General features: G+C 68.6%; 52 protein-coding genes and 3 pseudogenes (2 of these 55 cut by a window edge). 36 read left to right on the top strand and 19 right to left on the bottom strand.

Going from position 1 to position 56,318, the window contains the following annotated elements:
- Positions 1–169, top strand: partial view of an AAA family ATPase gene (locus LTV02_RS38765; RefSeq protein ID WP_233036433.1) — the 3' end only. The gene continues 716 nt to the left of window position 1, outside the view; the window shows 169 of its 885 coding nt (coding positions 717–885); its start codon lies off the left edge, out of view; its stop codon occupies positions 167–169.
- Positions 170–173: 4 nt separating this feature from the next.
- Complete coding sequence (locus LTV02_RS38770; RefSeq protein ID WP_084534853.1) at positions 174–1,709, top strand: vWA domain-containing protein; 1,536 nt, start codon at positions 174–176, stop codon at positions 1,707–1,709.
- A gap of 2 nt (positions 1,710–1,711) precedes the next feature.
- Here LTV02_RS38770 and LTV02_RS38775 read toward each other — a convergent pair whose 3' ends face one another.
- Together LTV02_RS38775 and LTV02_RS38780 are read right to left on the bottom strand one after the other, a co-directional pair.
- The gene (locus tag LTV02_RS38775; protein WP_233036434.1) at positions 1,712–2,923 is read right to left on the bottom strand and encodes a cytochrome P450; all 1,212 of its coding nucleotides are present in this window, start codon (positions 2,921–2,923) and stop codon (positions 1,712–1,714) included.
- Between the two features lie 36 nt (positions 2,924–2,959).
- Positions 2,960–3,169: a ferredoxin gene (locus LTV02_RS38780; protein ID WP_233036435.1), complete on the bottom strand. Its 210-nt coding sequence runs from the start codon at positions 3,167–3,169 to the stop codon at positions 2,960–2,962.
- Between the two features lie 104 nt (positions 3,170–3,273).
- On the opposite strand from LTV02_RS38780, the gene LTV02_RS38785 reads away from it, so the two are divergent.
- Positions 3,274–3,612, top strand: a complete 339-nt coding sequence (locus LTV02_RS38785; RefSeq protein WP_067710853.1) for an MmcQ/YjbR family DNA-binding protein — start codon at positions 3,274–3,276, stop codon at positions 3,610–3,612.
- Between the two features lie 3 nt (positions 3,613–3,615).
- On the opposite strand, the gene LTV02_RS38790 is transcribed toward LTV02_RS38785, so the two are convergent.
- The 4 genes and pseudogenes from LTV02_RS38790 to LTV02_RS38805 all read right to left on the bottom strand — a co-directional run.
- Positions 3,616–4,866 (bottom strand): cytochrome P450, encoded by a 1,251-nt coding sequence (locus tag LTV02_RS38790; RefSeq protein WP_233036436.1) that lies wholly within the window; start codon positions 4,864–4,866, stop codon positions 3,616–3,618.
- Between the two features lie 971 nt (positions 4,867–5,837).
- A pseudogene (locus tag LTV02_RS39740) lies at positions 5,838–6,608 on the bottom strand (hypothetical protein); the annotation flags it as partial.
- Between the two features lie 2 nt (positions 6,609–6,610).
- Complete coding sequence (locus LTV02_RS38800) at positions 6,611–7,648, bottom strand: hypothetical protein (RefSeq protein ID WP_233036439.1); 1,038 nt, start codon at positions 7,646–7,648, stop codon at positions 6,611–6,613.
- A gap of 8 nt (positions 7,649–7,656) precedes the next feature.
- A pseudogene (locus tag LTV02_RS38805) lies at positions 7,657–8,319 on the bottom strand (hypothetical protein); the annotation flags it as partial.
- A gap of 238 nt (positions 8,320–8,557) precedes the next feature.
- Between LTV02_RS38805 and nadD the strand changes: the two are divergent.
- The 10 genes from nadD (at position 8,558) to holA (ending at position 17,328) form a co-directional block, all read left to right on the top strand.
- Entirely contained in the window at positions 8,558–9,160 is a 603-nt protein-coding gene (gene nadD, locus LTV02_RS38810) for a nicotinate-nucleotide adenylyltransferase (RefSeq protein ID WP_067710860.1), read from the top strand.
- 4 nt (positions 9,161–9,164) lie between these two features.
- On the top strand, positions 9,165–9,584 hold the full coding sequence (rsfS, locus tag LTV02_RS38815; protein WP_067710862.1) for a ribosome silencing factor: 420 nt from the start codon (positions 9,165–9,167) through the stop codon (positions 9,582–9,584).
- Between the two features lie 5 nt (positions 9,585–9,589).
- Entirely contained in the window at positions 9,590–10,240 is a 651-nt protein-coding gene (locus LTV02_RS38820; protein WP_233041901.1) for a histidine phosphatase family protein, read from the top strand.
- A complete protein-coding gene (gene octT / locus LTV02_RS38825; RefSeq protein ID WP_157762153.1) occupies positions 10,230–10,979 on the top strand; it encodes a diglucosylglycerate octanoyltransferase in 750 nt (249 codons plus the stop codon). The genes LTV02_RS38820 and octT overlap by 11 nt, the downstream gene beginning before the upstream one ends.
- Before the next feature lie 41 nt (positions 10,980–11,020).
- A complete protein-coding gene (locus tag LTV02_RS38830; RefSeq protein WP_233036449.1) occupies positions 11,021–11,863 on the top strand; it encodes a DegV family protein in 843 nt (280 codons plus the stop codon).
- 193 nt (positions 11,864–12,056) lie between these two features.
- Entirely contained in the window at positions 12,057–13,109 is a 1,053-nt protein-coding gene (gene trpS, locus LTV02_RS38835; RefSeq protein ID WP_233036451.1) for a tryptophan--tRNA ligase, read from the top strand.
- Positions 13,110–13,334: 225 nt separating this feature from the next.
- Positions 13,335–14,417, top strand: a complete 1,083-nt coding sequence (locus LTV02_RS38840) for a helix-hairpin-helix domain-containing protein (protein WP_269821597.1) — start codon at positions 13,335–13,337, stop codon at positions 14,415–14,417.
- Positions 14,414–14,650, top strand: a complete 237-nt coding sequence (locus LTV02_RS38845) for a hypothetical protein (protein WP_233036453.1) — start codon at positions 14,414–14,416, stop codon at positions 14,648–14,650. Before LTV02_RS38840 ends, LTV02_RS38845 begins: the two co-directional genes overlap by 4 nt.
- Positions 14,651–14,940: 290 nt before the next feature.
- On the top strand, positions 14,941–16,278 hold the full coding sequence (locus LTV02_RS38850) for a ComEC/Rec2 family competence protein (protein WP_233036455.1): 1,338 nt from the start codon (positions 14,941–14,943) through the stop codon (positions 16,276–16,278).
- Between the two features lie 78 nt (positions 16,279–16,356).
- Positions 16,357–17,328, top strand: a complete 972-nt coding sequence (gene holA, locus LTV02_RS38855; protein WP_233036457.1) for a DNA polymerase III subunit delta — start codon at positions 16,357–16,359, stop codon at positions 17,326–17,328.
- A gap of 51 nt (positions 17,329–17,379) precedes the next feature.
- On the opposite strand, the gene LTV02_RS38860 is transcribed toward holA, so the two are convergent.
- Positions 17,380–18,129 carry an LGFP repeat-containing protein gene (locus LTV02_RS38860; RefSeq protein WP_233036459.1) on the bottom strand — a complete coding sequence of 250 codons (750 nt, stop codon included), beginning with the start codon at positions 18,127–18,129 and terminating at the stop codon, positions 17,380–17,382.
- A 173-nt stretch (positions 18,130–18,302) separates the two neighbouring features.
- Positions 18,303–18,566: a 30S ribosomal protein S20 gene (gene rpsT / locus LTV02_RS38865; protein ID WP_033086444.1), complete on the bottom strand. Its 264-nt coding sequence runs from the start codon at positions 18,564–18,566 to the stop codon at positions 18,303–18,305.
- A 342-nt stretch (positions 18,567–18,908) separates the two neighbouring features.
- On the opposite strand from rpsT, the gene LTV02_RS38870 reads away from it, so the two are divergent.
- The 4 genes from LTV02_RS38870 to LTV02_RS38885 all read left to right on the top strand — a co-directional run bounded on the left by LTV02_RS38870 (position 18,909) and on the right by LTV02_RS38885 (position 23,128).
- A complete protein-coding gene (locus tag LTV02_RS38870) occupies positions 18,909–20,411 on the top strand; it encodes a circularly permuted type 2 ATP-grasp protein (protein WP_233041904.1) in 1,503 nt (500 codons plus the stop codon).
- A gap of 75 nt (positions 20,412–20,486) precedes the next feature.
- Positions 20,487–21,455: an alpha-E domain-containing protein gene (locus tag LTV02_RS38875; protein WP_067710872.1), complete on the top strand. Its 969-nt coding sequence runs from the start codon at positions 20,487–20,489 to the stop codon at positions 21,453–21,455.
- Positions 21,452–22,294 carry a transglutaminase family protein gene (locus LTV02_RS38880; protein WP_084534857.1) on the top strand — a complete coding sequence of 281 codons (843 nt, stop codon included), beginning with the start codon at positions 21,452–21,454 and terminating at the stop codon, positions 22,292–22,294. The genes LTV02_RS38875 and LTV02_RS38880 overlap by 4 nt, the downstream gene beginning before the upstream one ends.
- A gap of 54 nt (positions 22,295–22,348) precedes the next feature.
- A complete protein-coding gene (locus tag LTV02_RS38885) occupies positions 22,349–23,128 on the top strand; it encodes an aquaporin (protein WP_233036461.1) in 780 nt (259 codons plus the stop codon).
- Between the two features lie 156 nt (positions 23,129–23,284).
- Here LTV02_RS38885 and LTV02_RS38890 read toward each other — a convergent pair whose 3' ends face one another.
- Complete coding sequence (locus LTV02_RS38890; RefSeq protein ID WP_233036463.1) at positions 23,285–23,866, bottom strand: type II toxin-antitoxin system PemK/MazF family toxin; 582 nt, start codon at positions 23,864–23,866, stop codon at positions 23,285–23,287.
- A gap of 93 nt (positions 23,867–23,959) precedes the next feature.
- On the opposite strand from LTV02_RS38890, the gene lepA reads away from it, so the two are divergent.
- The 3 genes from lepA to LTV02_RS38905 all read left to right on the top strand — a co-directional run bounded on the left by lepA (position 23,960) and on the right by LTV02_RS38905 (position 30,818).
- Positions 23,960–25,807: a translation elongation factor 4 gene (gene lepA / locus LTV02_RS38895; RefSeq protein WP_067710881.1), complete on the top strand. Its 1,848-nt coding sequence runs from the start codon at positions 23,960–23,962 to the stop codon at positions 25,805–25,807.
- Positions 25,808–26,202: 395 nt separating this feature from the next.
- A complete protein-coding gene (locus LTV02_RS38900) occupies positions 26,203–29,010 on the top strand; it encodes a hypothetical protein (RefSeq protein ID WP_233036473.1) in 2,808 nt (935 codons plus the stop codon).
- Complete coding sequence (locus LTV02_RS38905; protein WP_233036475.1) at positions 29,007–30,818, top strand: P-loop NTPase family protein; 1,812 nt, start codon at positions 29,007–29,009, stop codon at positions 30,816–30,818. The genes LTV02_RS38900 and LTV02_RS38905 overlap by 4 nt, the downstream gene beginning before the upstream one ends.
- Before the next feature lie 46 nt (positions 30,819–30,864).
- On the opposite strand, the gene LTV02_RS38910 is transcribed toward LTV02_RS38905, so the two are convergent.
- Positions 30,865–32,784 (bottom strand): glycoside hydrolase family 15 protein, encoded by a 1,920-nt coding sequence (locus LTV02_RS38910; protein WP_233041905.1) that lies wholly within the window; start codon positions 32,782–32,784, stop codon positions 30,865–30,867.
- Positions 32,785–32,985: 201 nt separating this feature from the next.
- On the opposite strand from LTV02_RS38910, the gene LTV02_RS38915 reads away from it, so the two are divergent.
- The gene (locus LTV02_RS38915) at positions 32,986–33,222 is read left to right on the top strand and encodes a hypothetical protein (RefSeq protein WP_067710891.1); all 237 of its coding nucleotides are present in this window, start codon (positions 32,986–32,988) and stop codon (positions 33,220–33,222) included.
- A 105-nt stretch (positions 33,223–33,327) separates the two neighbouring features.
- Positions 33,328–33,579, top strand: a complete 252-nt coding sequence (locus LTV02_RS38920; protein ID WP_067710893.1) for a hypothetical protein — start codon at positions 33,328–33,330, stop codon at positions 33,577–33,579.
- Positions 33,580–33,640: 61 nt separating this feature from the next.
- On the opposite strand, the gene LTV02_RS38925 is transcribed toward LTV02_RS38920, so the two are convergent.
- Positions 33,641–35,236, bottom strand: a complete 1,596-nt coding sequence (locus LTV02_RS38925; protein WP_233036477.1) for a serine/threonine-protein kinase — start codon at positions 35,234–35,236, stop codon at positions 33,641–33,643.
- Complete coding sequence (locus LTV02_RS38930) at positions 35,236–36,291, bottom strand: M48 family metallopeptidase (RefSeq protein WP_233036479.1); 1,056 nt, start codon at positions 36,289–36,291, stop codon at positions 35,236–35,238. Before LTV02_RS38930 ends, LTV02_RS38925 begins: the two co-directional genes overlap by 1 nt.
- Before the next feature lie 70 nt (positions 36,292–36,361).
- Between LTV02_RS38930 and LTV02_RS39545 the strand changes: the two genes are divergently transcribed.
- The 5 genes from LTV02_RS39545 (at position 36,362) to LTV02_RS38950 (ending at position 40,414) form a co-directional block, all read left to right on the top strand.
- Positions 36,362–36,451, top strand: a complete 90-nt coding sequence (locus LTV02_RS39545) for an Ms4533A family Cys-rich leader peptide (protein ID WP_328601465.1) — start codon at positions 36,362–36,364, stop codon at positions 36,449–36,451.
- A gap of 213 nt (positions 36,452–36,664) precedes the next feature.
- Positions 36,665–37,693, top strand: a complete 1,029-nt coding sequence (locus LTV02_RS38935; RefSeq protein ID WP_408639453.1) for a sulfate ABC transporter substrate-binding protein — start codon at positions 36,665–36,667, stop codon at positions 37,691–37,693.
- A 35-nt stretch (positions 37,694–37,728) separates the two neighbouring features.
- Positions 37,729–38,616 carry a sulfate ABC transporter permease subunit CysT gene (gene cysT, locus LTV02_RS38940; protein WP_233036491.1) on the top strand — a complete coding sequence of 296 codons (888 nt, stop codon included), beginning with the start codon at positions 37,729–37,731 and terminating at the stop codon, positions 38,614–38,616.
- On the top strand, positions 38,613–39,422 hold the full coding sequence (gene cysW / locus LTV02_RS38945; protein WP_233036492.1) for a sulfate ABC transporter permease subunit CysW: 810 nt from the start codon (positions 38,613–38,615) through the stop codon (positions 39,420–39,422). The genes cysT and cysW overlap by 4 nt, the downstream gene beginning before the upstream one ends.
- Complete coding sequence (locus LTV02_RS38950) at positions 39,419–40,414, top strand: sulfate/molybdate ABC transporter ATP-binding protein (protein WP_233036494.1); 996 nt, start codon at positions 39,419–39,421, stop codon at positions 40,412–40,414. Before cysW ends, LTV02_RS38950 begins: the two co-directional genes overlap by 4 nt.
- Positions 40,415–40,427: 13 nt before the next feature.
- Here the strand turns inward: LTV02_RS38950 and LTV02_RS38955 are convergent, their stop codons facing one another.
- Positions 40,428–41,081: a hypothetical protein gene (locus LTV02_RS38955; RefSeq protein WP_233036496.1), complete on the bottom strand. Its 654-nt coding sequence runs from the start codon at positions 41,079–41,081 to the stop codon at positions 40,428–40,430.
- 18 nt (positions 41,082–41,099) lie between these two features.
- On the opposite strand from LTV02_RS38955, the gene LTV02_RS38960 reads away from it, so the two are divergent.
- Positions 41,100–41,270: a hypothetical protein gene (locus LTV02_RS38960; RefSeq protein ID WP_169815334.1), complete on the top strand. Its 171-nt coding sequence runs from the start codon at positions 41,100–41,102 to the stop codon at positions 41,268–41,270.
- Here LTV02_RS38960 and LTV02_RS38965 read toward each other — a convergent pair.
- A complete protein-coding gene (locus LTV02_RS38965) occupies positions 41,267–41,890 on the bottom strand; it encodes a TetR/AcrR family transcriptional regulator (RefSeq protein ID WP_233036499.1) in 624 nt (207 codons plus the stop codon). The genes LTV02_RS38960 and LTV02_RS38965 overlap by 4 nt on opposite strands.
- Before the next feature lie 137 nt (positions 41,891–42,027).
- Here LTV02_RS38965 and LTV02_RS38970 point away from each other — a divergent pair, with 137 nt between their 5' ends.
- From LTV02_RS38970 to LTV02_RS38990, 5 genes are all read left to right on the top strand, one after another.
- Positions 42,028–42,984, top strand: coding sequence for a GlxA family transcriptional regulator (locus LTV02_RS38970; RefSeq protein WP_233036509.1), 957 nt, complete (start codon positions 42,028–42,030; stop codon positions 42,982–42,984).
- A 106-nt stretch (positions 42,985–43,090) separates the two neighbouring features.
- Positions 43,091–43,804, top strand: a complete 714-nt coding sequence (locus tag LTV02_RS38975) for an alpha/beta hydrolase (RefSeq protein WP_233036511.1) — start codon at positions 43,091–43,093, stop codon at positions 43,802–43,804.
- 48 nt (positions 43,805–43,852) lie between these two features.
- Positions 43,853–44,818: an alpha/beta hydrolase gene (locus LTV02_RS38980; RefSeq protein ID WP_233036518.1), complete on the top strand. Its 966-nt coding sequence runs from the start codon at positions 43,853–43,855 to the stop codon at positions 44,816–44,818.
- A 187-nt stretch (positions 44,819–45,005) separates the two neighbouring features.
- On the top strand, positions 45,006–45,716 hold the full coding sequence (locus LTV02_RS38985) for an alpha/beta fold hydrolase (protein WP_233036520.1): 711 nt from the start codon (positions 45,006–45,008) through the stop codon (positions 45,714–45,716).
- A 61-nt stretch (positions 45,717–45,777) separates the two neighbouring features.
- Positions 45,778–46,590, top strand: coding sequence for a GlxA family transcriptional regulator (locus LTV02_RS38990; protein ID WP_233036522.1), 813 nt, complete (start codon positions 45,778–45,780; stop codon positions 46,588–46,590).
- Between the two features lie 96 nt (positions 46,591–46,686).
- Here LTV02_RS38990 and LTV02_RS38995 read toward each other — a convergent pair.
- A pseudogene (locus LTV02_RS38995) lies at positions 46,687–47,913 on the bottom strand (CobW family GTP-binding protein); the annotation flags it as partial.
- A 192-nt stretch (positions 47,914–48,105) separates the two neighbouring features.
- Between LTV02_RS38995 and LTV02_RS39000 the strand changes: the two are divergent.
- A complete protein-coding gene (locus tag LTV02_RS39000; RefSeq protein ID WP_233036525.1) occupies positions 48,106–49,815 on the top strand; it encodes a helix-turn-helix domain-containing protein in 1,710 nt (569 codons plus the stop codon).
- Here the strand turns inward: LTV02_RS39000 and pucL are convergent.
- Entirely contained in the window at positions 49,797–50,744 is a 948-nt protein-coding gene (gene pucL / locus LTV02_RS39005) for a factor-independent urate hydroxylase (RefSeq protein ID WP_408639320.1), read from the bottom strand. The genes LTV02_RS39000 and pucL overlap by 19 nt on opposite strands.
- A 156-nt stretch (positions 50,745–50,900) precedes the next feature.
- On the opposite strand from pucL, the gene LTV02_RS39010 reads away from it, so the two are divergent.
- A complete protein-coding gene (locus LTV02_RS39010; protein WP_233036535.1) occupies positions 50,901–52,262 on the top strand; it encodes a uracil-xanthine permease family protein in 1,362 nt (453 codons plus the stop codon).
- A 124-nt stretch (positions 52,263–52,386) separates the two neighbouring features.
- Here LTV02_RS39010 and LTV02_RS39015 read toward each other — a convergent pair whose 3' ends face one another.
- The 3 genes from LTV02_RS39015 to LTV02_RS39025 form a co-directional block, all read right to left on the bottom strand.
- Entirely contained in the window at positions 52,387–52,815 is a 429-nt protein-coding gene (locus tag LTV02_RS39015; RefSeq protein WP_233036537.1) for a molybdenum cofactor biosynthesis protein MoaE, read from the bottom strand.
- A complete protein-coding gene (gene moaCB, locus LTV02_RS39020; protein ID WP_233036539.1) occupies positions 52,808–53,866 on the bottom strand; it encodes a bifunctional molybdenum cofactor biosynthesis protein MoaC/MoaB in 1,059 nt (352 codons plus the stop codon). The genes LTV02_RS39015 and moaCB overlap by 8 nt, the downstream gene beginning before the upstream one ends.
- Before the next feature lie 433 nt (positions 53,867–54,299).
- On the bottom strand, positions 54,300–55,505 hold the full coding sequence (locus tag LTV02_RS39025) for a molybdopterin molybdotransferase MoeA (protein ID WP_233036541.1): 1,206 nt from the start codon (positions 55,503–55,505) through the stop codon (positions 54,300–54,302).
- Positions 55,506–55,591: 86 nt separating this feature from the next.
- Between LTV02_RS39025 and moaA the strand changes: the two genes are divergently transcribed.
- On the top strand, positions 55,592–56,318 hold the 5' portion of the coding sequence (gene moaA, locus LTV02_RS39030; RefSeq protein WP_233036543.1) for a GTP 3',8-cyclase MoaA. Its footprint extends 332 nt past the window's final position; the window shows 727 of its 1,059 coding nt (coding positions 1–727); it begins with the start codon at positions 55,592–55,594; its stop codon lies off the right edge, out of view.

The raw sequence follows: 56,318 nt of genomic DNA on the forward strand, positions 1-56,318 counted from the left end.
GCAGCTCAAGAAGCTGCCGTCGGTGGCGGAGACCATCGACTGGGCGCGCACGCTGCTGGCGCTGGGCGCCAAGGATCTCGACGACAAGACGGTGCAGGCGACGCTCGGCGTGGTGCTCAAGCATCAGGCCGACCATGTGCGGGCGCTGTCCGAGCTGAAGCTGGCCTGACGCCATGAGCGGCGGACCGAATATTCCGCGCGGCGGATCCGGCGGGCGGGGCGGCAGTTCGCGCGGGCTGGTCTCGGCCGCCGTGCGCGCGGTCACCGGCAGCGGTACGCCCGCCCGGCCGGGTCTGCCCAAGCCGCAGGATCCGACGGCCGAGCACGGCATTTCCGGGCATCTCGTCGGGTTCGTGGAAGCGCTTCGGGCGCGCGGCATTTCGGTCGGTCCGTCCGAAACCGTGGACGCCGCCCAGGTGCTCACCGTTCTCGATCTGATGGATCGCGAAGCCGTGCGCGAGGGTCTGGCGTGTGCGCTCGTGCGGCGCACCACCCAGCGCAAAACCTTCGACGGACTGTTCGACCTGTGGTTCCCGGCGGCGCTCGGGGAACGGGTGAGCGCCGAGGAGGTCGAGCTGCCGCGTCGCGCGGACGGCACGGTCGACATTCTCGAACTGCGCAAGATGCTGGCCGATCTGCTCGCTCAGGACCCCACCGGCGAACAGTCCCAGCAGTTGCAGGATCTGGCCGCTCAGATCGTGGAGCAGCTGGGGCAGTACCAATCCGGCAGTGGCCCTTCGTTCTCCGCCTATCAGGCCCTCAAGGACCTGCAACCCGAACTCCTGGTCAGCAAGTTGCTGGCCGGCCTGGCCCAGGGCATGGACAACTCGGACTTCGATACCGAGGTCGCCAGACGCGCCGCCCGCCAGCGCATTCAAGCCTTCCGCGGCGCCGTCGAGGCCGAGACCCGCCGCCGGGTCGCCGAACGCATCGGCCGCGAACGCGTCGCCAACTACGGCGTCGCCCGTCAAGCCGAAGACGCCGACTTCCTGCGCATCTCGCAGAACGAACTGGACGAGTTGCGCCGCAGCAGCCAGCGCCTGGCCCGAATCCTGGCCTCCCGCTTGGCCGCTCGCCGCCGCCGGTCCCGGCGCGGCGAGATCGACCTGCGCAAGACCATGCGCAAATCCATGTCCACCGGCGGCGTCCCCGTCCACCTGGTCACCCGCAAACCCCGCCCCGGCCGCCCCGATCTCGTTCTGCTGTGCGATATCTCGGGCTCGGTGGCCGGTTTCTCCAGCTTCACCATGCTCCTGGTCAACGCCCTGCGCGAACAGTTCTCCCGCGTCCGCATCTTCGCCTTCGTCGATCAGGCCGACGAAGTGACCCAGATCTTCGACTCCATCACCCCGCTGGACCAGATCACCCGCCGTATCTTCACCGAAACCAAAGTCGTAGGCATAGAAGGCCATTCCGACTACGGCTCCGCCCTCGAAGGCTTCGCCGAGAACTTCCCCGACGCCGTCACCAGCCGCACCTCCCTGCTCATCCTCGGCGACGCCCGCACCAACTACCGCGACCCCGCCCTGGCCACCCTCCAGCGCCTGGTAGCCACCGCCAAACACGCCCACTGGCTCAACCCCGAAGCCGAGAAAATGTGGGGCACCGGCGATTCCGCCGCCAACCGCTACGCCGACATCATCGAAATGCACGAATGCCGTTCGGCCAAACAGCTGACGGCCGTGGTCGGCCGCCTGCTGCCGGTGTAGCGCTACCAGGTGACCGGAAGTTCGTGGACGCCGTAGATGTTCATGTCGGACTTGAGCTTGACTTCCGTTGCGGGGATGGCGAGTTCGAGGGTGGGGAAGCGGTTCAGGAGGGCGGTGAAGCCGGCGCGCATTTCGATGCGGGCCAGCTGCTGGCCGAGGCACTGGTGGACGCCGTGGCCGAAGGCGACCAGGCCGCGGGCGCCACGCTGGACGTCCAGGGCGTCGGGGTCGGCGAAGCGGTGCGGGTCGCGGTTGGCGGCCAGTAGGGAGAGGACGACGGTGGAGCCCTTGGTGATGAGTTCGCCGGCTACTTCGATGTCCTCGGTGGCGTAGCGGTAGAAGATATCGGCGACCGAGAGGTAGCGCAGGAGTTCTTCGACGGCATCCGGGATCAGGTCGGGGTCGGCGTGCAGCAGGGCCAGCTGATCTGGATGCTCCAGCAGTGCGAAAGTGCCCAGCGACAGCATGTTCGCGGTGGTTTCGTGGCCGGCCAGGAGCAGCAGGAAGGCGATGCCGGTCAGTTCCTCGATGCTCAGGTCCTCGTCCTGGGCCAGGTCGGAGAGGATGTCCTGGGTGGGCTCGGCGCGCTTGCCGATCACCAGGCCGGCCAGGAAGGTGGTCATCGCCCCGAAGGCGGCCATCTTCTCCTCCAGTTCCTGGTCCTTGACCAGGAACTGGGCGGAATTGACCTGGAAGGTCTCGCGGTCTTCGTAAGGGACGCCGAGCAATTCGCAGATCACCAGGGACGGGACCGTGAGCGCGAACTCCTTGACCAGATCGACCGGCGGGGTCATGGCGGCCATCGCATCCAGCTGCCGTTCGGTGATCTCGGCGATGTGCTGCTGCAGCTCCTTCATGCGCTTGACGGTGAACGCGCCGGTCAGCTTGCGGCGCAGGCGGGTGTGGTCCGGCGGATCCATGGCCACGAACAGGCCGGGGATCTGCGGGGACGGTTCGGTCGCGACCGGCATGCCTGGGGTCTCGTACGGTACGTGCACGATGCCGAGATCCTGGCGGGAACTGAACCGGGTGTCGGACATGACCTGGCGGACCGCGTCATAGCCGGTCACCAGCCAGCCCTCGTGGCCGTCGGGGAAGATCAGCGGGCTGACCGGGCGGGCGGCGCGCAGGGCGGTGATCTCGCGGGGCGGGTCGAACGGGCCGGCATTGCGATCCATGGGGAGACCGTGCGGGACGGGGACGGTGGTGCTCATCGGATGGCCTTTCGGGGCTGCGGAACTGGGCGGGGGTCAGGCGGTGGGGAGCAGGCGGATCGCGCCGGACGGGCACGCCGCCACGGCCTCGCGGACCGCCGCTTCGTGCTCGGGCTCGACATCGGGACGCAGCAACAGCACACGGCCGTCCTCGTCGTCCTGATCGAAAATGCCGGGAGCGGTCCAGGCGCACATGCCGGCGCCGATGCATCGCTCCCGGTCCACTGCGATTGCGGTGCGGTTCATGGGAATACCGTCGCGGGCGGCGCTGATATCGGCCTGACACGGCCCTGACACGGGCATCCGAGCGGTATCCGGCCTGATCACGCCGCTCGAGGTAGGAAGGAACGATGGACGATCTGCTGGCCTACTGCTTGGCCAAACCCGGCGCGTGGCAGGACGAACCGTGGGAGGGAGATGTCGTCGCCAAGGTCGGCGACAAGATCTTCGCGTTCCTCGGGAGCACGGGGGAGTCCATCGGGCTCAAATGCGGGCGTGATCGCGAGGAAGCCGATGAGCTCGTGCGCGTCTACCCCGGGGACGTCACCGCCTCCGCCTATATCGGACGCTACGGATGGAACAGCGTCCGGCGCGGCGGTGCGGTGCCCGAGGACGAGGTGCGCGAGCTCATCGATCTGTCCTACGAGGCGATCGTCAGCAAACTGCCGAAATCCAAACGGCCGAGCTGAGATTCACTCGGCGGGCACGGTCCAGGTGACCGGCAGGGCATGTACGCCGTAGACGTTCATATCGGTCCGCAACCGCACCTCATCGGCGGGAACGGCCAGCCGCAGCGTCGGGAAACGGTGCAGCAGTCCGGCGAAACCGGCGCGCATCTCCACCCGGGCGAGTTGCTGACCCAGGCAGACGTGGACGCCGTGGCCGAAGGCGACCAGACCGCGCGCCTTGCGGTGCACGTCCAGGGTGTCGGGGTCGTCGAAGCGCCGGGGATCGCGATTGGCGGCCAGCAGCGAGATCACCACCGTCGAACCCTTGGGGATCAGTTCGCCGTCCAGTTCCAGATCCTCGGTGGCATAGCGGGAGAAGATGTCCGCCACGGTCAGATAGCGCAGCAGCTCCTCGATCGCATCGGGGATCAGCTCCGGATCGGCCCGCAGCGCCGCCAGCTGCTCCGGATGCTCCAGCAGTGCGAAAGTGCCCAGCGACAGCATGTTCGCGGTGGTTTCGTGGCCGGCCAGCAGCAGCAGGAAGGCGATGCCGGTCAGCTCGTCCAGGCCGAGGTCCTCGTCCCGCGCGAGGTCGGACAGGATGTCCTCGCCGGGCTCGGCTCGCTTGCGCGCGACCAGTCCGGCCAGATAGGCGGTCATCGCGCCGAACGCCGCCGTCTTGTCCTCGAGGCGCTGATCCCGCACCAGCAACTGCGCCGAATTCGCCTGGAAATTCTCGCGATCGGCGTAGGGGACGCCGAGCAGTTCGCAGATCACCAGGGACGGGACCGGGAGCGCGAACTCCTGGACCAGATCGACCGGCGGGGTGAGGGCGGCCATGGCGTCCAATTGCCGTTCGGTGATCTCGGCGATGTGGTCCTGCAGCTGCTTCATGCGCTGGATGGTGAACGCGCCGGTGAGCTTGCCCCGCAACCGATTGTGGTTCGGCGGATCCATGGACAGGAACAGGCCCGGGAACTGCGGGGCCGGAGCGGTGGCGACCGGCATCCCCGGGGTCGCGTACGGCACATGCACGATATCCAGGTCGCGACGCGAACTGAACCTGCTGTCCGACAGCACCTTTCGCACCTCGTCATAGCCGGTGACCAGCCAGCCCCGATGCCCGTCGGGAAATACCATGGGGCTGACCGGCCGGCGCTCCCGCAGCCGGGTGATCGCCAGCGGCGGGTCGAACGGACCCGCGTCGCGATCCATGGGCAAGCCGTGCGGAATATCCGCGTCCGCCGAAACTTCCTGTGCCGTGCTGTTGTTCATGGAAGTACTGTCGCCGACGGCGCGGATATCCGCCTGCTTCTTCAGCTTTCGGGACCCAGGGTGACCACGGCGCCCGGATGCGCGAGCGAGGCCACCGTGATCCGCCCGCCCTTGGCCTGATCGATCAGCTGCCCCTGCCAGGCCACCAGGCAGGAGGCGGCCTCGGAGTTGTAGGCATTGTTCAGGATCGGGGCCAGGGTGCGCGCCAGCTCACCCTCGGCGGCGATGAGCTGAGCGCGATACGGGCCGTAGTAGGGCAGAATCGCCTCCAGCACGATCGCTTCGATGCCCTGCACCTGTGCGATGAAGGGATCGAGCACCGGCTGATAGCGCGCGATGACCGGCGAGATCTCCGCCAGCACCGGCCCCGCCAATTGCAGGATCGGCTGATACACCGAGCCCAGCGCGAACGCCTCCGACGAGAACGGTCCCGCCAGCGGCGCCAACCCGATCAGCGACGCCAAACCGCCCTGCTGCTTCGGCGCGGGCCAGCCGAGCGGGCACGCGGGCTGCGTGTTCACGGACTGGGTGGCAAAGGGATTGGCGGTCAACGGCGTCGAATCCCCGGCGGCGGGCGAGGCCGCACCCGGCGACAGCGGCACCGAAGCGCTCGGCGCGCCACCGGTGCCCACCGGAACGGCCGCGCTCGGAGCCGATCCGCCCGTGTTCAACGGCACGGAGGCGGACGGGACGGACCCGCCGGTGTTCAGCGGGACGGAGGCGGCGGGAGCCGATCCGCCGGTGTTCAGCGGAACCGACGCGGCGGGAGCCGATCCACCGGTGTTCAACGGGACCGACGCGACGGGAGCTGATCCGCCGGTGTTCAGCGGAACCGACGCGCCGGGGACCGATCCACCGGAGCCCGGGGGAGCGGATGCGGCAGGCGTTGCGCCGCCGGTGGTCCCGGATCCGCCCGGGGCCGCGCCGTTGGGCTGGGCCGCTGCGGCCGGTGCGGCGTCGGCCGGTTCGTACACGCCCTCCAAATGCCACACGCCGGTGAAGCCGTTGAACGGACCACCCGCGATCGCACTGGTCCACTGGAGCGTGAAGGCACGGGTCTTCGCGTCGTAGGTGCCGGTGGCGGCGGGCCCGCGCGCGGCATCGGCGGCGGGGCGGTCGAACCAGCGCTGCGAGACCCAATCCCACACGCGCTGCACCTGTTCCGCGCCCGCCACCTGCGCGCCCTGCTTCTCCGGCGGCTTGGGCGCACCCTGGTTGAACTCCTGATCGTTCCAGGACGCCGCCCAGGACGAGAGATCGGCGGTGAGCTTGCCGTGATCGTTGACCACGGTCGGCGGCGGCACCGCCCGCTGCGTCTGCGGATCCACCGGATTGGTGGAGATGCCGAATTCGACGGCGAAGAACTTCGTCGGTTCGGTGATGGACGCCGACAGCGAATTACCCTGGGTGAAACCGGGATTCGGTTCACTCTGGTAGCCGCCGACCCGCAGCCCACCGGCTGTCCCGGGCTTGAGCAAGGTGGTGGAGCCGCCCTGCGCGGGCGAATCCCCATTGGGCATATACGGCCCGTGCTCGGGCGTACCGCCCGGCTGCACCATACGGAACCAGGTGCCGGACACGGCATCCCCGTTCACGGCGCCCGGCGTGAACCGCAGCAGTCCGGTCAATTGTTCGGGGGCGGAGGCGGTTTCACCGGACTCACCGCCACTGCAACCGGCGGCCAGCACGGTGGTCGCGGCCAGCAGTACGGCCAGCGCGGGCCGCGTCTTCGATCGGAACATGCTCATTCTTCTTCTCCCACGGAGGATTCGGCCGTGGCCGTACGGCGCGGCCGGACCCCGGCCGCTGCGGTTCCGAGCACCAGCACGCCGGGAATCAGGAACCCCCAGCCCAGGCCCCGGAAGGCGGTGAACCCGAGCGGCCGGGTGGCATCGTTCAACGCCACCACCGCATCGAAATTCTCGACATTGTCGTTCATGACGCCGACCAGCCCGGCGAAGCGCGCGGTCATGGGCTGCCAGCGCTGCTCCAGCGCGGTCACCCCGGTCAGGTCGGCCCCGGGATGCGCGCCGCGCACCGCGCCCACGTAACGGCTGTTCAGTTCCCCGTCCGCCGCCACCAGCGTCACGAAATAGCCCTGCACGCGGCGCACCTGCTCCTGGGTGAGGATCGGCCGGAACCCGTCGAGCAGCGGTTGCGCGGCCGGTGCGGCCTGGAACAGTCCGCCGGTGAACGGCAGCAGCACCAGACCCAGCCCGATGATCGCGGCGGTCGCGTGCCAGCCCAGCGCGCGCCGCCCGTGCCGGACCGAGCGCAGCCCGAACCAGCCGATCGCGATCAGCAGCAGGCCCGGCAGGGCGAGCAGCCACGGCAGTGCGCCGAAAGACGTTGTACTGGAGAGCTTCCGGTAGTTGTCGCGGTTCGCGTCGATGGCATCGACCATGCCGGAGATATCGGTGCGAATCCCCGGATAGTCGCGGACGAAGGTATCGACCCGTTCGAAACTGCCCGGCTGCTGCCCACTCTCGCGCAGCGCGAGCACATTCGCACGCGCCCCGTCGAGCACGCCCAGATCATCCCGGAACTCCGCGATACTCTGCTCGGTCGCATACGGCCGGAAGGCCTCGATCATGGCCTCGCCCTTGACCGCTCGCGGAAACATCCCGCTCACGATCGGCGCGATCACCAGCACCGCGCCCAGCACGATCAACACCACGAACGGCCAGCGCGCCGCCACCCGCGGCACGGTGCGCGGCCGTTCGATCTGCGATACGAAATCGGAGTAGGCGGGCAACTCCGAACGCGGCGACACGGTCGTCATCGCCGGTATTGCCCGGACAGATGCCACAGCCCGGTGAAGTTGTTGAACGGCCCGCCCACGATCTGGCTGGTCCACTCGATGACGAAATTGCCCGCCGCGTCGATGGTTCCGTTCACCGCGGTGGTCTTGCCCGGAAAGCCGCCGCCCGGCTTCGGCGCGCCCTGATTGAACACCTGGTTGTTCCAGGTGACCCCGAGGCTGCTCAGATCACCGCTCAACCGTCCACCCTCGGAGAACAATTGCGGCAGCGCGGTCGCGGACCCGGTCTGCGGATCGGTGGGATTGGTGGCCGTCGCGAAATCCACCCCGTAGAACCGCACCGGCGTCGTCACCCGCCCCGACTGCGCATTGCCGGCCCCGTCGAACGCCGCCCCGGGCTGCGGCTGATAGCTACCGCTGAGCAGGCCGCCGTCACTGCCCGCCGACAGCGGCGTCACCGACTGATCGCTGCACCCGGAATCGCTGTTCTGCAGGTAGGGGCCGCTCGCGTCACCGGTCGGCAGGATCATCCGGAAGAAGCTCCCGGTGACCGCGCCATTGGCACACACGCCCGGGGCGAGCGCGAACAGACCGTTGAGCGGAGCGGGTTCCGCGTGTGCGGCGGGCGCGGCCAGCACGGTCAGGCCGAAAGCGGCCGCGACGGCGGCGAACCGGTACGAATTGCGTCCCATGACGATTTACCTCGATCGAATCGGTGCTGATGAACTCCAACTTTTCGGACAGCACACACATGGCAACTCGAGTCCGGGGCAAAGTCGCTGTTTGCGGTCACGGTGAACGGAATCCGGAAAAATCAGCGAATTTCCCCCGAATGCGGACCGGCCGTCGCCCGCCGGTCCGACACGCCGCCCATCGCCCCCGGTAAGCTCGCGTTTCGTGCATACGAACGGGCGCCGCAAGCTGGGGGTGATGGGCGGTACCTTCGATCCCATCCACCATGGGCATCTGGTCGCGGCCAGCGAGGTCGCGCATCGCTTCGACCTGGACGAAGTGATCTTCGTACCGACCGGTCAGCCTTGGCAGAAGGCGGATCGCGCCGTCTCGCCCGCCGAGGACCGCTATCTCATGACGGTCATCGCCACCGCCTCCAACCCGCGCTTCTCGGTCAGCCGCGCCGACGTGGACCGCGGCAAGGAGACCTACACCGTCGACACCCTGCGTGACCTGGCCGAACTGCATCCCGACGCGGATCTGTACTTCATCACCGGTGCCGACGCATTGGCCAGCATCCTCACCTGGCAGGATTGGTCGGAACTGTTCCAGCTGGCGAAATTCGTCGGAGTGAGCCGGCCCGGGTACGAATTGAACATCGACCACCTGGCCGACCATCTCCGTGATTACCCCGCCGACGCCGTCACCATGATCGAGATACCGGCCCTGGCCATCTCCTCGAGCGAATGCCGGCGCCGCGCGGGCGAAGGCCGACCGGTCTGGTATCTCGTCCCCGACGGGGTCGTGCAATACATATCGAAGCGGCACCTCTACGTGCCGGGAAGCAACGGGAAGGTGTAGCAGGGTGAGCGCATCGGTCGAAGCTCTGGAGATGGCGAAGGTGGCCGCACTCGCGGCCGACGAGAAGCTGGCCTCCGACGTGGTCGTGCTCGACGTCTCCGAGCAGCTGGTGATCACCGACTGCTTCGTGATCGCGTCGGCGCCGAACGAGCGTCAGGTCAACGCGATCGTCGACAATGTCGAGGAGAAGCTGCGCGAGGCCGGGCACAAGCCGGTGCGTCGTGAAGGCACTCGCGAAGGCCGTTGGGCGCTGCTGGATTACGTCGAGATCGTGATCCATATCCAGCACAATGACGAACGGGACTTCTACGGCCTGGAACGGCTGTGGAAGGACTGCCCGCAGGTGCCCGTCGAAGGGCTGGGGGATCCGCGCAAGACTGCCTCTGCGGAGGCCGGAGACGATGAGGCCGGGGACGACGAGTGAGCAAGATGGCCGGCGTCCGCCGGTTGATCCTGCTGCGGCACGGGCAGACCGAATGGAACGCCTCCGACCGCATGCAAGGCCAGATCGATACCGAACTCAGTGAAATCGGGCGGCGGCAGGCCAAGGACTGCGCCCCCGATATGGCGTGCGCCGACCTGATCCACATCGTGTCCTCGGATCTCAAGCGCGCCCACGACACCGCCCGCGCGGTCGCCGAGCACGCCGCGCTCCCGGTGACCACCGATGCCCGGCTGCGCGAAACCGACCTCGGGCAGTGGGAGGGCATGGACCACCACGAGGTCGACAAGCTGTACCCGGGCGCGCGCAAAGCCTGGCGGCTCGACCCCACCTGGACCCCGCCCGGCGGCGAATCCAAGCTCGAGGTCGGCGCGCGGGCGCTGCCGGTGGTGAAGGAACTCTTCGCCGAGCGCGAGGATTGGCCCGGCCGTACCATTCTCCTGGTTGCGCACGGCGGGTTGATCGCGGCGCTGACCGCGGCACTGCTCGAACTGCCGCCCTCGAACTGGCCGGCCCTGGGTGGACTCGCCAATACCTCGTGGGTGCAGCTCACCAGCCACGGTCCGAGCTTCGAACAACCCGGCTGGCGCCTGGATGTGTGGAACGCGTTGGCGAAGGTTGCCCCTGATGTCCTCTGAGAACGCTCCCGGCGAGCGGCCGGTGCTGCTCGTCATCGCCGATTCGCTGGCCTACTTCGGCCCCAAGGGCGGGCTGCCCGCCGACCATCCCCGGATCTGGCCCAACCTGGTTGCGGCCGAACTGGATTGGGATGTGGAGCTGGTCGCGCGGATCGGGTGGACCAATCGGGACGGGTACTGGGCGCTGATCAACGATCCGCGCATCTGGGCCACGGTGCCGCGGGCCGGGGCGGTCGTATTCGCCACCGGCGGAATGGATTCGCTGCCCTCCCCGCTGCCCACCGCGCTGCGCGAGATGATCCGCTACGTGCGGCCGTCCGGGCTGCGCCGGCAGGTGCGGACCGCGTACAACTGGTTGCAGCCCAAGCTGTCCCCGCTCGGCTGGCCGGTGGCGCTGCCGCCGTCGGTGAGCGTCGACTACCTGGAGCAGGCGCGAAACGCGTTGGCGCAGTTGCGGCCCGAGCTGCCGTTCGTCGGCACGCTGCCCGCCGTGCACCAGTGCGATGCGTACGCGCGCGTGCACACCGGGCGCGACCCCATGGTGAAAGCCGTGCGGAAATGGGCCGACGAACACTCCGTGCCGCTGGTGGACATCGGGGAAGCCGTGCACGACAACGTGTTCAACGGGCCCGCCAATCCGGACGGCATCCATTGGGGCTGGGACGGGCACACCGCCGTCGCGCGCGCCATGGTGAAGGTGCTCGCCGAACTCCCGGCCCGCCAGGTCCGGACTGCATGAGGGCTGCGCCGGTCCGCGGGCCCGGAAAGGTCCGCTAGCCCATGGCCGTGGTGGTTGTCACCGACTCGTCGGCCAGTCTGCCCGCCGGACTCACCGCCGAACTCGGGGTGATCGCGGTGCCGCTGCACATTCTGGTCGACGACCGGGAACTGCGGGAAGGCATCGACACCGGGGAGATCGACTACGGGTCCTCGCAGGTCACCACGTCGGCGGCTTCGCCCGGTGACCTGCGCGAGGCGTACGAGCGGGCGCTCGAACTCAGTGGTGGGGACGGCGTTGTCGCGGTGCACATTTCGCGGCAGCTGTCCGGCACCTGGGAAGCCGGGCGGCAGGCCGTGCGCGATATGGACGCCGCCGATCGGGTGCGGCTGGTCGATTCGCTGAGCGCCGGGCTCGGCACCGGGCTGCCGGTGCTGGCGGCGGCGCGGCGGGCGCGGACCGGGGCGGAACTGGATGTGGTGTACGACGCGGCCGTCGCGGCGGCCGGGCGCGGGCGGGCGTTCATCGTGGTCAATCGGACCGAGCAGTTGCGGCGGGGCGGGCGATTGAGCACTGCCGCGGCGTTCTTCGGGACCGAACTGGTGACCAAGCCGATCCTGCAGATGGTGGACGGGCGGCTCGAACTGCGGGAGAAGGCGCGGACGCGGTCCAAGGCGTTCATCAAACTCGTTGCGGCGGCGGTGGATGCGGCCGGGGAGGACGGGGCCGCGGTGGCGGTGCAGCATCTCGGGGCGGAAGACGCGGCCAACACCATCGCGGGGCAATTGCGTGATCTGATTCCCGGGATTCGTGAGCTGATCGTGGCCGAGTTCGGGCCGACGCTGGGCGTGCATCTGGGCATGGGCGCGGTGGGCGCGCTGGTCGTGCCCGGTGGTTGCGGCTGACCAGGGTGGGACATAAGTCATGGGCGCGCTGGGTGGGGGCGCTGCTACGGTGAATGGGTGATCCGCATTCGACAGGCATGGTGGCGACTGCTCCGGTAGCCCGATCACTCATGTCCGCGGGCTGTACGCAGCCCGTGAATTCGCTTTCCGCGGAACCGGTCCCGGTGCAGCCCCTTTTTCCCAGTAGCCCACCATGACCACCATCTCCGATTCCTTCGCCGCCACCGCCGCCCGCAGCAGCGCGCTGGCCGCCGATGTCGCCGCGCAGCCCGGCCGGTACCGCATCCTCACCGGTGAAAGGCCCACCGGGGCACTGCATCTCGGCCACTACTTCGGCACTGTCGCCGAACGCGTCCGGTTGCACGACCTCGGCGTCGAAACCTTCATCATCCTCGCCGACTACCAGGTCATCACCGACCGGGACGGGCTCGGTGCGGTCCGCGAGAACGTGCACAATGCGGTGCTCGACTACTTGGCCGCCGGGATCGACCCGGCGCGCGCGACCATCTTCACGCATTCCGCCGTGCCCGCGCTCAACCAGCTCATGCTGCCGTTCCTGAGCCTGGTCACCGAGGCGGAGCTGCACCGCAATCCGACGGTGAAGGCCGAACACGCTGCGGCGGGAAGGGCTTTGAGCGCCCTGCTGCTCACCTACCCGGTGCATCAGGCCGCGGACATCCTCTTCTGCAAGAGCAACCTGGTTCCCGTCGGCAAGGACAATCTCCCGCACGTGGAACAGACCCGCGTCATCGCCCGCCGTTTCAACGAACGCTACGGACCGGTCTTCCCCGAACCGCAAGCCCTGCTCACCTCCACCCCGGAAGTCCCCGGACTGGACGGCCGCAAAATGTCCAAGAGTTACGGCAACGCCATCTCGCTCGCCATGACCGCCGACGAAACCGCGGCCCTGATCCGCCGCACCCCCACCGATTCCGAACGCCGCATCACCTTCGATCCGGCCCTCCGCCCCGGCGTCTCCGCTCTCCTCACCACCGCATCCCTCTGCACCGGAACCGAACCCGAGGTCCTGGCGGCCGAGATCGGCGACCAAGGCTCCGGCGCCCTCAAGACACTCACCACCGAAGCCGTCAACACCTACCTCGCCGCCCACCGCGCCCGCCGCACGGAACTGGCCCGCGATCCCCACCTGGTCACCGACATCCTCCGCACCGGAAACCAGCGGGCCAACGCCATCGCCGACCAAACCCTCACCGAAGTCCGCACCGCCATGGGCACCCTCTACTGACCTGCGCGAACGGCGTTTCTCCACAACCGAAACGCCATCCACAGGTTTCTCGAAACCCCAGGTCGCCCCCGCGGTCACAACTCCTCTCACCCCTACCGTCGACCCATGCCACCCGCCCGAGACCACACGCCACCCGTCCCCGAACCCACGCCACTTGCTTCCGAACCCGTGGCACCCGTCCCTGAGCTCGTGCCACCTGTCCCCGAACCTGTGCCTCCCGTCCCCGTGCCCGAGCAATCCATCCTCGAGCCCCGTTCGACCGCAACGGCTTTCACTCCCACCCCGCCACACCGAGGACGCTGGGATGACGAGTCCCTGGACCACACCGCCGACTTCGGCACAGCTGCCAACCGCAACCCCGACCCATCCCCACCCGCGTGGCTCTCCGAACCCACCGGTCCACTGTCCCTCTGGCACGAACGTCTGGTCCCTGAACGCTTCCGCGGCACCCGCTGGGATCCCGGCCCACGCGGCGTACTGGTCCTCGCCGCGGTGGCCGCCATCGTCATAGCCCTGACCGCCACTATGACGATGCGCGACCGCCCGACCGTCCACGCAGTCCCGCCGATCACCCCCGCCATGAGCACCGCCTCGGGCACGGAAGGCCCTGCCGCAGCGGACAACCCGGTCTCGCGCCCCGGCGATCCCTCGACCCCCGTGCCCGGCGATTCCTCATTCCCCGCGACGGCGGACGCCGCCGCCGGCACACCGAGATCACCCGGCTCCCGGCAATCCGGACCGGCAGCAGCTACCCCGCCCGCAGCAGCCGCCGCAGCCGGACCGGCGACCCCCGGCGGCTCACCGTCCGCCCGCACACCCCTGCCCGAAATAGTGATCAGCGTCGTCGGCGTAGTGGAACACGGCGGTCTACTGCGCTTCCCTCCCGGCGCCCGCATAGCCGACGCCCTCAAAGCCGCCACCCCCAAACCCGAAGCCGACCTCTCCGGCCTCAATCTCGCCCAACCCCTCTGCGACGGCGACCAAATAGTGATCGGCCGCACCGGTTCCCGCCCCACCGTCCAACAGGTAGGCAGCACCATCGTGAACGGCCCAGCCCCCACACCACCCTCCACTCCGCCAACCCAACCCGCCCAACCCCGCCCCTCCACCCCCACCGCAAAGGTAAACCTCAACACCGCAACCGAACCCGAACTCGACGCCCTCCCCGGCGTAGGCCCCATCACCGCCAAAGCCATCCTCGCCTGGCGAACCAAACACGGCCGCTTCACCTCCATAGACCAACTCGCCGAAATAGACGGCATAGGCCCCACCCGCCTCGCCCGCCTGAAATCCGTGGTGACGATATGACCGCCCGTCGCCTCGAACCTCATTCCCTGCAACTGGCATTGCCGTCACTGAGCCCTATCGCCGATATCCGCGCTGTCCTGGCGACGAAAGTGCCCACCGCCGCGAGTGATCACGGCCGTGTGATGGAAGAACATGGCGCACAAGCAATATCGGGTTCGCTGGAGCTGCTGAGCATACCGGCAGCGCTGAGTGCGTCGACCGCTGTGGCCGGGATCGTGGTGAGCGAGCGATGAGCGATTCGAAGGTCGACGCCTCGGCCGGCCGAAACGATAGTGACGGGCCGGAGAAGGAACGCGGCGCGCTGGATATGTCGGAGCCGCTGGATGTTCGGCTGGTTCCGGCGGCGTTGTGTTGCTGGGGCGCAACGGTTGTCGGCATTGTGCTTGGTTGGCGTGCCGGGTTGGGACTGGCAGCTGTGTGTGCGGTGGCGGCGGGAGGGTTGCTTTGGTTCGCCCGTCGCGAGGAAAGCCGTCGGAATGTTGGGTCTGAGACGGGAGCGGAGGCTTCTAAGCCGCGGCGGGGGATGGTGTTCGTGTTGCTGGCGGCCGTGGTTGTCGGGGGTGGGTATGCGGTGGCGGCGGCGTGGGATTCCTATTGGGTAGAACGACATCCGCTGCGCGAGCATGTACGCGACGGACGCGTGTTGGTCACGCTGGTGACGACCGACGACGCGAAGGCGTTGGGTGGCAAGGGGTTCGGCGGGCGGAAGGTGCTGGTTCGTGGGGAGTTGGTGGAGTTTCAGCGCGGTGGGAGGGTTGTCGAGGGTGGGGGAGCGGTGCTGGTGCTCGCGCCGGCGGCGCGGTGGCGGGAGCTCTTGCCGGGGCAGCGGGTGACGTTTCGGGGGAAGGTGGATCGGCCGTGGCGGGCGGATCTGACCGTTGCGGTTTTGCGCGCGGAGGGGGCTCCCGTCGCGGTGAATGAGCCGCCGTGGTGGCAGCGCGCCGCCGGGCGGATGCGGACCGACTTCGCGGGAGCTGCCGATGCGACGCTGTCGCCGGATGCGGCGGGGCTGTTGCCCGGCTTGGTGATTGGGGATACGTCACGATTGCCAGAACAGGTGCGGGGGAACTTCCGAGAGGTCGATTTGTCGCATTTGACCGCTGTCAGCGGGGCGAACATAACGATCTTGTTGGGCGCGGTGCTGCTTTCGATGCGGGCGCTCACCGTCGATCCGCGGATCGGGGCGGTGGTGGCGGGGGTCGCGCTGGTGATGTTCGTGGTGCTGGCGCGGCCGTCGCCGAGTGTGTTGCGAGCGGCGGTCATGGGGGCGGTCGCGTTGCTCGCGCTGTGCGTCGGCCGACGCAAGCAGGCGGTTCCCGCGTTGTGTACCGCTGTTATCGGGTTGTTGGGTTGGTCGCCTGAACTCGCGGTGGACGTCGGGTTCGCGTTGTCCGTCCTCGCGACCACCGGATTGATCGTGCTGGCTCCCGGCTGGTCGGATTGGCTTCGGGCACACGGGTGGTGGCGGGCGCCCGCCGACGCGCTCGCGGTGTCGGCGGCGGCGTTCGTTGTCACCACACCCGTGATCGTCGCGGTCACCGGCCACCTGAGTTTGGTCGGTATCGCGGTGAACGTCCTGGTCGAACCGGTCATCGCACCCATCACGGTGCTGGGTGCGGTGGGTGCGCTGCTGTCGTGCCTGTGGTCGCCGGCGGCCCAACTCGTATTGCACTGCGTCGCACCACCACTGTGGTGGCTGCTCACCGTCTCCGGCCGCGCCGCCGCCCTCGGCGCATCGGTAACGCTGCCGACCGGTTTGTGGTCCGGGATTCTCGCGACGATGGTGTGCACGCTCGTTGTCATCGGACTACACCCTCGATCCGCGCGGTCGCCCGATCACCCGGGATCTACAGCCGGATAACTCCGGCGCTGCGGTCGGGCCGGGCGTGGCGGGAGACGGGTGGCGGGAGTGTCGGCGGAGCCTCGTAGGATTCAGGGCGTGAACCAGCGACCTGCGCCCCTGCATCTTGTGCTCGGTGAAGAGGAATTGCTGATCGAGCGGGCGGTGGCGGCGGTGACGGCGCAAGCTCGGGCTGCCAGTGAGGCGCCGGAGGCTTTGCCGGTGGATCGGTTGCGGGCGGGGGATGCGAGTACTTCGGAGTTGGCAGAGTTGCTGAGTCCTTCGCTGTTCGCGGAGGACCGGGTGATCGTGCTGGAGTCCGCCGCGGAGGCGGGGAAGGACGCGGTGTCCGTTATTCAGGATGCCGCCGCGGCGCCGCCGGACGGGGTGGTGCTGATCGTGCTGCACACCGGGGGCGGTCGGGCGAAGGCGCTGGCGCCGGCCTTGCAGAAGCTGGGGGCGGTGGTGCACAACTGCGCCAAGCTCAGCAAGGGCGGGGAGCGGGTGGAGTTCGTGCGCAACGAGTTCCGGGCCGCGAACGTGAAGGTGTCCGCCGACGTGGTGCAGGCGCTGATCGAAGCGGTGGGATCGGATCTGCGGGAATTGGCCGCGGCCAGTTCGCAGTTGGCGGCCGATACCGGCGGCAAGGTCGACGTAGCGGCGGTACGGCAGTACTACTCCGGCAAGGCCGAGGTCACCGGTTTCGAGGTGGCGGATCTGGCGGTGGCGGGGGATCGCGCCGCCGCGATGGAGGCGCTGCGCTGGGCCATCGATCGCGGGGTGCCCGCGGTACTGCTCGCCGACGCGCTGGCCGACTCGGTGCACACCATCGCCCGGGTCGGATCGGCGGGACGCGGCGACCCCTTCAAGATGGCGGGCGACCTGGGCATGCCGCCGTGGAAGGTGAAGAAGGCGCAGCAGCAGGTGCGCGGCTGGACCGGCGCCACCATCGGGCAGGCCCTGCAGATCGTGGCGGCGCTCAACGGCGAGGTGAAAGGCCAGGCGGCCGACACCAATTACGCACTGGAGCATGCCCTTTCCCGCATTCTGGACCTGCGCGAAGCCGCCTGAGGCAAAACAAAACCGCGCACCGGCCGGCCGGTGCGCGGTTAGCCGCGAAACTCAGGAGTTCGGCGACCAGGTGATCTTCCCGCCCTGGAAGTCCTGCGCCTTACCGTCCTTGTAGTCGTACTCGTCGCTGGTCGGGAACCCGTAGGACCCGTTCTCCGCCCCCGCGCGCACCCACTCGTCCCGGATCGAACCCCACGTCACATGGGTGCCCGTCTTGGTGGTCGAGAAGATGGCCCCGCCCTCGAACAGCGTGTAGTAGCCGTCCGCCTTGGTGGTCTTGGCGACATCGGTGAGCGGGAACCCGAGCGGGCTGTTCTCCCAGCCCACCTTGCCGTACTTGTCCAGGATCACGCCGGTCAGAGCATGCGCGGCGGTTCCCACGGACCAGTACATCGATCCGCCCTGGAACAGCTGATACCGCCCGGGCTTGGCGGTCTGTCCTTCATCGGCCAGCGGGTACTTCAACGTCCCCGACTCGGCCCCCAGGTTCCGCCACTTGTCCCGAATGAACCCGCCCACGGCATGCGCGTCGGTGGCCGGCGTCCAGTAGATCGACTGGTTGTTGGCGAACTCCTGCTTCTTACCCCCGCCCGCGGCATCCAGCTCCGGCCCGGTCGGATCCCCGAAGAACTCCGGCCCGCCCGCCCGATCGAACTCGACCTCGATCGCCCCGCCCACTTCGAACGGCCCGACCGGCCGCGCCGAAGCGACTCCCAGCCCGGCGGTCAGCGCGAGCGCGACAGCCCCCGCAGCCACCCCGCCCCGAGCCCAAGACAAACGGTTCATACGCAGCGACGCCACTACAACTCCCAACGCAGGTGATATCCGACAGCCCCCGACTGTTCGCCAGCCATCCTGCTGCGAACCGGTTGCGGAGGCAAGTCAGCATCCGCGAAAACCACAAAAACCGCCGTGGTCATCGTGGCCACGGCGGTTGTGCGAAGCATATTGTCCGGAATGACTTCCGGGGTGAATCAGCCGAGCTTGTTGAAAGCCAGCGACAGCGCCGACTTCTTGTTGGCAGCCTGGTTGGCGTGGATGACGCCCTTCGAGGCGGCCTTGTCCAGGCTCTTGGAAGCGGACTGCATCAGCTCGAGCGCCTTGTCCTTCTCGCCCGCCGCAGCGGCCTCGCGGAACTTGCGGATCGAGGTGCGCAGCGCGGACTTCACCGACTGGTTACGCTGACGCGCCAGCTCGTTGGTGCGAATCCGCTTCATCTGGGACTTGATGTTGGCCACGCCGGTTTCCTCGTGTTCCTTCGTTTAGTGGTGTATGCGGGATGCAAAGTCTGTTCGTGCACACTACGAGAGGGGTAGCGGAGCACCGACGATCGAGGCTACCAGGCCAGGTGTCCCGGTATGAAATCGACCCCATCCGCCATCTGGCTGAAACCAGAAATTTATCCCGGTCGAAGCACGTGTTGCGGCCGCGTGATGGACCATTTTCCCATGACTCCCGCCGCTGCCGCGCGTTCGGCCGTGGCCGTCTCAGCACCGATCGGCCACGCCGCCATCGATGATGGGGCGGCCGGGGTGTTCGCGGGATATGGACCAGGCCGTTACGACCGGGCTTTCGACGAGATGTTCGATGCCGCCGGCCGGGCCCGCCCCGCCTACCGGGGCATTTTCGCCGCGCTCGCCACCATCGACGCAGCCGATCTGGCGGCGCGGGCCGAGGCGCTGGCCCGGGCCTTCGCGGATCAGGGAATCACCTTCTCACTCTCGGGCCAGGAGCGGCCGTTCCCGCTCGATCTGGTGCCGAGAGTGATAGCCGCCACCGAGTGGACCAAACTCGAGCGCGGCATCAAACAACGGGTGCGCGCCCTGGAGGCCTTCCTGGCCGACGTGTACGGCGAGCAGACCATCCTGCGCGATCAGGTGATTCCGAAACGCCTGGTCACCTCGTGCGCGCATTTCCATCGCGAGGCCGCCGGGCTGATCCCGCCGAACGGCGTCCGTATACATGTCGCCGGCATCGATCTGATCCGCGACGAGCACGGCGATTTCCGGGTGCTGGAGGACAATCTGCGTTCCCCGTCCGGGGTTTCGTATGTGATGGAGAACCGCCGCACAATGGCGCGCGTCTTCCCGGACCTGTTCGCCTCGCATCGGGTGCGCGCGGTCGGCGACTATCCGAGTCATCTGCTGAACGCGCTGCGCGCGGCCGCCGCGCCGAACGAAGCCGATCCGACCGTGGTGGTGCTCACCCCCGGCGTCTACAACTCCGCCTATTTCGAGCATTCGCTGCTGGCCCGGCAGATGGGCGTGGAACTGGTCGAGGGCCGGGACCTGTTCTGCCGCGACAATGTCGTCTATATGCGCACCACGGCGGGGGAGCGGCAGGTGGACGTCATCTATCGCCGTATCGACGACACCTTCCTCGATCCCATGCAGTTCCGCCCGGATTCCATGCTGGGCGTGGCGGGCATTCTGAACGCGGCCCGCGCGGGCACCGTGGTGCTGGCCAATGCGGTGGGCAACGGCGTCGGCGACGACAAACTCGTCTACACCTATGTGCCGGCTTTCATCGAGTACTACCTGGGCGAGAAACCCATTCTGCCCAATGTGGATTCGTACCGCTGCTGGGAGCCCGCCGAACGCGACGAGGTGCTCGACCGGATCGCGGAACTGGTGGTCAAGCCGGTGGAGGGTTCGGGCGGCTACGGCATCGTGATCGGCCCCGACGCCTCGCAGAAGGAACGGGATGCGGTGCGCCGCAAGGTGCGTGCCGATCCGCGCGGCTGGATCGCCCAGCCGGTCGTCCAATTGTCAACGGTCCCAGCGAAAATCGGCGGGGTACTGGCGCCCCGCCATGTGGATCTGCGGCCGTTCGCCGTCAATGACGGTGACGATATCTTCGTGCTCCCCGGCGGATTGACCAGGGTGGCACTGCCGGAAGGCTCACTGGTGGTGAATTCCAGTCAGGGCGGCGGCAGCAAGGACACCTGGGTGCTGGCCCCGCGCACCTCGGGCGCCGAGCGCGAACTCGCGGGCGATCAACTGGTCAGCGAAATGCACATCACCCGGGAACACGACCAGGCCCGGGAGCCCTCCGTCACCCGATCCAATCAGCAACAGCAATAACCGGAACACTTTCGACAAGCGGTAGCAACGGCGCTCTGACTCGGTAGGTGAATACAGCGTTAGGCAGGTCCAATCATGTTGGCGCGCAATGCCGAATCCCTCTTCTGGATCGGCCGGTACATCGAACGCGCCGAGTACACGGCGCGCATCCTGGACGTCGCGGTCCATCAATTGCTCGAGGACGCCACGGTCGATCCCGATCGGACTTCACGGGTATTGCTGACGGTGCTCGGCATCGAACCGCCCGAACGGGAACTCGATGTGTGGTCGGTGACCGAACTGGTGGCCTTCGGCCGGGACAATGGCGGTTCGATCGTCGACTCGATCATTCGCGGCCGGGAGAACGCCCGGGGCGCAAGAGAAGTCACCTCCACCGAAATGTGGGAGTGCCTGAACGCTACCTACAACGGCCTGGCCGCCGCCGAACGCGCCGCCCGCGCGCTGGGGCCGCACGAATTCTGTCACTACATCACCGACCGCGCCGCCATGTTCGCCGGACTCTCCGATTCCACGCTCAGCCGCGACGACGGGTATCGCTTCCTGTTGCTGGGCAAATCCATCGAACGCGTGGATATGACGGTGCGCCTGCTGCTTTCGCGCGCCGGTGACCGCACCTCGTCGCCGGCCTGGGTGACGGTATTGCGTTCGGCCGGTGCGCACGACCCGTACCTGCGCACCCATCGCGGTGTGCTGGACGCCAATCAGATCGCGGATTTCATTCTGCTGGACCGGCTTTTCCCGCGCTCGGTGTTCCATTCGCTCAAAGTCGCCGAAACCTGCCTGCAGGAACTGGATCAGCGCCCCAACAGTCGTTTCGCCGCCCGCCACGAAGCGCATCGACTACTCGGCCGGGCGCGCAGCGAACTCGAGTTCCTGCCGTCCGCGGTACTGCTGGAGGACCTGCCCAGCCGGCTGCTGTGGTTGCAGCAGACCTGCCGCGAGGTGGGGGAGGCGGTGGCGCTGCAGTATTTCCACGCCGAATCCTGGGTGGCCTGGACCGGGCTGCACGGCCGCAATGGCGATCACGTGGAGGTGACGGCATGAGCTGGCGGATGCGGGTGGTGCACACCACCGGATACGTGTACGACGGCCCGGTCACCCGATCGTTCAACGAGGCCCGGCTGACTCCGCGCGCCGACAGCCGGCAGAACGTCATCCTGAACCGGGTCGAGACGGTGCCGTCCACGCGGTCCTACCGGTACATGGACTACTGGGGCACCATCGTCACCGCGTTCGATCTGCACGCGCCGCACACGGAATTGGAGGTGACCAGCTCCTCGGTGGTGGAGACCGAACCGTTCGCCGGGCCCGCGGAGGAACTTGCCTGGGAGGAATTGCGCGGCGATGCCGTCGCCGACCGCTTCGACGAACTGCTCAGCCCCACCGGCTATGTGCCGCGCGAACGCCGGTTGGCCCCGGTGGCCCGGCAGCTGGCGCGCGGGGTGCCGCCCGCCAAAGCCGTTGTCCGCGCGGCCGAATGGGTGCACCGCGAAATGAGCTACCTGCCCGGCACCACCTCCGTGCACACCTCGGCGGTGGAGGCGTTCGCCGAAAGGCAGGGCGTCTGTCAGGATTTCGCGCACCTGACCCTGCTGTTGCTGCGCACCATGGGGATTCCCGGGCGCTACGTCTCCGGCTACCTGCATCCGGACCCGTCCGGGGAGGTCGGCCATACCGTCGCGGGCCAGATGCACGCCTGGGTGGAAGCGTGGACGGGGCAATGGTGGGGCTACGACCCGACCAACAACATCCCCGTCACGGAGCAACACGTTTCAGTCGGGGTGGGCCGTGATTACGCGGATGTGCCGCCGCTCAAAGGTATCTTCTCCGGTAGCGGCTCGACCGATCTCGAGGTGGTCGTGGAAATCACCCGCCTCGCCTGAGGTTTCCGGGCCGCGTCTGGTCGGTGCGGTATCCAGTTGAGCGGAAGGTAACCGATGTCTCCCACAGCACAGGAAGTCGCCGAGGATCTAGCAGAACTGCAAGTGCCGTCCCTCGGACGCAAGCTCTTCGCCGAAGCCCTGGGCACTTTCGTGCTGGTGCTCGGCGGCGTCGGCACCGCGGTGCTGGCCGGGAGCCGGGTGGGTGCGCTCGGCGTGGCGCTGGCCTTCGGGTTCACGCTGTTGTTCCTGGTGTATGCCATCGGGCCGATCTCGGGCTGCCATGTGAATCCGGCGGTCACGGTTGGGCAGTTCCTGCTCGGCCGGATCTCGGCCGCGGTCGCGGGGTTGTACTGGCTGGCGCAGATCGTGGGCGGTCTGCTCGCGGGCGCGACCATCTACGCCATCGCGCACAATCTGCCGTCCTACGACCGGGCGCGGGACGGCCTGGGCGCCAACGGCTGGGGTGCGCACAGCCCCTCGAAGCTGGAGCTGGGCGGCATCGTCATCAATGGTTACGGCCTGGCCGCGACCATCACCGTCGAGGTGATCCTGACCGCGCTGCTGGTCTTCGTGGTGCTGGCCTCCACCGATCAGCTCTCGGATGTGCCGCTGGCCGGTCTGTCCATCGGCATCACGCTGGCCGTCATCCACCTGATCTCGATTCCGGTGGACAACACCTCGGTGAACCCGGCCCGCAGCCTCGCCGTCGCCTTCTACCAGGACGGCGCCCTCGCCCAGCTCTGGGTGTTCATCGTGTTCCCGCTGGTCGGCGGTGTATTGGGAGCGCTCGTCTACAGCCTGCTGTTCGGACGCTCCCGCAACATGGTGAGCTGAACTCACCAAAGTGACGAGCCCCGCGCCGACCGGCGCGGGGCTCGGATGCTTTCAGGGGTCCGCCGGCGAAGCCCCGCGCCACGAGGCGGTTCACCGGCGAAGCCCTGTGTCACGAGGGGGTTCGGGGGCGAAGCCCCTGAGAGCTACGAGAGTTGTCTAATGCCAGTGGTATTCGGCGCACAAGCGGTGTGCGACCAGGTCGAACGTCTTGCGCGGCAGGATCGCGCCCTCGCGGCGGATCCCGGCCTCGGGCACGTCCAGGACGCGATCGAGCCGGACCCAGCTGTCGCGTCCGGCGTTGTCCCACGGACCGTCGCCGATGCCCACCCAGTTGTCGTGGTGGGCGTGGTCGGCGTTCGAGGACAGCATGAGCCCGAGCAGGGTCTTGCCTTCGCGGCCGACGACCAAGACCGGTCGGTCCTTGCCATTGGACGGGTCCTCCTCGTAGGGGACCCAGGTCCACACGATCTCACCCGGATCGGCACGGCCGTCCAATTGCGGTGAGTACACGATCTGCCGGGCGCGTTCCCGCGACGGCACGCCCGCCGACGAGGTCGGCCGCACCGAAACCCCCGCCGCCTTCTTGGGCGTGCTCACCGCGCGCAGCGCGCGATCCCACACCGAGGACTTCTGCACCCGGTCGACCAGTTTCGGTCCCTGCTGCCTGACCAGTTGCGAACCCTGTTCCTTAGCCATGTTCCCCAATGTCTTCCCCAGCGCGTTCCACCTGCCCGCCATGAACGGCAGCCTAACGGCGGTGGGCCGGAAGTTCATCCGGGAGCACACCGTAGACTTCTGGGTTGACATGCCGCCTTTTCGCCATGCCGAGGAGTGACTCCGATTAGCAGCTTCGCCGATACGACGTTCACCGATCCGTCCCGGATCAGGAACTTCTGCATCATCGCGCACATCGACCACGGGAAATCGACCCTGGCCGATCGCATGCTGCAACTCACCGGAGTGGTGGAGGAGCGCGCCATGCGGGCGCAGTACCTCGACCGGATGGATATCGAGCGCGAGCGCGGTATCACCATCAAGGCGCAGAACGTGCGACTGCCGTGGAAGGTCGACGGGGAGGACTACGTCCTGCACCTGATCGACACCCCGGGCCACGTCGACTTCACCTACGAGGTGTCGCGCGCGCTCGAGGCGTGTGAGGGCGCGATCCTGCTGGTCGACGCCGCGCAGGGCATCGAGGCGCAGACGCTCGCCAATCTCTACCTGGCGCTCGACAAGGACCTGACCATCATTCCGGTCCTGAACAAGATCGACCTGCCGGCCGCGGATCCCGATCGGTACGCCGCCGAGCTCGCGCACATCGTGGGCTGTGAGCCCGAGGACGTGCTGCGGGTGTCCGGCAAGACCGGTGTCGGTGTGGCCGAGCTGCTGGACGAGGCCGTCAAGCAGGTGCCCGCGCCCGTCGGCGAGGCCGATGCCCCGGCCCGCGCCATGATCTTCGACTCGGTGTACGACACCTACCGCGGTGTCGTCACCTACGTGCGTGTGGTGGACGGCAAGCTCACCCCCCGCCAGAAGATCAAGATGATGTCCACCGGCGCGACCCACGAACTGCTCGAGATCGGCATCGTGTCGCCCGAGCCCAAGCCCACCGCGGGCCTCGGCGTCGGCGAGGTCGGTTACCTGATCACCGGTGTGAAGGACGTCCGGCAGTCGAAGGTCGGCGATACCGTCACCTCCGCGCGCGACGGGGCCACCGAAGCGCTTGCCGGATACCAGGATCCGCGGCCGATGGTGTACTCCGGCCTCTACCCGGTCGACGGCTCCGACTACCCGGACCTGCGCGACGCCCTCGACAAGTTGCAGCTCAACGACGCCGCGCTGACCTATGTGCCGGAAACCTCGGTGGCGCTGGGCTTCGGTTTCCGCTGCGGCTTCCTCGGACTGCTGCACATGGAGATCACGCGCGAGCGCCTGCAGCGCGAGTTCGGCCTGGATCTCATCTCGACCGCGCCCAACGTGGTGTACCGGGTGATCCAGGAGGACAACACCGAGCAGATCGTCACCAACCCGTCGTTCTGGCCGGCCGGCAAGCTCAAGCAGATCTTCGAGCCGATCACCAAGTGCACCGTGATCGCGCCCAGTGAATTCATCGGCACCATCATGGAGCTGTGCCAGTCGCGGCGCGGTGAACTGCTCGGCATGGACTACCTGTCCGAGACCCGTGTCGAGATGCGCTACACGCTGCCCATGGCGGAGATCATCTTCGACTTCTTCGACTCGCTGAAGTCGCGCACCCGCGGTTACGCGTCCCTCGATTACGAGGAAGCCGGCGAGCAGGAAGCCGAACTGGTGAAGGTGGACATCCTGTTGCAGGGTGAGGCGGTGGACGCGTTCTCGGCCATCGTGCACAAGGACGCCGCCCAGGCGTACGGCAACAAGATGACCACCAAGCTGCGCGAACTCATCCCGCGCCAGCAGTTCGAGGTGCCGATCCAGGCGGCCATCGGCTCCCGTGTCATCGCCCGCGAGAACATCCGCGCCATCCGCAAGGACGTGCTCGCCAAGTGCTACGGCGGTGACATCTCGCGTAAGCGCAAGCTGCTCGAGAAGCAGAAGGAAGGCAAGAAGCGGATGAAGACGATCGGCCGCGTCGACGTCCCCCAGGAAGCCTTCGTGGCAGCCCTCTCCACCGAGTCCGCCTCGGACAAGAAGAAGTAGGCGGTACCACCGCTGGTTTGAACGTGCCCCGCTGCCTGATGGCAGCGGGGCACGGTGGTAAGTGCCGCTTCCTCTTCCAGCCGGGTCTCGGGCCCGCCGCCTGCTGGCGGCGGGCCCGTTGCTTCTTTTCGGATGCGGGGCGGGTCGGCGGGAGTATGCTCCGGCTCTGCCCTCAGACCGGTTGTCATGTTTTGTAACTTTGGTCCGTTACGCACCAAAAAATGGGGCTTCCGTACTGATATGCAGGGTGACAAGCTAATGGGCGCACCTCTGCGCACACTGCCTCCGACCTGGTGGATGTGACAGACCGGTTATCCGGAAATAGGGTGTGAAACGAGTTTGAGAGCGGCGGTCTGCCATTCGGCGGGCCGCCGATCAGTGAGAGCGGAGCCTGTATGACACGTGATCTGCCCTACGACGACGATTCCGCAGCCGGCGACAACTACGTGGAAGACACCGCGTACCGCATTGCCACCGGAGTCGCGCGCGTGGCGAGGGCAGGCGCGTACGTTACCGGCGGCGCGCTCCTCGCGGCCGGCGGCACACGCGGCGCCTCCGACAACGCCAATCACGACAGCCGCATCGTCGGCTGGTCCGAAGCCGAGGATCCCAAGGCGGACGAGCCCAGCCCGACCGTCACCTTCCCGGACCTGACCGCCGCCGACGTCACGCCCCCGGTCAAGATGGGCCCGGCCGTGGTCTCGGTCTCCGACGACCAGCACGACAACCACCACTACGGCACCGACGCCGGATTCTTCCCCGGCACCTTCGGCAGCCTGCCCTCCGACGCCACCATGTCCGGTTACCACGGCGGCGGTTTCGGTGAGTCCGGCGGGTACTCGATCCCGCAGCCCGACTATTCGGCCGCCTACGGGTACAACCCGCAGAGCGGTGTGCTCGACGGGCATCACGGCAATACCGGAGTGACGATCCCGTGGGGCGACGGTCAGCTGTCGCTGCCCGTGCCGACCCTCCCGTCTTTCGACGGTGAACCCTCCGACTTCCTGCCCGGGCTGAAGATCCCCGGCGTCGACGGGCACCTACCCGGCCTGCCCGGCGCTTTCCTGCCCAGCGGACTCGGTGATGCCGGGCTCCCGTCCGGCGTCGGCCCCGCACCCGCGAACCCTGCGCCCGGAACGGATTTCGACGGCGTCGGCGATTCCGGCATCGGGCTGTTCGTCAAGACGCAATGGAATGTCGACGCCCATGTCGGCCTGGACGGCGTCTGGTTCAAGTCGGATATGAAGGTGGAGTTCAACGTCGGCGACGTCGGCCACCAATACACCGAATACCAGCAGCAAATCGGCCAGTACATGAAGGACGGCGGGCCGGTCGGCTCGGCGTCCGGCACCCAAGCCGGCGCGAATCCGTTTGCGGCCAACGGTGATTCCGGCGTCGGCGGTGCTGCCAACCCGGCCGCCGCGACCGCGAACCCGGCCACCGCCGGGGCGAGCAACCCCGCCGCCGGTGGAACCACCAACCCCGCGACCGCGGGCGCCGCCAATCCCGCTGCCGCCGACGCCAATCCGGCGCTCGCCGGAGTGAATGGCCTGGGCGGCCAGACCTTTGGCAAGTCTGCGGACGACGCGCACGGATCCGCCGGCACCGGCCAGCCCGCCGGCGGCCACGCGCCCGGATCCGGTGGTGCTTCGGCACCGGGCGGTGTCGGTGCGGGCGGCGCTTCGGCCCCTGGTGGTATCGGCGCCGGTGGCGCTTCCGCTCCCGGTGGCATTGGTGCCGGTGGCGCTTCCGCTCCCGGTGGCATCGGCTCCGGTGGTGTTTCTCCGCAGGGCGGATTCGGTTCCGGCGCTTCGGCTCCCGGCACCGCCATGCCCGGATCCATTGGTGCTCCAGCGGGTTCGCCCGCCCCGGCGGTCACGGCTCCGGCGGCTCCCGCGTTCACGGCGCCGGTCGCGCCCATCGCGGTCGCCCCGGTGGTTCCGGCCGCGGTCGCTCCGGTGTCCGTCGCGCCGGTCGCGGTGGCGCAGCCGGTGGTGGCCACGCCGTTGCAGACCACGATTCAGCCGGATGCCGCGCAGCATCCGATCGCGAATCTGCTGGGTGCGTCCGGCGGCCCCTCGCCGTTGACGGTGCCCGCGGTGAACGCGCCCTCGCTCTTCGCCGATCATCGTGCTCCGGTGCTGGTGGCGGACGGGTCGGGGAACGCGGGACATTCGGCCACCATGGTCGCCAAGCCGGCCCCGGCCGCCGCTACGCCCGGCACCGCGGTGCCGCAGGTGAGCGTGCCGGCCAAGCCGGAGGTCGCGGTGACCACCGTGCCTTCGCTGCCGGTTCCCACCAAGCTGCCCGCGGTCGAAACCGGCGGGGCGACAATCACTCCCGGCGCCGGTGGGGGTACCCACGGCGGCGCCACGGGTGGTGCGACCACCGGCGGCGGCGCGTCGACCGGTGGCGGCGCGGCCGGCGGCGTCGATACCGACGGCCCGACCGGCGGAGCCACCACGGCTCCCGGCGGCACCCGCCCGGGCGGTAGCGACCCGACGGGTACGCACGGCGGCGGCGTCACCGTGCCCAGCGACCCCGACGGCGGCACCACCGCGCACGTCCCGACGACCCAGCCGAGCGTGCCGACCCCGGACGTCACGGTGCCGACGGTGGCCCCGACCACCCAGCCGCAGGTGACCCAGCCGCATCTGCCCAGCCAGGAGATCACGGTCCCGTCGGTAGCCCCGCAACCTACCGTGGCCACGCAGCCCACCGTGCCGAAGCCCGCCCCGGCGAAACCGATTGCCGACACGAGTGATTCGGCCCCGCACGTCCTCGCCGCGGTCAGCGGCTCGTCCGTGCTGCCGGTCGACGACGCACTCCTGTACGCGAGCGACACCGACGGGTTCGGGGCGGTGCGGCTCGCGGATCATTCGAACGGCTATGTCCCCGGCGATTCGTCCGCGTGGTTCGTGAGCGACTCGAACACGTACGCGGGCAGCGATTTGTCCACATCGTTCGTGAGCGACTCGAACATCTATGCGGCCAGCGATTCGTCCGCCTCGTTCGTGAGCGAAGTGAACGGGTATGCGGGCGATGACGGTTCGGTGCACTCGCTGAGCGGTGACGCCGGTTGGCATGCCACCGCGTCGCTGTACGGCGCGAGTGCGCTGAACAGCCAGTTGCTGCCCGGCTCCGCGCTCACTGACGACCAGTTCCCGTCGCACGGCGTACTCGATCACACCATGCTCCTGTGAGCGGCTCGGAGAGCCTGACCGCCGTGAAGAATCCGGATGTGATGGGCCCCCTGCTCGAGCTGCTCGACGAGCTGCTCGAGCAGACCCATGCGCTGGGCCGTACCGACCTGGCCGGTCGCCTCGGCATCGCCCGCGCTCGTATCGCCGATCCCCGGGTGCGCCTGGTGGTGGTCGGCGATTCCAAGAGCGGAATGAGCACCCTGGTCAACGGCCTGGTGGGAATGCCGGTGAGCGCCACCGATTCCCAGCACAGCGTGCCGGTGATCGCCGAGTACGGCCCGCAACCCGCCGCCATCCTGGTGAAAGCGGTCGGCGGCCGGGCCGAACGCGAGGCGGTGGATCCGGCCGCGGCGCTGGTCGCCCTGCCCTCCGACGGCGTGGTGCGCGCCGAGGTCACCGCCCCGAGCCCGTTGCTGGCGGAGGGTTTCGTGGTGCTGGACGCGCCGGGTTCGCCCGGTGACACGCCCGCCACCTGGTCGCTGCTGGCCGCCGCCGACGCCGTGCTCTACGTGGCCGCCGCGGACGCCCCGTTCACCCCGGGCCAGATCGAGCAGCTGCAGCGCATCCAGCAGGTCTGCCCGACCGTGGTCTGCGTCCTCAACAAGATCGATGAATATCCGCAGTGGCCGCAGGTGCAGCAGCAGGATCGCGGCCTGCTGGATCAGGCGGGGCTGGCGTTCGCCGTCGCTCCCGCCTCGGCGCTGCTGCACACCCGCGCGCAGGCCACCGGCGATCAGCAGCTGGATCTGGAATCCGGTGTGCCGCAACTGCTCGACCATCTGCGCGCCTACGTGCTGGGCCGCGCCGACACCGTCGCCGCCGAGGCCGCCGTCCGCGATATCCAGCTGATCACCGATCACCTCGCGCTGGCCCTGCGCACCGAAGCCGAGACGCTGCGCGACCCGCGCCGCTTCGGCGTCATCACCGAGCAGCTGCGCCGCACCCGCGAGGAAGCCGAACAGCTGCGCCAGCGTTCCGCCAACTGGCAGGTCACCCTGGCCGACGGCGCGGCCGAACTGATGGCCGACACCGAACACGATCTGCGCCATCGCCTGCGCAGCCTGATCCGCGATGCCGAAGCCGACATCATGAAGCGCGATCCGGTGAAGCGCTGGAACGATTTCGGCGTCGACCTGGACGCCAAGATCTGCGAGGCGGTGGAGGAGAACTTCGTCATCGCGCACTACCGGTCGGTGGAACTGGCCGAGCAGGTGGCGGCGAAATTCCCCGAAAGCGGCGTGCCGACAGCCGATCTCAAACTCGACGATCCCGGCGAAGTGGGCGCGGTCCTGGAGCCGGTGGCCGCACTGGACACCCTGGACAGCGCGAAAGCCGGTGTGACGCAACAGGTGCTGTCCGCGCTGCGCGGCTCCTACGGCGGCATCCTGATGGTCGGCCTGGCCACCAGCCTGCTCGGCATGTCGCTGGTGAACTGGTATTCCGCGGGCGCGGGCGTGCTGCTGGGCGTGAACGCGCTGTGGGACGACCGCAAGACCCGCACCCAGCGCCGGCAGTCCGAGGCCAAGGTGGCGGTGGCGCGGCTGATGGACGATGTGATCTTCCAGGTGTCCAAGGAGTCGCGATACCGGCTGCGCGGCGTACAGCGCAGTCTGCGTGACCATTTCACCGATATCGCCAATTCCACGCTGCGTTCGGTGGACGCCTCGCTGCGGGCCGCCGAGGAGGCCGCGGCGGTGCATTCGCCGCAGCGGCGGGAGGTGCGGCTCACCGAGATCGAGACCGCGCTGGTGCGGTTGCGTGAGGTGCGCGAGCGCGCGGACGCGATGGGCGAAGAGCCCTCTTACTGAGATAACCGCCGCCGCCCACGCTGTTTCGCGTGGGCGGCGGTGGGTTTCAGCGTCCCGCGTGCGCGGGGTTGAACGTTCCGGCGTGCGTCTGTTCCTCGGCCCGGATGACGTGCATGACGGCATTGATCAACGCCAGATGCGTGAAGGCCTGCGGGAAATTGCCGAGATGTCGTCCGGTGTGCGAGTCGATCTCCTCGGCGTACAGCTTGAGCGGGCTGGCGTACCCGAGCAGCCGCTCGCACAATTGCCGCGCCCGCTGCAATTCCCCGATCTCCACCAGCGCCGACACCAGCCAGAACGAGCAGATGGTGAACGACCCCTCCTCGCCGTACAGCCCGTCGTCGGTGGTCTCGGTGCGATACCGCAGCACCAGTCCGTTCTCGGTCAGCTCGTCGGCGATGGCGAGCACGGTCGCCCGCACCCGGTGATCGGTCGGCGGCAGGAACCGCAGCAGCACCACCAGCAGCAGTGAGGCGTCCAGGGTCTCGCTGCCGTAGGACTGGGTGAACACGCCCCGCTCGTCCACCCCGTTGTCGAGGATGTCGGCGCGGATCTCGTCGGCGATATCGTGCCACTTCTTGGCGTAGTCGTATTCCCCGTGCAGTTCGGCCAGTTTCGCGCCGCGGTCCAGGGCCACCCAGCACATCACCTTGGAGGAGGTGAAGTGCTGCGGCTCCCCGCGCACCTCCCAGATCCCGCGATCGGGGTTGCGCCAGTTCTCGATGGCCGCCTGCACCTGCCGTTCCAGCATGGGCCACAGGGTTTCCGGCACCTGCTGGCGCGATTTCACGTGCAGGTAAACGGAATCCAGCAGGGTGCCCCAGATATCGTGCTGTTCCTGGTTGTACGCCCCGTTGCCGATGCGCACCGGTCGCGCGCCGTCGTAGCCGGACAGGTGGGTGAGCTCGGATTCGGTGATCTCGCGTTCGCCGCCGATGCCGTAGAGCACTTGCAGCGGAACCGGTTTGCCGTTCCCGTCCGTCGCCACATCGTGCAGGAAGGCGAAGAAGTCGTCGGCTTCCCGGTCCAGGCCGAGGGTGTACAGGCCCCAGAGCGCGAACGTGGAGTCACGCACCCAGGTGTATCGATAGTCCCAATTGCGCTCCCCGCCCGGCGTTTCCGGCAGCGAGGTGGTGGCGGCGGCCAGCAGTGCCCCGGTGGGGGCGTAGGTGAGCCCCTTCAGGGTGAGCGCGCTGCGCTGCAGATAACCCCGCCACGGGTGATCCGGGAACCGCCCCAGCGTGATCCACTGCCGCCAGGATTCGGTTGTGGTCCACATCTTCTCGGCCGCCTCGGCGAAGGTGCGCGGCGGCGGCAGGTCCGACCAGGACAGGGCCACGAACACCTCGTCGCCCTCCTTCATCCGGGTGCGTGCCCGCGCCTCCCGCCCTTCGATGCCCAGCCGCAGGTTGGTGGTCAGGGTGAGCGTCGGGCAGCCTTCGATATCGCAAGTGGCGGAGGCTCTTTCGTAGACGTCGCCGCTGTACTCCCATTGCGCGGGGCCGCGATGGTAGTCGAAGGCCGGTTCGCAGCTCATCTCCAGTTCCACCACGCCGTTCACGCATTTCACGGTGCGCAGCAGGATGTGCTCGGCGTCCCAGTCCATCGGGGTGCGGCGGTGGGTGCGGCTGCGCTGCTTGTTGTTGTGCCAGGGGCCCAGCACCAGCGCGTCGCGCACGATGATCCAGCCGGTCTCGGTCTGCCAGGTGGTCTCCACGATCAGCCCGCCCGGCAGATAGCGCCGTGCGGCGGGCACATTGCGCCCGTACGGGCCGATCCGGAAGTGTCCGGCGCTGCGGTCCAGCATGGCGCCGAAGATGCTGGGGGAGTCCGGGCGCGGCACGCACATCCATTCGACCGAGCCGTTGCGGGCGATGAGCGCGTTGGTCTCGCAGTCGGACAGGAAGGCGTAGTCGTCGATGGGCGGATAGATGGAATGGCGCATCCCGCCCGTGGCCGACAGCATGTAGCCGTCGGAGAGTTGCGCGTCCGGCCGGTCGAGGGCCTCACGTGGCGCTTCGAGCGTCGTATCGGAGCCTGGATCACCCGTATCGCTGCCGAGCGGGCGATCGTAGGATTCCGGTTCGTCGTAGGACTCCATGCCAACCATGATCGGTCCGATCGGCCCGAATCGTCCACCATCGCGGGTTCGGCCTAGGCTGGTGCCGTGCATCGGATTGCAGGATGGTGGGACGGCGTCGAACTGTGGGTGGCCGGCCTGCCCTTCGTTCCCCAGTTCGCCGTGGTGCTGGCCGCCATGGTGCCGGTTTGTTTCGCGCTGGCGTACCTGCTGGACCGCACCCTGCGCCTCGCGCTGCGGGTGCTCGGCCGCGATCGCGTGGCCGCCCAGGAGTCCGCCGCCGCCGTCACCTCGCCCCGCCGCATCCGGAAGGAAGCCGCCTGATGCCCCGCTCCCGCGTCCAGCTCGCGCTGATCGCACTGCTTGTTCTCGTTGTCGTGGCCTGGTTGTTCACCCGCTGAGCGAATTCGCCGCGTACTGTGCTGCACCATGTCAACCGATGAAGGTCTGGAACTGGAAACCTTGCTGTCCGAAGAGGACTTCGAGGACGAACCCCGTCTGATCGCCACCCACCTCGCCGGGCCCGAGGAAGCCCTCGAAATGGTCAAGGCCGCCCAGCTGCTGGGCCTGGGCGTGCGCCTCAGCAACCGCATCCGCCCCGACGAGGAAGATGCCGAGTCGGCCACCGAGGAATGGATCCTCGACATCCTCGAGACCCCGCCGGTCGTCGAGGACGAGTAAGCCGGATACCCACCCGGACCCGCCTGGCTGTGCCGATCGCACAGCCAGGCCCCACCCGCCGCTAGCGCCGCCGGACCGAGATCGCGCAGACCAGGGTGGCGATACCGAGGGCGATGCCGATCGCGCACAGTCCTATCGCCAGTGGCTCGCGGAGCGGCCCGAGGGTGAGCGTGGCCGCGAAGGACGCGAACCCGTGGACGTACAGCTGCCCGCCCACGATGCCCACGATGAATCCGAGACTGCCCAGTGCCGCGAGTACCCGGCCGGTGCGCGGATGGAGCCACAGCAGCAGTGCGCCGGCGATGAGCAATATGCCGATCACGGCCGCATAGGCGGTCGCCGCCGTCAGGCTGACGCGGGCCGAGTCGACGATGGTCGGCGGGTACTTGCCCGAGACGAATTGCTCGAAGCGGACGTGCAGCCGTTGCACACCCCGGGCGACGATGGCCGCGCACAGCAGGGCCAGAACGGAGGCCGCGATCGCTCCGCGCCGACCGCGAGGACGGGCCTTGGAAATCGGATCGCCCGCCGCGACGGCCGCCAAGGACGCGATGGCGGCCCGGGGAGCGGATGCATGCGGCCCCTGATTCACCGCGGGTGTCGGCGGGCTCGCCGACGGCGGCAGTGATCGCGGATCGGCGGGTGCGGCCGCATTCGGTGGCCAACCCTGGCCTGCCGGCGGGGCGACTTGGGTCGGCGGGGTCGCAGGTGACACCAGCGTGGGCGCGGCCGGCCCCGTCGATTCCGCAAGAGGGATGCCGTGATTCAGCACCATTGTCGGCGATCGGCGCGGATCGTGCGCGGGCGCCGGAGCGGACTGCGATCCGTGCACGGCCGCCCAGGCCGCGTGCGCGAATTCGGTGCACGAGGCGAAGCGGTGTTCGCGGTTCTTGGCCATGGCGCGGGCGATCACCGCGTCCAGCGCTTCGGGGACGTCGGTCCGGATCTGCCGCAGTGGCGGCACCGGCTTGTTCAGATGCCCCGCCACCACCTGTCCGGGGTTGGTCGCCGCGAACGGCGGCTGGCCCGCCAGGATCGTGAAAAGCGTGCAGGCCAGGGAGTATTGGTCGCTGCGGTGGTCGAGGGGTTCGGCGGAGAGTTGTTCGGGGGAGGCGTAGGCGAGGGTGGCGGAGAAGGTCCCCGTGGTGGTGAGCTGGGTATTGGATTCGGCCAGGCGGGCGATGCCGAAGTCGGTGAGGACGGCGCGTTCGGCGCGGCCGGATTCGGGAGCCGAGAGCAGGATGTTGGCCGGTTTGACGTCGCGGTGCAGGATGCCCTGGCCGTGCGCGTAGTCCAGGGCCGCACCGGTTTCGGCGATGATCCGCACCGCGCGTTCGACCGATACGGTGCGCGGGTCCAGGCGGGCGGCGTCGGTGCCGTGCACGTATTGCATGGCGATCCACAGCCGTCCGTCGTGCACGCCGCGGTCCTGCACCGCCACGATGTTCGGATGGTCCAGCCGCGCAACCAGATTCGCTTCCCGCTCGAACCGGTCCCGCCATTCCCGCTGCACCGCGATATCGAGATTGAGCAGCTTCAACGCGATCTGCCGCGGCAGCCGCGGATGCTCGGCCAGATACACCGTGCCCATACCGCCCTCGCCGAGCACCCGCGCGAGGCGGTACCCGGCGAAGGTGTCGTTCACTTCCAGGCGCACTACGCGTCTTCTCCCTTGCGCCAGTCGTCGAATCGCTTACCGATCTTCGAAACAGTCTCTCCCACTTCCTGACCCACCGTCCCCACGGCCGCCCCGAAATCCCGCCCCAGATTGCGCACGGTCTTGATCAGCGGATCTTCGGACTGGTCGAAGGTCTCGCGATAGGCGCGCGCGGCCTCGCGGACCTGGTCGGTGACGCGCGCGGTCTTGTCGTGCTCACGCAGCGGATAGCGGCCGTCCAGAATGCGGTCGTATTCCCCCGAGGCGATCCACCGGCGCAACTCGGCGGCCCGCAGCACGGAGAACGGATGGGTCTGCAGCTCCAGGTTCAGCAGCTTCAGCACCCCGTCGCGCAGATCCCCGGAACGGTCGTAGTCATCGGCCTGCACGAGGAAGGCGGCATGGCTCATCTGCTCCACGCGCGAGCCGCCCGCCAGCTTCATATGCACCCGTACCGACGCTTCCACGTCCTGCCCGACCAGCAGCCCGGCGCGATCCCCGGACAGTTCGGACTTGCGGCTCCACTCCATCAGGGCCGCGACGATCGCCCGTAAGGCCCAGCCGCCCACCGGCATCCACCCGATATTGGCCGCCAATCGCATGAGATGCATGAGCATGGTCCGATACACCGCGTGCCCGGACAGCGCGTGCCCGAGCTCGTGGCCCACCACGAACCGCAGCTCCTCGTGATCGAGCAGATCCAGCAGTCCCGTGGTGATGACCACGAACGGCCGATCCATCCCGATGGTGAAGGCGTTCACCGCCGGATCCTGCAGCACGAACATCTCCGGCGTGGTGCGCGCGTCCAGAATCCGCACCGCGTCCGCGCGCAGCTGATGCACGTTCTTGAACTGCCGCTCGTCCACGCGCACGGCCGTGGCCAGGTACATGAGCCGATGCTGCCGCTCGGCCAGCAGTCCGGACAGCGTCCGCAGCACCATGTCGAAGCCGCTCAGCGAACGCAGCGCCACCAGGGCGGTGCGATCGGCGGGATGCTCCCAGGCGCGCGTGGAGATGCCCGGGAATTCCCGGCGCAGGCGGGCTGGTGTGGTCATGAATCTTTCCCCCGTGTGGATATTCACTTTGATTCGCGGCCGCTGCGGCCGCTCTGCTACAGTCTGCCGCGTGTCATCGAGTGTTGTGCCCCAGGTCCGCCATGAATTGGCGTTGATCGCTGTGGGCTGCCTCGCGGTCGCGGACATTCACTGTCGTTGATTGCCGACCGGGCACTGCTGCACGTCTGAGTAGACTGGCGCGCGCACCTTTTCGCAGTCTGTGTTCGATCCCCGGCGGCCCGTAATGGGCCTTGCGCCACCGTCGCGTTCTCTCCCCGCGACGGGTCTACGGCACTACGCACAATCTCCCGTCGGTCGACAGTCCACCGCCGGGTTACCGGAAAGGTCCACTCCGATGTCTCGCAACCCCCGCCTGACTCGCCGTAGCACTCTCGCCGTCGCGCTGACGGCCGTCGCCGCCACCGTGCTGACCGCTTGCGGCGGTGGCGCGTCCGACTCCACCACCGGCGGCGCGGTCGCCGACGGCAGCGGCGGCACCATCAAGCTCTTCGCCTACGCGGTCCCGAAGCCGGGCTTCGACAAGGTGATCCCGGAGTTCAACAAGACCGAGGCCGGTAAGGGCGTCTCGGTCGAGCAGTCCTACGGCGCCTCCGGTGACCAGTCGCGCAAGGTGAAGGACGGTGCGGAGGCCGACATCGTCAACTTCTCCGTGGAGCCCGACGTCACCCGCCTGGTCGATGCCGGCCTGGTCGACGCCAGCTGGAATGCCGACGCCAACAAGGGCATTCCGTTCGGTTCCGTGGTCGCCATCGTGGTCCGCAAGGGCAACCCGAAGGGCATCAAGGACTGGGACGACCTGCTCAAGCCGGGCATCGAGGTCGTCACCCCCAACCCGTTCTCCTCGGGTTCGGCCAAGTGGAACCTCCTCGCGCCGTACGCCGCCAAGTCCGAGGGCGGCAAGAACCCCCAGGCCGGTCTGGACTACCTGTCGCAGCTGATCTCCAAGGAACACGTCAAGGTGCAGCCGAAGTCCGGCCGCGAAGCCACCGAGACCTTCCTGCAGGGCACCGGTGACGTGCTGCTGAGCTACGAGAACGAGGCCATCTTCTCCGAGCGCAACGGCGACCCGATCGAGCACATCGTCCCGCCCACCACCTTCAAGATCGAGAACCCGGTCGCGGTGCTCAAGAACGCCAAGAACCAGGCCAAGGCCGTCGCGCTGAAGGACTTCCTGTACACCACCGCCGGCCAGAAGGCCTGGGCCGAGGCCGGTTTCCGCCCGGTCGACCCGAAGGTGGCCGCCGACTACGCCAAGTCCTTCCCGACCCCGCAGAAGCTGTGGACCATCGCCGACCTGGGCGGCTGGAAGGCCGTGGACAAGGACCTGTTCACCAAGGACACCGGCTCGGTCGCGGTCATCTACGACAAGGCGACCAAGTAACCGGGTGACCTGGGACACAAGCGATACTCGATACCGTGAGTGACAGCAGCACGAGCGCCGGGACCGATTCGGGTCCCGGCGTTTCGGTAGACAAGAAACCCGTCCGGGACCGCTGGTCCTGGCTGCGGGTGACCGGGTCGGTGGGACCGGTCGGCATCGGAACGTCGGTGCTGTGGCTCAGCATCATCGTGCTGCTGCCGCTGGCGGCGCTGACGGTCAACTCCTTCGAGGAAGGCTGGTCCGGCTTCTGGGACGCGATCACCGCGCCCGCCGCCCTGGACGCGCTGCGGGTGACGGTGTTCGTCTCGATCATCGTCGCGATCATCAACGTGCTGATGGGCACGCTCATCGCGTGGGTGCTGGTGCGTGACGAATTCCCGGGCAAGGGGATCGTGAACGCGCTCATCGACCTGCCGTTCGCGCTGCCCACCATCGTGGCCTCCATCGTGCTGCTGTCGCTGTACGGACCGCAGAGTCCCCTGGACATCCACCTCAATGCCACCCAGCCGGGTCTGGTCGTGGCGCTGGCGTTCGTGACCCTGCCGTTCGTGGTGCGGTCGGTGCAGCCGGTGCTCATCGAGGTGGACAAGGAAGTGGAGCAGGCCGCCGCGTCGCTGGGCGCGGACAACTGGACCACCTTCCGGCGCATCATCCTGCCGACGCTGACCCCGGCCATCATCTCCGGCGGCGGGCTGGCTTTCGCCCGCGCCATCGGTGAGTACGGGTCGGTGGTGCTGATCGGCGGCAATATCCCTCGCGAGACGCAGATGGCCTCGCAGTACATCCAGCAGCAGATCGAGATCGACCGGCCGGTCAACGCGGCGGCGGTTTCGGTTGCGCTGCTGGCCATCTCGTTCGTGACCCTGCTGGTGCTGCGCATGGCCTCGGACCGCCTGGCGCGCAAGGAGCAGGAGGCCCGATGAAACTCTCGCCCTGGACCAAGATCTCACTGCGCTCGGTCGCGCTGCTGTACCTGGCCGTGCTGCTGGTGCTGCCGCTGGTCATCATTCTGTGGCGCACCTTCGAGAAGGGCATCGGCCCGTTCCTCACCTCGATCACCACCCCCGCCGCGCAGTCGGCGTTCCAGCTGTCGCTGCTCATCGTGGCGATCGTGGTGCCGGTGAACGTGGTGTTCGGCGTCATCACCGCCATCGCCCTGGTGCGCGGGAAGTTCCCCGGCCGCAATCTGATTCAGGGCCTGGTGGACCTGCCGTTCGCGGTGTCCCCGGTGGTGGTCGGCGTCGCGCTGATCCTGCTGTGGGGTGCGGGCGGCTGGTTCGGCGGGATCGAGGACTCCGGCTTCAAGGTGATCTTCGCGCTGCCCGGCATGGTGCTGGCCACCATCTTCGTCACCATGCCGTTCGTGGTGCGCGAGGTGGAGCCGGTGCTGCACGAGATCGGCGACGATCAGGAGCAGGCCGCCGCCACCCTCGGCGCGTCACGCTGGCAGACCTTCTGGCGCATCACGCTCCCGGCCATCCGCTGGGGCCTCACCTACGGCATCGTGCTCACCGTGGCGCGCGCCCTGGGCGAATTCGGCGCGGTCATCATGGTTTCCACCGCGCTGCCCGGCAAGTCACAGACGCTGACACTGCTGGTGCACGGCCGGTACATGAACGACCACAACACTTTCGGCGCATACTGCGCGGCCACCCTGCTCATGGGTATCGCCCTCGTCGTCCTCCTGTTGATGACCCTCCTCGAACGCAAACGGGAGACCGCCAAATGATCACCGTGACCAATGCGAACAAGAACTACGGTTCCTTCGCCGCCCTCGACAATGTCAGCCTGGAGATCCCCTCCGGCGAACTGACCGCCCTGCTGGGCCCGTCCGGTTCCGGCAAGTCGACCCTGCTGCGTTCCATCGCCGGCCTGGAGTCCCTGGACAACGGCATCGTCACCATCGCGGGCAACGACGTCACCCGGGTGCCGCCGCAGAAGCGCGATATCGGTTTCGTCTTCCAGCATTACGCCGCGTTCAAGCACATGACCGTGCGCGACAATGTCGCCTTCGGTCTCAAGATCCGCAAGCGCCCCAAGGCCGAGATCAAGAAGAAGGTGGACGAGCTCCTGGAGATCGTCGGCCTCGACGGCTTCCAGCACCGCTACCCGGCCCAGCTCTCCGGCGGTCAGCGCCAGCGCATGGCCCTGGCCCGCGCCCTGGCGGTGGACCCGCAGGTGCTGCTGCTCGACGAGCCCTTCGGCGCCCTGGACGCGAAAGTCCGTGCGGACCTGCGCACTTGGCTGCGCCGCCTGCACGAGGAAGTCCACGTCACCACCGTCCTGGTCACCCACGACCAGGAGGAGGCGCTGGACGTGGCCGACCGCATCGCCGTCATGAACAAGGGCCGCATCGAACAGGTCGGCACCCCCGAGGACGTCTACGACCGCCCCGCCAACGATTTCGTCATGTCGTTCCTCGGCGCGGTGGCCAAGCTCAACGGCCATCTCGTCCGCCCGCACGACATCCGCGTCGGCCGCGACCCCAGCATGGCCCTCGCCGCCCACGAAGGCACCGCGCAGTCCGCGGGCGTCACCCGCGCCACCGTGGAGCGAATCGTCCACCTGGGCTTCGAAGTTCGCGTCGAACTCCGCAACGCCGCCACCGGCGACCTGTTCACCGCACAGGTCACCCGCGGCGACGCGGAAGCCCTGCACCTGGCCGAAGGCGAAACCGTCTACGCCCGCGCCACCCGCATCCCCGAGCTGCCCGTTTCCTGAGCGCGACAGCGGCTCAGTTCGCGGGAACCTTCACCGCGATCTCGCCGCCGAGGGCGTAACCGTCGTTCAGGCGGAGGTTGTCGCCGCTCCAGAAGCGGCCCGGGTCATACCAATTCGGGCGCTTCTCGGGCAGCAGGCCCATCGCCTGGTAGGTCAGGGCGACGATCTCCGCACAGTAGGCGTTCTCCAGGTTCGGGTCCGCCGCATCGGTTTTCGGGCGCTTCGGGAGCGGGACCCGGCCGCGCAGCCAGCGGCCGGCCAGGGCGCTGGTCGACGGGAACGGCATGCCGTCCAATCGCGCCACCGTACGCAGGGCGGCGTCTTCCATGCCATGGGTGACGGGGCGGTCCAATTGCCGGATCCAGGCTTGCTGTTCGTATTCGTGGGTCCAGCGCAGCACGGCGGCACGCAGATCGTGCAGTTGCGCGCCGCGGTGATGGTTGCCGGACCAGATGTCGGGCAGGGCCTTGCCCAGTTCGGCGTGCCAGATGAGGGCGGGCAGATCGTCGATCACGATGGCCATGCCGACGTGGTTGACGGGGCTGTTGGTGAGGCCGCGAATGGCGCGGTCGGCGCCGGAATGTCCACGGAACAGCCATAGGTCGCCGGTTCGGGTGAGGTCTATCGCTCGATCCAGATCGATACTCGAGAGCGGTTCTTCGCGCACGGCGACTAGCCTAGGCGCATGCGATGGTGGAAGGTGCTCGGCTTGGCCGGGGCCGCGGGTGTGGCGGCTACCGGGGTGGTCATCGTGCGGTCCGAGCGGAAGCGGCGGGCCTACACGCCGGATCAGGTGCGGGATCGATTGCACGCGCGGCTCGACGAGCAGGCCGCCGAACCTACCGGCAACAGTTAGGAGCGCGCACCGGCCGGAGCGTCGGCCGCCCACGCGGGCGGCAGGACTTCCGTTGCGACATCGGCGATTTCGCGGAGCCGGTCCGAGCCCACGCCCATGCGGCTCAATTGAATCAGCCCCTGGGTGGTCATCACGACATTGGCGCTCAAGGCCGAGAGCAACTCCTCGTCGGCCGGGCCGGTCGCGGTCATGGCGCGGCGCAGGCGTTGCGCCACCGCGTCTTCCATGCCGGCGGTGGTGGCCGCGCCGATGGTCGCCACCTCCGGAATACGGGTGCCCAGATGGGCAATGCTGTTGATCATGAGACAGCCGCGGCGATCCGGATACGCGGCGCAGTCGTCGATGACCGCCCGGCACAGCGCCCGCACCGCCGCCCGCGCCGAACCCGGCGCGGATTCGATCACCGTGCGGACGAACCGCGCGCGCTGCTCGCAATAGCGCTCGAACGCCGCCAGGAACAGGCCGCGCTTATTGCCGTAGGCGGCGTAGATACTGCCGTTGCCGATACCGCTCGCCCGCGAGACGTCCTCGACCGAGGTGGTGTCGAACCCCTTGGTCCAGAACAGCTCGACCGCGGCGTCGAGCAGTGCCCGCTCGTCGAACTGGCGCGGTCTACCCATGGTCTCACCGTATCAATCTGCGATCTGGCGCACTCCGCTTGTTATGGAGCCGTGCCTCCAGAATACTGGTGGTCATGTCATCCAAATCTTCCGGTGTTCGGCGCAGGGTGGGGATCCTGGTTTTCGATGGTGTGAAGATGCTCGACTTCGTCGGTCCCGCCGAGGTCTTCATGGAGGCCAATCAGGCGGTGCAGGACTACGAGGTGGTGCTGCTGTCGGCCGACGGGCGGGAGGTGCAGACCTCGATCGGGGCGCGGGTGGCGGTGGCGGGCGCGGCGGCCGACGCCGGGCGGTTCGACACCGTGGTGATCCCGGGCAGCGAACTGCCCGCCGCGGTGTTCGTGACGCCCGCGGTGCTGGAGGCGGCGCGGCATCTGTCCGCGCACACGCGGCGGCTGGTGTCGATCTGCAGCGGGACGGCGGTGCTGGCCGAACTCGGGCTGCTCGACGGGCGGCGGGTGACCACGCACTGGAAGTACGCGCCGGAACTGGCGCGCCGATTCCCGGCCGTCACCGTCGATCCGGACGCCATCTTCGTGCGTGACGGAAACCTGTACAGCTCAGCCGGAGTCGCGGCGGGCGTGGATCTGGCGCTCGCCCTGGTCGAGGAGGATCACGGCGCGGACGTGGCGCGGCGGGCGGCGCAACTGCTGGTGGTCTACATGCAGCGCGCGGGCGGGCAATCGCAGTTCTCGGCCTCGCTCACCGGACCCACGCCGCGAAGTCCCCTGGTGCGCAGGGTGGTCGATCTGATCTGCGCGGATCCCGCCTTCCCGCACACGGTGCAGACCCTCGCCGCGCACGCGCAGGTGAGCGTCCGGCATCTGACGCGATTGTTCCGGACCGAACTGGAGCGTTCCCCGGCCGAATACGTGGCCTTCATCCGGTTCGGCGTGGCCCGCGATCTGCTGCACGCCGGCTGCTCGGTCACCGAGGCCGCCATGACCGCCGGCTTCGGCAGCAGCGAGGCGCTGCGTCGCGCTTTCATTGCCCGCCTGGGCGTTTCGCCGCGCAAATACCAGCAGCGCTTCCGTACCACCGGGTCGGCGGGCTGGGTGGAGCTGTCCGAACCCGCCATCGCCGCCGTGTCCTGAATCGGGGTTTTCACGGCCCGTCGAGCGGGGCGGCGGGCAATGCTTCCGGCTGAAAATAAGCGGGCGACGGCATTGCCCCCTCCCCGCGTCGCGGAAAGGATCCCCCGTGACAACCCCGACCATCGTGCTCGTGCACGGCGCCTTCGCCGATGCCGCCAGCTGGGCTCCGGTCACCGAAACGCTCCTGGCGCAAGGCCATCGGGTGCTGGCGCCGCCGGTGTCCAATCGTGGTCTCGCCGCAGACGCCGCCTACGTGCGGGCGCTCGTGGAGCGCGTGGACGGGCCGGTGCTGCTGGCCGGGCATTCCTACGGCGGCGCGGTCATCACCGTGGCCGGGATGGCCGGGAACGTGGCCGGGCTGGTGTACGTGTCCGGTTACGCGCTGGAGCAGGGCGAGAGCCTGGGCGAATTGCAGGGCGGCTTCCCGGATTCGGATCTGGCCGCGCATCTGGTGCGTGCGCCCTACCCGGTCGCGGGCGGGGAACCCGGGATCGAGGTCTCGGTCGAGATCGACGCCTTCCCGGCGGTTTTCGCGGGCGGGCTGGATCCGGCGCGGGCCCGCGTGCTGGCGGTCTCGCAGCGTCCGCTGGCGGCGGCCGCGTTCGGCGAACCGGCTTCGGCGGCCGCCTGGCGGGTCAAGCCGGGCTGGGGCATCGTGTCGAGCGCGGACCACACCCTGAACCCGGAGGTGCAGCGGTTCGGCTACCGGCGCGCGGAATTGCGCTCCGTCACCGAGATCGACGCCCCGCACCTGGTCATGCAGACGCATCCGGCCGAGGTCGCCGCCGTGATCACCGCGGCCGCGGCCGAAATCGCCTGAGCCGCGCCGTCGTTCACCATCCATCACCCCTGAGAGAAAGGCACCACCATGTCCGGAAACCCGCACGGCATCTCGCTCGAACCGGCGGCGCAGGAGTTCGTCGACGCCACTTCGCAGCCGCCGTTCCTGTACCAGCTGCCGCCCGAGGAGGGCCGCAAAGCCGTTGACTCGGTGCAGGATTCGCCGATCTTCAAGCCGGAGATCGACGAGGAGTGGGTCACCGTCGAGGGCGGGCCGACCGGGTCGGTGCGGGCCCGCATCGTCAAGCCGCTGGGCGTCACCGAGCCGCTGCCGGTGATCGTGTACACGCACGGCGCGGGCTGGGTGTTCGGCGACGCGCACACCCACGACCGGCTGGTGCGGGATCTCGCGATCGGCGCGCACGCGGCCGTCGTGTTCCCCGAATACGATCGCTCGCCGGACGTGAAGTACCCGGTCGCGAACGAGCAGTCGTACCGGGTCGCCCAGTGGGTAACCACCGACGGCGCGAGCAAGGGCCTCGACGCCTCCCGCCTGGCCGTCGCCGGTGACTCGGTCGGCGGCAATATGGCGATCGCCCTGACGTTGATGGCCAAGGAACGCGGCGACGTGTCGTTCGCCCAGCAGGTGCTGTTCTACCCGGTGACCGACGCCAACTTCGACACCGGCTCCTACGAGCGGTTCGCCGAAGGCTACTTCCTCACTCGCGACGGCATGCGCTGGTTCTGGGACCAGTACACCACCAGCGCCGAGGACCGCGCCCGCATCACCGTCTCGCCGCTGCGCGCCACCACCGACCAGCTCACCGGCCTGCCGCCCGCCCTGGTCATCACCGCCGAAGCCGACGTCCTGCGCGACGAGGGCGAAGCCTTCGCCGCCAAACTCCGCACCGCCGGCGTGCCGGTGACCGCGGTCCGCTACGGCGGCATCGTGCACGACTTCGTGATGGTCAACGCCTTGCACGACACCCACGCCGCGAAAGCCGCTGTCGCCCAGGCGGTTGCGACGCTCCGTACGGCGTTGCACCCGGCCTGACAGCTTCCGGCCCGCAGCCGCGCTCCCGCGGTCGCGCGGTCTGCGAGATCGCCGATGCCGGCGTCGACCTGCCGCGTTGCCGCTGGCACTGCCGCGCGGCCGCTGGTGCGCTAGCGCCCCCACATTGCCGCCCGCCGGTGTCGCGGTAGCAATCCATCTCGCCTACATCCTCTAAGGAGTCATCCGCATGACCACTCCCACTGTTGTTCTGGTGCACGGCGCTTTCGCCGATTCCTCCAGCTGGAACGGTGTTGTCGAAAAGCTCACCGCGGCGGGCGTGCCCGTGCTCGCCGCCGCCAATCCGTTGCGGAGCCTCAGTGGCGACGCCGCCTATATCGCCTCGGTGCTCGACAGTGTCGAGGGGCCGGTGGTGCTGGCCGGGCATTCGTACGGCGGCAGCGTGATCAGCGTTGCGGCGCAGGGCAAGACGAATGTCTCGGCGCTGGTGTACATCGCGGCGTTCATTCCCGAGATCGGGGAGAGCGCGCTGGCGTTGACCGACAAGTTCCCGGGGTCCACCCTCGGCCCGACCACCCGGCCCGCGACCTATCCGCTGGCCGACGGGACCGAAGGCACCGAGCTGTACATCCGGCAGGACGAATTCCCGGGCCAGTTCGCCGCCGATGTGCCGGCGACGGCCGCCGCTGCCATGGCGGTCACGCAGCGCCCGGTGGCGCTGGCGTCGCTGCAGGAACCGGCCGCCGCCGCGGCCTGGACGAGCATTCCGGCATACGCCCTGCTCACCACCGATGACAAGAACATCCCGATCGAGGCCCAGCGCTTCATGGCCGCTCGCGCCGAGGCTGACAGCACCGAAATCGCCGCCTCGCACGCGGTTTCGGTGTCCCGGCCGGACGCGGTGGCCGAGCTGATCCTGGCGGCGGTGCGCAAGGCGTAGCGGGTCGCTCGGCGTGGCGGATCGGCCACGGGGAGACCGCCCGGCTGGCTAAGGTGCGGTCATGCACACCGTCGCAGTCCTCGCCTTGGACCGCGTGAATCCGTTCGATCTGTCCACGCCGGTCGAGGTGTTCAGCCGGATCCGGTTGCCCGACGGGCATGCCGGATACCGGGTCCGGCTGTGCGGGGAACGTCCGCTCGTCGAGGCGGGGCTGCTCACGCTGCGGGTGCCGTGGGGGTTGAACGGGCTGGACGCGGCCCACACCGTGGTCGTGCCGGGCACCGCCGATCCGCTCAGCCCGCTGCCGCCCAAGGTGGGCGAGGCGCTGCTGGCGGCGGCCGAGGACGGAATCCGGTTGGCCGCCATCGGTTCCGGGGTGTTCCAGCTGGCCGCGACCGGGCTGCTGGACGGGCGGCGGGCGACCACGCACTGGTCGCTGGCCGAACTGCTGGCCGCCACCTATCCGCGGGTGCGGGTGGACGCGTCGGCGCTGCATATCGAACAGGACCGGCTGTTCACCTGCGCGGGATCGGCGGCGGGGCTGGACCTGTGCCTGAAACTGGTGGCGCGCGACTATGGTTCGGAGGTCGCGCTGGAGGCCGCGCGGGCCGCGGTCATGCCGCTGGAACGTGAAGGCGGACAGGCACAGTACGCGGTGGCGGCGGTGCCGCCGGATATCCGGCGGGCGCAGCTGCTGCTGGAGACCACCGAGGACACGATGGAACGCATCGCCGCCGCAACCGGTTTCGGGTCACCAGCTGTTTTCCGGGACCGTTTCAAGCGCGCCGTCGGTCTCGGCCCCGCCGGCTACCGCCGCGCTTTCCGCCGGGTCGTGATCGGCGAAGACGACGGTGTAGCGCCAGATGGGCAATAGGGCGTGATCGTCCAGCGGGGCGGGCGCATCGTGCACGGTGGCCTCGAGCCGCGCGCGGACCTGCTCGGTGTCCAGGCCCGCGCCGATCAGCACCAGATTGCTCTCTCGCGGTTCGTTGCGTGACCAGGCCGTGGGTTCGATGGTGAGATGCCGGCCGACCATGTGCAGCACGAACTTTCGCGGATCGGTCGGCACCGCGAATGCCAGCACGCCCTTCGCGCGGAACAGGCCCGCCGGCGGATCCTCCAGGTAGGCGATGAGCGAGCGCGGGTTCAGATCGACGGCGCTGGTGAAGGACACCGTGTCGTAGCCGTCGTGCAGGTGCCGGTGTTCGCCGCAGTCGCAGTCGTCGTGATGGTGATGCTCGTCCTCGGCCTCCGGCTCGCCGAAGAGCAGATCGTCGAAGCTGAGCTGGTCGCCGTCGTCGGGTTTCTCGATCTCCGGGATATCGAACAGCAGACCGGGATCGACGCGCCCGTGGCTGGTCGGATATACCGGCACCTGCCCGACCAGTTCGCTGATCTCCGCCCGCAAGGCTTCGAGGGCTTCGGCTTCGACCCGGTCCGCCTTGTTCAGCACCACCAGATCGGCCATCCGCAGATGACTCGCGAGCTCGGGATGCCGCACCCGGGTCTGCGGGAAATGCTCCGCGTCCACCACTTCGATCAGCCCGCCGTACCGAATCCGGGGATTGTCGCTCTGCGCGATCATCCGAATCAGATTCCGCGGCTCCGCCAGCCCACTGGCCTCCACCACGATCACATCGATCTTCTGCTTCGGATGCGCCAGCTTGTCGAACAATTCGTCCAGCTCGCTGACATCCACCGCACAGCACACGCACCCGTTGCCCAGCGACACCATGGCATCGACCTGCCCCGCCACCAGCATGGCGTCGATATTCACCGCCCCGAAGTCATTGACCACCACCCCGATCCGCGCATTGCGATCACGCAGCAGCCGATTGAGCATCGTCGTCTTCCCGGCTCCGAGGAAACCGGCCACGACCAGGACAGGGATGCGCCGACTCACGCGCACCAGGGTACCGACCCCCACCGACCGCCCCGGCTCACACCGACCCCGCGCCCTCCCACACGCCCGATCACTCTCGTCCAGCCGCGAACTCGGGGAAGCTCGGCCGCCGGTCACCGGGTTGCCAACCGTGGTTTCCAGTTGCCCGTCGCCGCGTTCGCGGGCTAGCAAGCACCACGACGCGCACCGTGGCTGCCCGCGTAGCGGAAATGCGTCGCCCGCAGCATGAATGAAACTCGGCGGAAATACCCGCGTCCTACTGTGTCCGGCAGTAGGACGGCAGCCGCCTGCCATCCAACGGCGGTGAGCTGCGACGGCGACCGCACGATCCACGGCGGACGACGGTCGGAGTCACGGACGGCCCGCACCGGCCGCCGAGGACCGTGGTGCGAGTCGTGGCACCAGCCGCAGTGGGCGGCAGGCCGAGTCGTGGCGGGTAGCAGTGCTGGTCGCGGCTCGGAGCGGACGAATTGACGGAGGTGCGCCATGCGGGTGCGGGACATACTCGGCGCGCCGCAATTGCGCATGCGGTTGTTGCACGGGGATACGGAAGCATTGGACCGACCGGTCGCCCGAGTCTGTGCGACCGATATGCCCGATCCCCGGCCGTTCGTCACCCCGGGCGCCCTGGTCTGCACGGGACTGGTGTGGCGCAAGGGTTCCGGCGATTCCGACCGGTACATCGGCCTCTTGGCCGGGGCCGGCGTCGCCGGGGTGGTGGCCGGGCAAGCGCTGCACGGGCATGTCCCCGAGGACGTGGTGACCGCCTGCGAGAAGTACGGCCTGCCGCTGCTGTCCGCCCCGCAGAGCATGCCCTTCAGTCGCATCATCGAACATCTCGCCGACCAGGCCGCCGAACAACGCTGGCAGCGCGTCCAAAGCCGCGCCGACCGGCAGCGCCGCATGCTCTCCGCCGTCGCGGCCGGCAAGACCATCGACGAGATCCTTGCGGAAATCGCGGCCGAACAAGACATTTCGGCCTGGCTGATCACCGCGACCGGCAGCGTGATCGCCGGTACCGCACCCCTGTCCGGCACCGATCTGAACCACGCGGTCAGCACCGCGGCGACGGCGCCCCGCCTCCCCGCCGTAACCACTGGCGCGCTGCGCGTTCTGCAGGTCGGCGCCGGTGACCGACGCACCGCCTGGTTCCTCGTGCTGCGTCCCGCCGCCCCCGACCCGGAACCCTTCGGCCCCGACCTCGCCGCCGTCGCCGAGCTCTACCGCCAGCGCGCCGCCGACCGGCTGCACCTGAGTTGGGAGCTCGCCGACCGTTTCCCGGCCCCGCCCGCCGAGCGGACCGGGGAACAGCTGGTCGCGGTGGTCTGCGCGGTGCACACCGTCGCCTCGGCCGCAGCACCGAGCTCGGCCGCCCGTACGGGCAGCACCGTGGCATCGCGATCCGGGAGTGATCGAGGTGAACCCGGCGGACCGGCGGGTATCGACAACCGGCCGGCCCGCCCCATGCCCGCGCTGAACCTCGAAAATAGCGTTGCGGCAGCCGAAGTCGCGGTCGTGAGGGCGGTACTGCACGACATCTTCCCGGGTGCCGAGACCAGCGTGGACGCGGAGGGCAGGATCGTCATGGCCGTCCGGGACGGCGGGCCGGCGGCACAGCGGCATGGATGCGACGACGCGTCGCGGGCGATGCGCTCGGAGCAACCGAATGGGTCCAAGCCGGAGGTGAATGCGTCCCGGGTGGCGGCGGTGCTGCGGGAGCGGCTGGGCCGGATGGCGTTCGCGGCATACGGTATTCGGCTCGCCGTCGGAGTGAGCGTGCGGCAGGACGAGGAGACGTGGAGTGCGGCGGTGGCGGCGGCCGAGGCCGCGTGTACCGCCGCGCGGGACGACGCGGCGCAGGTGAGTGTGCGGGTGGCCGATATCGATTCGGCGGTCGGGTTGTTCACCGCCGTGCCGGGCGGGTTGCAGCGGCGGTTCGCGGAGCGGGTGCTCGGGCCGGTGGTGGAGTACGACCGGCGGAACGGGGGCGGATTGCTGGAGACGTTGGAGGTGTTTCTCGGGTGCGAGGGGTCCTGGCGGGTGGCGGCGGAGCGGATGCACGTGCATCTCAATACGGTTCGATATCGGATCGGGCGGGTCGAGGAGCTCACCGGGCGGGACCTGGGGCGGCTCGACGACCGGCTCGATCTGTATCTGGCCATGCGGACGCTGGGCGGTCAGACCGCGCCGGTGTAGGGCTCCCACGCGATGCCGGAGTCGGGGGCGTCCTCGCGTTGGACGGTGGCTTGGATCAACCCGTAGGGGCGGTCGTCGGCGTAGAACACCTCGCCGTTGTTCTCGGCGTCGAAGCGGGAGAGGTCGAAGATCCAATGGTGCTTGTTCGGGGCGGACATACGGATCTCGGCCAGGCAGGGGTAGGCCTCCAGCGCCGCGCGGCCCATCTCGAAGAGGGTCTGCTGCAAGGCTTTCGAATGCAGCGTGGCGAACTTCTCGATCATGAGCGCGCGGATGCCGGAGTAGGCGGCATCCCAGTCCGCGGGCGGCGCGGCGAAGCGCCAGTGCGCGGTGAGGCTGGTGGCCAGGACGCGGTCGTAGGCGGGTTGCAGGACCGTGAACGGGTCGGTGAGAAATCCCGCGAACTCGGACCCGGTGGATTTCAGGATCACCAGATCCTTGATGCCGCCGATCACCCACTCGCGCTGCGCGGATCCCTTGCCCTGCACCGTGATCGCCGCGATCCGCACCTCCGGCCCGACCCGTGTCCAGGTGTGCGCATGCCCCTCCGCGCCGACCGGCACCCGCTGCCAGGCGAACTCCTCCACCTCGATGCGCGCCGAATCCACCGGCTCCACGTCGTCGACGAAATGCCGCGCCAACGCCAGCCCGTAATCCTCGATACTGCCGTCCCCGTGCGTCTTGGCATAGGTGAAGATGGTCTGCTTCTGCGAATCCGTCGGCAGCACCGACCCCTGATCGCCCACCGTGTGCGCCGCCTCGAAAGACCCACGCAGACAGGACGATACGTTCAGATCACGGATCTCGTGCCGATCGGTGTCGCGGTACACCCGCACCACCCGGTTCTCGGCCTTGCCGTACTGGTTGGGCCCGAGCACGATCTTGCCGGACAATTCGGTCACGTTTCGCCTCCCGTGGTCACGGATCATCTCGCCCCACTCTCGCGCATGCCGCCCGCCGGAGCCGTTGGTTCGGATGCCAAAACGCCGGACGGATCGCGACACGCGTTCGGCACTTTCGACAAACCTCCGGACGGGCGCGCCTGCCTAGCCTGACCATGTATTCACGCGCCGCAAGGAGCCACCATGACCTCGCCCCATCCCGTCGACACCCGGCTGCCCTGGCATCGGCTACTGGTGTTCGGCATTCAGCACGTCCTGATCATGTACACCGGATGTGTCACCGTCCCACTGGTGTTCGGCGCCGCCGCCGGCCTGGACAAAGCCACCGTCGGGCTGTTGATCAGTGCGGACCTGCTGGTCGCGGGCATCATCACGGTGGTGCAGAGCCTCGGGCTGGGGCGGTTCGCGGGTGCGCGGCTGCCCTTGATCACCGGCGCGACCTTCGTCGCCATGAGCCCGATGATCTTGATCGCCAAGGAGTACGGGCTGCAGGCCGTGTACGGGTCGATGCTGGTGGGCGGTCTCATCGGCATCGCGCTGGCCTGGCCGTTCGCCAGTATCGTGCGCTTCTTCCCGCCGCTGGTGTCCGGCACCGTGCTGACCGTGGTCGGCATTTCGCTGATCGGCGTGGCGGGCGGGCTGATCGTCGGCAGTGATCCGAAAGCGCCGGGCTTCGGTTCGCCCTCGCATATCGCGCTGGCGGCGGCGGTCCTGGTGATCGCGCTGGTGTTCACCGTGCTCGGGCGCGGCGTGTGGTCGCAGCTGGGCATTCTCATCGCGCTCGTCGCGGGCGTGCTGATCTCGATTCCCATGGGCCTGCTGAAGTTCGACGGCGTGTCCAAGGCGAGCTGGCTGGGCGCGCCGCACCCCTTCTACTTCGGCGCGCCGCAGTTCCCGATCGCGGCCGTGGTGGCCATGAGCATCGTGATGGCGGTGGTGTTCGCCGAATCCACCGCCAGCATGCTGGCCATCGGGGAGATCACCGGAAAGAAGCTGGAGCGCGCGGACATCGCGCGCGGCCTGGTCGGCGACGGCCTGTCGGCGGTACTGGCCGGCGTCTTCAACTCGTTCATCGACACCGTGTTCAACCAGAATGTCGGCGCGGTCGCCCAGACCCGGGTCTTCAGCCGCTACGTGACCGCGGTCAGCGGCGCGATTCTGGTGGTGCTGGGCGTGGTCCCGCGCTTCGGCGCGATCGTGGCGGCGGTGCCGAAACCGGTGGTCGGCGGCGTCGGCCTGGTGCTGTTCGCGACCATCGCGGTGATCGGCGTGGACACGCTGCGCAAAGCCGACCTGTCCGACCGCGTGAACCTCAGCATCATCGCCGTCTCCATCGGCGTAGGCCTGGTACCGGTCCTCACCAAGGGCATGTTCGACAAGTTCCCCTCCTCCGCCCAGATCCTCCTGAACAGCGGCATCTCACTCGCAGCAGCCACCGCATTCGCCCTCAACTTGCTGTTCAACCACACCAAACTCGGCGAAATAGCCCGCGCCGCAACCAAATCCCCAGCCGAACCGGAACCCCAGGACCCCGTCACCGCCTAGCGGCGAGCGAAGTCGAGCCGCGCATGCGCTTCGGGGGCAAAGCCCCCGAGAGCCCGGAGGGGTTCGACCTCGTGCGGCCCCAGGGGGTTCGGGGCGCAGCCCCTGAGGGTCCCGAGAGTTGGGCCTATCCGCAGGCGTTGACCCATTCGGAAAGCCCATCTGCGAAGAGTTGCCTCTTCCAGATGGGCACTTCGTGTTTGATGCGGTCGACGAGGTTCGCGCAGACGGTGAAGGCTTCGGCGCGGTGGGGTGCGGCGACCGCCACGACGATGGCGAGGTCGCCGATGGTGAGCGGCCCGACCCGGTGGATCGCCGCCACCGGCAGCCCGGATTCGCTCGCCACTTCGGCGCACACCTTGCGCAGGAACACGTCGGCCTGCGGATGCGCCGAATACTCCAGCGTCGAAACCGCCTGCCCGCCATCGTGATTGCGCACCTTGCCGGTGAACACCACGACCGCCCCGTGCTCCGGCCCGCTCACGGCCTTCTCGACCTCGTCCGGGTGCAGTGGCTGATCGCTGATCCGCGCCAGCAGTTCGCCGCCGTCACTCATGGCTGCCTCCTCCGGCCACCTGGTCCAGCAGATGCCCGAGCATCGGCTCCAGCACGCTGATTCCGTCCTTCACGCCGCCCGGCGATCCGGGCAGATTCACGATCACGGTACGCCCCGCCAATCCCGCGACCCCGCGGCTGAGCGCCGCGAGGGGGAATTTCGCGGTGCCGCGCTGGCGGATGGCGTCGGCGATGCCGGGCAATTCCCGGTCCAGGACGGCGAGGGTGGCTTCCGGGGTGGCGTCGGTGGGGGAGGCGCCGGTACCGCCCGTGCTGATCACCAGGGCGGGTTCGGTCGACAGCGATTCCGAAAGTCCGTACGAGATATCGGAATCCGCGTAGACCAGCGGCCCGCGCACCGAGAAACCCAGTGCGTCCAGCCATTTCGCCAGCACCGGGCCGGTGGTGTCCTCGCGGGTGCCCGCGGCCGTACCGGTGGAGGCGACCAGCACCACGGCCTCGCGCCCGGTCCCGATCGGCGCTTTCACCTCGGCCTCGACGGGCCGCGCGTGGTCCGCGTGCGGCTGCGCGCTATGCGATCCGTGCGCAGCGGAGCCCGAATGCGATTGCCGCGCAGCGCCTTCCGGACGCTCCCAATGCCCGCGCTTACCGCCGTCCTTGGTGAGCAGCCGCACCCCGTTCAAGGTCGCCGCCGGATCCACCGCCTTCACCATGTCGTGCAGCGTGAGCCCCGCGACCGCTACCGCGGTGAGCGCCTCCATCTCGACCCCGGTCGGCCCCTTGGTCTTCGCCGACGCTTCGATCGTGATGCTGTCCTCGGTGAACCCGAATGTCACGCTCACCGACGACAACGCGAGCTGATGGCACAGCGGAATCAACTCCGAGGTCTTCTTCGCCCCGTTGATGCCCGCCAGCCGCGCCGTGCTCAGCACATCCGCCTTCGGCATATCGTCCGCGCGCACCAATCGCACGACTTCGGGAGTGGTGCGCAATTCCCCGGCCGCCACCGCGATCCGGACGGTATCGGCCTTGGCGCTCACATCAACCATGCGGGCGCGACCCTCGGCATCGACATGCGACAACTCACTCATGCGCCCAAGCCTGCCACGCCGGGTGCGGGCACCGTTATTGGAGGATCACCCCAACGTCCGGCAAGCGCCCGCGTCCGCCTTGGTTTCCGGCGTCGAGCCGATCTGCGGCGCCGCTGCCGCCCAGGCCAGGGCACGGGCGTCATGTCTCTCACCCCGAGCTCGCTGCCGCTCACAGTGAGCGACGCTGAGCGGTGAGCGAAGCACCGGGCCGGTCCACGCGCGTCACCCGATCCCGCGGGTCGTCTCGGCCGCGCAATTCCGATCCGCCGTCGGCCGGTGCCGCGCCCGGCGGTGAGTCCTCGGCGGGGCCTGGCGATGAGTCCTCGGCGGGGCCTGGCGATGAGTCCTTGGCGGGGCCTGGCGGCGAGTCCTTGGCGGGGCCTGGCGGTGAGTCCTTGGCGGGGCGATCTGCCGGTGTGGAGCGCGCCGCGGTTCAGAGCCGGCTGATCCGCACTACGGTTCCGGCTGCCACCTCGGTCGCCTCGGCCGGAATCTCGATCAGCACCTCGGCCTGCGCCATCGACGCGATCAGATGCGAGCCTTGACCCGAGGTTATCTCGACGCCCGCGTCGGTCACCCGGCCACGCAGGAACTGGCGCTTCCCGGCGGGGGAGCGCACCGCATCCAACAGCGGCAGTTCGGCGGTCACCACCTCGGGCAGTCCCGCCAGTTCGCGCAGGATCGGCCGGGCGAACACCTCGAACGACACCATGGTGCTCACCGGATTGCCCGGGAAGCTCAGCACCGGGACGCCGTCGACCACGCTCAATCCCTGCGGGCCGCCGGGCTGCAGGGCGACCGCGCCGAAGCGGCCGCCGAGCGGGCCGAGCACATCCTTGACCACTTCGAAGTCGCCCTGCGAGACGCCGCCGGAGGTGAATACCACGTCCGCGCCGGCGGTGGCCTCCTCCAGCCGCTGCCGGAATTCGGCGGGATCGTCGGTGGCGTGCGCGACCGACACCACCTCCACGCCGTTGTCGGCGAGCGCGGCCGCGAGCGCGAGACCGTTGGAGTTGTAGATCTGGCCCGGCAGCAGTTGCGTTCCAGCGGGCATCAATTCGTCGCCGGTGGTCAGCACGGCCGCCCGGATCCGGGGCGCGACCGGCAGTTCCGGCAGGCCGACCGCCGCCAGCGCCGCGATGTGCCGGGGCCGCAGCAGCGTGTCCGCCGCGACCAGCAATTGCCCGGTGCGCACATCGGTGCCCGGTTCGCGCACGAAATCGCCTGCGGATCGGCTCTTCTCGATGGTGACCGACTCGCCGTCGAAGCTGGTGTGCTCGACCGGCACCACGCAGTCCGCGCCGGGCGGCATGGGCGCGCCGGTCATCACCTTGAGCGCCGCGCCTTCCGGCAGCGGCGTCTCGCCCGGATTCCCGGCCGCCACCACGCCGGCCAGCCGCAGCCGCACCGGCACGATCGCCACCGAATTCGCCCGCACCGCATAGCCGTCCATGGCCGAGTTCCGGAACACCGGCAGATCCAGGGGGGAGTACACATCCGCGGCCAAGCGCCGGCCCAGCGCCGCGGCCATGGGCACGAGTTCGGGGTCGCGCGCGGCGGTCGGCCGCAGCAGATCCTCGATCTCGCGCCGGTGGTCGTCGACGGAACGGGCCGGGGCCACGGCGTGCCGGGAGCTCATGCCGGTGAGCCTATACGCGGGTTCCGGTGAAGAAACCCCGGCCGCGCACTGGCGCGAGGGCTTGCGCATGGGGCAATAATGGTCGGATGACCGTGGTCGCGATGGGCATGCCCGCAGTTCGAACCGGGCAGCCCTCGATGGACGGCCGCCCCGATACCCCGTTCCTGGTGGACCGTTTCGGCCGTGTGGCCCGGGATCTGCGCGTGTCCATCACCGAGAAGTGTTCGCTGCGCTGCACCTACTGCATGCCCGAGGAGGGCCTGCCCGCGATCCCCGCGGACGAGCTGCTCAGCACTTCCGAACTGGTGCGCTTGGTGGTGCTGGCGGTTCGCGAACTGGGTGTGCAGGAAGTGCGATTCACCGGCGGCGAGCCGCTCATGCGCCGCGATCTGGAACAGATCATCGCCGGGTGCCGCGCCGAGCTGCCCGCTATCCCGCTGTCCATGACCAGCAATGGTGTCGGTCTCGAGCATCGCGCCCGCAAACTGGTCGAGGCCGGGCTCAGTCGCATCAATATCTCCCTCGACACCGTCGACCGCGACGGCTTCGCCAAACTGACCCGCCGCGACCGCCTGGATTCGGTGCTCGCCGGTATCCGCGCCGCGCGGCAGGCCGGGCTGGCCCCCATCAAGGTCAATGCCGTGCTCATGCGCGAAACTCTCGGCGGCGCCGCCGACCTGCTGCAATGGTGTCTCGACGAAGGCTGCGAACTGCGCTTCATCGAAGAGATGCCTTTGGACGCCGACCACGAGTGGGCGCGCGCCAACATGATCACCGCCGCCGAACTCCTGAACGTCCTCGGCGCCCGCTTCA

The sequence above is a fragment of the Nocardia yamanashiensis genome (genome assembly GCF_021183565.1).
GTDB lineage: Bacteria > Actinomycetota > Actinomycetes > Mycobacteriales > Mycobacteriaceae > Nocardia > Nocardia yamanashiensis.

What these genes read in the sequence shown, in the direction of transcription:
- LTV02_RS38770 (WP_084534853.1), top strand. Translation starts at nt 174, where the DNA reads ATGAGCGGCGGACCGAATATTCCGCGCGGCGGATCCGGCGGGCGGGGC.
- LTV02_RS38775 (WP_233036434.1), bottom strand. Translation starts at nt 2,923, where the DNA reads ATGAGCACCACCGTCCCCGTCCCGCACGGTCTCCCCATGGATCGCAAT.
- LTV02_RS38780 (WP_233036435.1), bottom strand. Translation starts at nt 3,169, where the DNA reads ATGAACCGCACCGCAATCGCAGTGGACCGGGAGCGATGCATCGGCGCC.
- LTV02_RS38785 (WP_067710853.1), top strand. Translation starts at nt 3,274, where the DNA reads ATGGACGATCTGCTGGCCTACTGCTTGGCCAAACCCGGCGCGTGGCAG.
- LTV02_RS38790 (WP_233036436.1), bottom strand. Translation starts at nt 4,866, where the DNA reads ATGAACAACAGCACGGCACAGGAAGTTTCGGCGGACGCGGATATTCCG.
- LTV02_RS38800 (WP_233036439.1), bottom strand. Translation starts at nt 7,648, where the DNA reads ATGACGACCGTGTCGCCGCGTTCGGAGTTGCCCGCCTACTCCGATTTC.
- nadD (WP_067710860.1), top strand. Translation starts at nt 8,558, where the DNA reads ATGGGCGGTACCTTCGATCCCATCCACCATGGGCATCTGGTCGCGGCC.
- LTV02_RS38820 (WP_233041901.1), top strand. Translation starts at nt 9,590, where the DNA reads ATGGCCGGCGTCCGCCGGTTGATCCTGCTGCGGCACGGGCAGACCGAA.
- octT (WP_157762153.1), top strand. Translation starts at nt 10,230, where the DNA reads ATGTCCTCTGAGAACGCTCCCGGCGAGCGGCCGGTGCTGCTCGTCATC.
- LTV02_RS38830 (WP_233036449.1), top strand. Translation starts at nt 11,021, where the DNA reads ATGGCCGTGGTGGTTGTCACCGACTCGTCGGCCAGTCTGCCCGCCGGA.
- trpS (WP_233036451.1), top strand. Translation starts at nt 12,057, where the DNA reads ATGACCACCATCTCCGATTCCTTCGCCGCCACCGCCGCCCGCAGCAGC.
- LTV02_RS38845 (WP_233036453.1), top strand. Translation starts at nt 14,414, where the DNA reads ATGACCGCCCGTCGCCTCGAACCTCATTCCCTGCAACTGGCATTGCCG.
- LTV02_RS38850 (WP_233036455.1), top strand. Translation starts at nt 14,941, where the DNA reads ATGGTGTTCGTGTTGCTGGCGGCCGTGGTTGTCGGGGGTGGGTATGCG.
- LTV02_RS38870 (WP_233041904.1), top strand. Translation starts at nt 18,909, where the DNA reads ATGTTCGATGCCGCCGGCCGGGCCCGCCCCGCCTACCGGGGCATTTTC.
- LTV02_RS38875 (WP_067710872.1), top strand. Translation starts at nt 20,487, where the DNA reads ATGTTGGCGCGCAATGCCGAATCCCTCTTCTGGATCGGCCGGTACATC.
- LTV02_RS38880 (WP_084534857.1), top strand. Translation starts at nt 21,452, where the DNA reads ATGAGCTGGCGGATGCGGGTGGTGCACACCACCGGATACGTGTACGAC.
- LTV02_RS38885 (WP_233036461.1), top strand. Translation starts at nt 22,349, where the DNA reads ATGTCTCCCACAGCACAGGAAGTCGCCGAGGATCTAGCAGAACTGCAA.
- LTV02_RS38890 (WP_233036463.1), bottom strand. Translation starts at nt 23,866, where the DNA reads ATGGCGGGCAGGTGGAACGCGCTGGGGAAGACATTGGGGAACATGGCT.
- LTV02_RS38900 (WP_233036473.1), top strand. Translation starts at nt 26,203, where the DNA reads ATGACACGTGATCTGCCCTACGACGACGATTCCGCAGCCGGCGACAAC.
- LTV02_RS38910 (WP_233041905.1), bottom strand. Translation starts at nt 32,784, where the DNA reads ATGCTGTCGGCCACGGGCGGGATGCGCCATTCCATCTATCCGCCCATC.
- LTV02_RS38920 (WP_067710893.1), top strand. Translation starts at nt 33,328, where the DNA reads ATGTCAACCGATGAAGGTCTGGAACTGGAAACCTTGCTGTCCGAAGAG.
- LTV02_RS38930 (WP_233036479.1), bottom strand. Translation starts at nt 36,291, where the DNA reads ATGACCACACCAGCCCGCCTGCGCCGGGAATTCCCGGGCATCTCCACG.
- cysW (WP_233036492.1), top strand. Translation starts at nt 38,613, where the DNA reads ATGAAACTCTCGCCCTGGACCAAGATCTCACTGCGCTCGGTCGCGCTG.
- LTV02_RS38950 (WP_233036494.1), top strand. Translation starts at nt 39,419, where the DNA reads ATGATCACCGTGACCAATGCGAACAAGAACTACGGTTCCTTCGCCGCC.
- LTV02_RS38960 (WP_169815334.1), top strand. Translation starts at nt 41,100, where the DNA reads ATGCGATGGTGGAAGGTGCTCGGCTTGGCCGGGGCCGCGGGTGTGGCG.
- LTV02_RS38965 (WP_233036499.1), bottom strand. Translation starts at nt 41,890, where the DNA reads ATGGGTAGACCGCGCCAGTTCGACGAGCGGGCACTGCTCGACGCCGCG.
- LTV02_RS38970 (WP_233036509.1), top strand. Translation starts at nt 42,028, where the DNA reads ATGCTCGACTTCGTCGGTCCCGCCGAGGTCTTCATGGAGGCCAATCAG.
- LTV02_RS38980 (WP_233036518.1), top strand. Translation starts at nt 43,853, where the DNA reads ATGTCCGGAAACCCGCACGGCATCTCGCTCGAACCGGCGGCGCAGGAG.
- LTV02_RS38985 (WP_233036520.1), top strand. Translation starts at nt 45,006, where the DNA reads ATGACCACTCCCACTGTTGTTCTGGTGCACGGCGCTTTCGCCGATTCC.
- LTV02_RS38990 (WP_233036522.1), top strand. Translation starts at nt 45,778, where the DNA reads ATGCACACCGTCGCAGTCCTCGCCTTGGACCGCGTGAATCCGTTCGAT.
- LTV02_RS39000 (WP_233036525.1), top strand. Translation starts at nt 48,106, where the DNA reads ATGCGGGTGCGGGACATACTCGGCGCGCCGCAATTGCGCATGCGGTTG.
- pucL (WP_408639320.1), bottom strand. Translation starts at nt 50,744, where the DNA reads ATGATCCGTGACCACGGGAGGCGAAACGTGACCGAATTGTCCGGCAAG.
- LTV02_RS39010 (WP_233036535.1), top strand. Translation starts at nt 50,901, where the DNA reads ATGACCTCGCCCCATCCCGTCGACACCCGGCTGCCCTGGCATCGGCTA.
- LTV02_RS39015 (WP_233036537.1), bottom strand. Translation starts at nt 52,815, where the DNA reads ATGAGTGACGGCGGCGAACTGCTGGCGCGGATCAGCGATCAGCCACTG.
- moaCB (WP_233036539.1), bottom strand. Translation starts at nt 53,866, where the DNA reads ATGAGTGAGTTGTCGCATGTCGATGCCGAGGGTCGCGCCCGCATGGTT.
- LTV02_RS39025 (WP_233036541.1), bottom strand. Translation starts at nt 55,505, where the DNA reads ATGAGCTCCCGGCACGCCGTGGCCCCGGCCCGTTCCGTCGACGACCAC.